The sequence below is a fragment of the Nocardioides endophyticus genome (assembly GCF_039543845.1).
GTDB lineage: Bacteria > Actinomycetota > Actinomycetes > Propionibacteriales > Nocardioidaceae > Nocardioides > Nocardioides endophyticus.
On sequence record NZ_BAABKN010000027.1, the window covers coordinates 55616 to 112109 of the forward strand.

Below are 56494 nucleotides of genomic sequence, written 5' to 3' on the forward strand. Positions count from 1 at the left end.
GCGGTCTTGGCGTCGACGTCGATCGCGATCACGCCGTCGAGCCCGGACACATCCAGCCCTGGTGCATCCGTTGCCGCCCGCGGCCTGAAGAGGTTGGTCGTCTTCTTCGCCAGGCGCACCGGTGCACCGGTCGGGATTGCGGCGTACGACGACCGCAGCCGCTCGACCGCCAGGTCGTGTGCAGGCCAGCCACGCAAACTCACGACACGGGAACTTACTCCTGTCCGATCTCGGATGTGTTTCCGACCCGGATCTAGGTGGAGAGTGTCTCCGGAATCACACCGGCGAACTAGGAGCTGAGTGTCTCCGCGATCATGCCCTTCACGTCGCCGCGGTGCACGACGACGCCGGTGCCCCCGAAGTCGCGGACGGCGGACAGGTCGGCTTCGGCAGCGGCGTCCGACGCTGTCAGCACGACGGCGGCCTCGAGGCCCTTCGACCCGGAGGCCACCGCCATGGCGACGCAGACGCCCAGCGCCGAGACCTGGAGCGAGGGCAGGTCGACGGTGGCAGCCGCATAGGTGCGGCCGTCGGCGTCGCGTACGGCGGCGCCCTCGGCCGCGCCGGTGCGAGCGCGGGTGGCCCGGGCCAGGGTCACCAGCTTCTTGTCCTCAGCCGAAAGCTCACTCATCGTCGTCCTCGTTCGACTCGTCCTCGGTGGCGACGCGTGCGATGAGCACGGTGCCGATGCGGTTGCGGCGGCCGGTCGCGGCCTCGGCCTCGAAGCGCAGCTCGTGGGCCTCGACGACCGACCCCGGGATCGGGACCCGGCCCAGGTGCTTGGCCATCAGGCCGCCGACGCTGTCGACGTCCTCCTCCTCGACGTCGAAGCCGAAGAGCTCGTCGAGGTCGTCGATGGGATAGCGCGAGGACACCCGGACGACGCCGTCGTCGAGGGTCTCGACGTCGACCTCCTCGGCGTCGTACTCGTCGGTGATCTCGCCGACGATCTCCTCGAGGATGTCCTCGATCGTGACCAGGCCGGCGGTGCCGCCGTACTCGTCGACGACGACCGCGATGTGCTGGCGGTTGGCCTGCATCTCGGAGAGCAGCGCGTCGACCGGCTTGGAGTCCGGGACGAAGTGGGCGGGGCGCATCACCTCGTCGATGCGCTGGGTGAACTCCACGTCGGGCGCCTCGAAGTCGCGGCGCACGATGTCCTTGAGGTAGGCGATGCCGACGACGTCGTCGAGGTTCTCGCCGATCACCGGCAGCCGGGAGAAGCCGCTGCGCAGGAAGAGCGAGAGCGTCTGGCGCAGGTTCTTGTAGCGCTCGATGTAGACGACGTCGGTGCGCGGCACCATCACCTCGCGCGCGATCGTGTCGCCGAGCTCGAGGACGTCGTGGATCATCTTGCGCTCGCCGGACTCGATCAGCGACGACGCCTCGGCCATGTCCACCAGCTCGCGAAGCTCGGTCTCCGTGGAGAACGGTCCCTCGCGGAAGCCCTTGCCGGGGGTCAGTGCGTTGCCGACCAGGATCAGCAGCTTGGGCAGCGGGCCGAGGACGGCGGTCACGAAGTAGAGCGGCGCGGCCGACGCGAGCGCGACCCGCTCGGCGTGCTGGCGACCGACGGTGCGCGGGGCGACCCCGATCGCGACGAAGGAGATCACCAGCATCACCGCGATGGTGGTCAGTACGGCGGGCCACCACGCCCCGTCGTACGCCTGGTCGATCGTGAACGCGACGAGCACGATAGCGGAGATCTCGCAGAGCAGACGCAGGAGCAGCGCAGTGTTGAGGTAGCGCGGCGGGTCCTCGAGCAGCGTCACCAGGCGTCGGGCACCGGCGCGCTTGTCGTCGAGCAGCTCCTCGGCGCGGGCCTTGGAGAAGGATCCGAGTGCGGCGTCCGCGGCGGAGAACAGTCCGGCGAGCACGACCAGCGCGGCCGCACCGATCAGCAGCCAGACGTCGGTGCTACTCACCGGCGTTCGGGGTCCGCCAGGCGGCGAGGAGCTCGTCCTGGAGACCGAACATCTCCTTGTGCTCCTCCGGCTCCGCGTGGTCGTAGCCCAGCAGATGCAGGATGCCGTGGACCGTCAGCAGCTCGATCTCTGCCTCGGTGCCGTGGCCGGCGGTCTCCCCCTGCTTGGCGGCGATGTCGGGGCACAGCACCAGGTCGCCGAGCACGCCCTCCTCGGGCTCCTCGTTGACCAGGCCGGGCCGCAGCTCGTCCATCGGGAAGGCCAGCACGTCGGTCGGCCCCTGCTTGTCCATCCACTGCTCGTTGAGCTGCGCGATGGTCGGCTCGTCGACCGCCTTGATGCAGAGCTCGGCCATCGGGTGGACGCGCATCCGGTCCATCACGAAGCGGCTGAGCGCGGCGAGCCGCGTGACGTCGAGCTCGCGGCCCGACTCGTTGAGGACCTCGATGGTCAACTGCGTGCTCCTGGCCGGTTGGCCTGCAACAGCTCGATCCGGGCGTCGTGGTCGTCGTACGCCGCGACGATCCTGCCGACGAGCTTGTGGCGTACGACGTCCTGCGCGGTGAGCCGGTTGAACGAGATGTCGTCGACCGTCTCGAGGATCTCCTCGACGGCGCGCAGGCCCGACTTCTGCCCGTTCGGCAGGTCGGTCTGCGTGACGTCACCGGTGACCACGATCTTGGAGCCGAACCCGAGTCGGGTCAGGAACATCTTCATCTGCTCGGGCGTGGTGTTCTGAGCCTCGTCGAGGATGATGAAGGCGTCGTTGAGCGAGCGACCACGCAGGAACGCCAGCGGCGCGACCTCGATCGTCCCGGCCGCCATCAGCTTGGGGATCAGCTCGGGGTCGAGCATGTCGTGGAGGGCGTCGTACAGCGGCCGGAGGTAGGGGTCGATCTTCTCCGTCAGCGTGCCGGGCAGGAACCCCAGCCGCTCGCCGGCCTCGACCGCCGGGCGGCTCAGGATGATCCGGGTGATCTGCTTGGACTGCAGTGCCTGGACCGCCTTCGCGACGGCGAGGTAGGTCTTGCCGGTGCCGGCGGGCCCGATGCCGAAGGTGATGGTGTGCTTGTCGATCGAGTCGACGTAGCGCTTCTGGTTGAGCGTCTTCGGACGGATCGAGCGGCCGCGGTTGCTCAGGATGTTGAGGCTGAGCACGTCGGCCGGACGCTCGGTGGTCTCGGCGCGGAGCATGCTGTGCACGCGCTCGACCGTCTCGTTGGTCAGGCCCTGGCCGGTGCGGATGATCGTGACCAGCTCTTCGAGCAGGCGCTCGGCGAGGGCCACCTCGCCGGGGTCACCCACCATCGAGACCCGGTTGCCGCGGACGTGGATCTCCGCGTCGAACGCGCCCTCGATGATCCCGAGGAACTCGTCGCCAGGGCCGAGCAGGCTGACCATGTTGATGCTGTTGGGTACGACGACCGTGTGCTTGGTCGTGGGTGTGTCAGTCATGAGGCCCCTACGGGCGCCCTTCGTGTCGGTGGTTGAGGCGCTTCCATGCTACGGGAGCGGCATCGCCCGGCCCAGCGAGTTGCGGCGTACGGTTGCTCCATGGTGGCCGAGAAGGATCTCGACGAGGTCTGGGACGACGAGCCCGACCCGTCCGAGGACGCGCCGCCGTACTGGTTCCCCGGTCTGCACCTGCCCGAGGACGCTCGCCAGATGGGGTTGACGCATCACGTGCCCGAGGGCGCGATCCTGGACTTCGCGGGACGCCTGGACTCCACCAAGGCCGGCCACCGGATCACCGCCTGGGTGCTGCTGGTGGTCTTCGGGATGCCCGTGGTGCTGGCCGTGCTGCGGCTGATCTACGCGTTCTGATCTGCGTGTTCTGACTGGGCGTCGGCGACCCCGCCGGAACCCAGCCGTCGTGACGGGCAGCGGCGACGGCCGCGAGCTGCGACGTGACCCCGAGCTTCGACAGGATCGACTTGATCTGGGTCCGCACCGTCACCTCCGACAGGCACCACGACCGTGCGATCTCGGGGGCGGTCGCGCCGCTCATGAGCTCGATGAGGACCTCGCGCTCGCGCGCCGTCAGCGTGGACAGCCTCTGCCGCCCGACCGCGTGCGAGTCCTTTGCGTTCTGCGCCACGGCCATCAGGCGCCGTGCGTGGGCGATGTCCATGACCGGCTGCCGCGCGAGGGCATGTCGCAGGGCCACGACGATCGGTGCGAGACCGCCGGACTTGCACAACGCGCCGACCGCGCCCCGTCGTAGGCACTCGCCGAGGAAGACCTCGTCGTCTCCTCGGTTGGTCAGCACGATGACCTGGAGCTTCTGCGCGACGAGGGCCTCGACGAGGGCGGCGCAGTCGACGTAGGGCCCCAGGTCGCAGTCCATGAACACGACGCTCGGTCGCGCCTTGAGCACCTCCGCGGCTATCGAACGGGTCGATGACCCGACACTCACGACGACAGCCCGCGCGTCGACGGCACCGCCGAGCGCGAGTCCGAAGGTCTCGGCAACCAAGACCATCTGCTCGACGACGACGACGCGCGCCATCGGGCCGGTCACGACGACACCTCGTTCTGCCACAGCGTGCTGCTCATCATGCAAACCCCCCGGTTATGGTCGGGACGCTATCCCCAACCGCCCTCCGAGGGGAGTCTTTTCGCCAGGTATCTCTAGTCGAAGGCGACTTGGAGCATGCCGAGACACATCTCGTCCGTGGTGCCTTCGGCCCAGACGACGTACGTGTCAGGGATGTCCTCGAACGCCGGCAGCACGTCGCGCAGCCACTGCACGTGCTTGCAGGTGACCTTGACCTTGTCGTACTGGTCGAGGTGGATCGGGTCGATCGGCTTGGTCCCCTGGTTGTCGAAGTCCCAGATCGGGATGTCGAGGATCGTCTTCGCGTCCGGAGTGCCCGGGTTGGCTTCGATCCTCAGCTGCCGGCCGAGCAGGTGCATGTGACCGGCGGCGCCCAGGATCGTCATCGGCTTGTTGATGTTGCGGGTGCAGCTGGTGGTGTTGGACGCCTTCGCCTCGGTGCCGCAGAGCAGGTGCAACAGGCTGTTGGTGTTGCCAGCGCTGCCGAAGCGCTGCATCACGTCCTTGACGGCCGCGTCGCGGTCGCACAGGGGCGAGTCGTCGTGGTCGGGCCGGCACGGCATCTCCACCGGGGCCGGCATCAGGAAGGTGTGCAGCGCGTCGAGGTCGCGGTTGCCCGCCATCCAGCGCAGCTGGGTGCTGGAGACATCCGGCGCCGCGTCCTTGAGCAGGTTGTAGTGCACCTGCATCACGATCCGCGAGCCTGCCGCCAGGCGTACGCCGTACCCGTCGCGGACCTTGGTCTCGTCGCCACCAGGTGCCCACGCGGCGAGCCAGTTGGCATCGTCGACGTTGGAGAACTCCCCCGCCAGGCCGGTGCCGCCGAAACAGGTCCAGCCCTCGTCGGCGGACTGCGCGTCCTTCTGCTCCGCCTCCTGCACTTGCGCGGGGTCGACCCGGAAGAGGATCACGTGGTGTACGACGTCGGGGTTGCCGGGCAGCACGTTGCTGCCCGTCAGCCAGACGTCCTTGTCCAGCTGGGGATCGAGCAGGAAGCAGCGGTAGTCGTCGGTGCCCTTGCCGGTCGGCGCGGACGGCGTGTAGTCGGTCTGCATCTGGAGGTTCATCCGGTGCTCGCCGGCGCGCAGCGGCAGCTGCTTGCCGGGCTTGATCCGGGCGAGCTGGCTGGCTTGCACCTCCGGCGGGTCGGGTGGGTCGAGCAGCTGGCCGGGCGAGCCGGCCCGGCGGTTGTCGTCCTCCTGGACGCAGCCGGCGAGCGAGACCACGACGACGAGGGCCGCGGCGATGGCGGCGAGACGCCTCGCGGTGCCGTTCAGTCTGCCGGTCATCCGGGCGGCCAGCCGAACGGGCGTCCGGCGAGCAGGTGCAGGTGGGTGTGGAACACGGACTGCCCGGCTCCCGCGCCGGTGTTGAACACCAGGCGGTAGTCGTCGTACCCCTCGGCAGTCGCGACGGCGGCGGCCGTGGTCACCAGCTCGGCCGAGGCGACCGGGTCGCCGGCCGCGAGCTCGGCGGCGTTGGCGTAGTGGTCCTTCGGCACGATCAGCACGTGCGTCGGCGCCTGCGCGTTGAGGTCGCGGAACGCGACCGTGCGCTCGGTGGTGTGCACGATCTCGGCCGGGATCTCTCCCGCGACGATCTTGCAGAACAGGCAGTCCACATTTCCTCCCGCTGCGCAGTAAACCACCGGACGTCCTCACGCGTCCCACTAGCGTGACAACCGTGACCGACCGCCCCGCGTGGACCGCGGACGAGGCGCTGGAGCAGCTGTACGCCGCGCACTGGCGCGGGTTGGTCCGGCTGTCGGTGCTGCTCGTCCGCGACCAGGGCGTCGCCGAGGAGGTCACCCAGGACGCGTTCGTCGCCGTGCACGCCCGGTGGTCGCGACTGCGGGACCCGGACAAGGCGCTCGCCTACCTGCGCCAGACCGTGGTCAACCGATCTCGGTCGGCCCTGCGGCACCGGGCGGTCGTGCAGCGGCACGCCGAGCGTCGTACGACACCGCTGGTCGAGGCCGGCGCCGACCAGGCCGCCCTCGTGGGTGACCGCCGGGCCGCCGTCCTCGATGCCATGCGCGAGCTCCCCCAGCGTCAGCGCGAGGTGCTGGCCCTGCGCTACTACCTCGACCTGTCCGAGGCCGAGATCGCCGACACCCTCGGCATCAGCCGCGGCGCCGTGAAGAGCCATGCTTCGCGCGGCGCCGCCACCCTGCGAACCCTCCTCGAGGAGGAGCTGTGAACGATCTCCGCGACCTGCTCCACGACGCCGTCGCCGACGTGGAGCCCGCCGATCGCCTCCGCGAGCTCCGCGCCCGTACAGCGGACCCGGCGCGCGCTGCCGCCCGGCCGTGGTTCTGGGCCGCCGGCGCGACCGTGCTCGCGACCGCTGCTGCGGTGGCCGTCGTCGCGATCCTGAGCAACGGGTCCGATGCTCCGCGTCATCACCACCACGACATGGCGCTGGACCCGCCTGCGTCGACCCAGCTGGTGGCGGCGTACTTCATCGGCGACTCCGCAGATGGTCCTCGACTCTTCCGGGAGTTCGACGAGGTGCCCGTCGGCGACCCCCTCCAGGCGGCGCTGGACCGTATCGAGCGACCGGCGAGCGACCCGGACTACTCGACCACGTGGACTGCGGGCTCGTTCGGCGGCGTCACGCAGAGGGACGACGGCATCCACGTCGAGGTCGACGACCCCGCCGCCGTCCTCCCCAACGACCTCGCGTTGCAGCAGGTCGTCTACACCCTCCAGGCCGCGGCCAGCGAGCAGCTGCCGGTGTGGTTCTGGCGCGAAAAACAGCGCGGCAACGCCCCGGTCACGGCGGCACCGCAGGTGGACGTGCTCAACCCGGTGAGCATCAGCGACCCCGCCGAGGGCAACGCGTACTCGGGGTCGATGATCGCCCGGGGCCGAGCAGAGCCCAGCGGAGTGCTGTGGCACCTCTCCGACAGCGCCGGCCGGATCGTGCGACAGGGGGTCGCGGCGTCCTCGACTTCGGGAACCGGGCTGCGTCCGTGGAAGGTCACGGTGGACCTCGACGGGCTCGAGCCAGGCGACTTCACCTTCGCCGTCCTCACGACCGACACCATCACACCCGGGCAGACAACGTTCCTCTCGTCGACCGACACGCGCACGATCAGCGTCCGTTAGTCACCACCGACCCCGAAAATGGCTCCCATGTCTTCCCGCACCCGCCTTGCCGCCCTCGCCTCCCTCTCCGCGCTCGCCCTCGCCGGGCTGAGCGGCTGCGGCTCCGAGGGGCAGGACCCGGCGTCGAGCGACACGACCCCGACCCAGGCCGCCGACCCGAGCGACGACGCGGGCGAGCCGTCGGAGCCGGCCTCCGACGACACCGACGCCAACACGACGACCGTGCCGGTCTACTTCGTCGGCGAGACCCCCCAGGGGCAGCGGCTCTTCCGCGAGTTCCGCAAGGTCGAGTCGGACAACCCCGCCGCCGAGGCGCTCGCGCTGATGACCGCCGGCGACGCGCTCGACCCTGACTACGACACGCTCTACCCGAGCGGCAGCTTCGCGAGCGTCGACATCGCCGACGACATGATCACGGTCGGGCTGCCCGACGAGTCGTGGACCACGGCTCCCGACGGGATGTCGGACGACCAGGCCCGCCTGGCCGCCCAGCAGCTCGTCTACACCGTCCAGGGCGTCACGCAGAAGCGCGTCCCCGTCTCGATCACGCTCGACGGCGCGCCCGCCGACCTCTTCGGCCTGGCCGGCCAGGTCAGCAACGACCCGGAGCTCGACGTACGCGCCCTGGTCAACATCACCGCTCCGGAGGAGGGTGCGTCCGTGAGCGGCTCGTTCACGGCCAGTGGCGTGTCGAGCTCGTTCGAGGCCACCACGCCATGGGAGATCCGCAAGGGTGGCGCCGACGGCGAGGTGGTCAAGGACGGCTTCGCGACCGCCGAGGGCTGGATGGACAAGCTCTACCCGTGGGAGACGGAGGTCGACGTCTCCGGCCTGCCCGCCGGTGACTACACGTTCGTCGCGATGACCGACGACCCGTCCGACGGCGAGGGCGGCGGCCCGACCGTCGAGACGAAGAGCATCACGATCAAGTGAGGCTGACGCGGCAGCGGCTCAACCGCACGCTGCTGCGGCGTCAGCACCTGCTCGAGCGCGGCGACGCGACGCCCGAGGAGATGGCCCGGCACCTGGTGGGGCTGCAGGCGCAGGAGACCCTGCCGCCGTACCTCTCGCTGCAGGCGCGAGTCACGTCGTTCGACCCGTACGCCGTGACCCGCGCGCTCGAGGAGCCCACGTTGGTGCGGCTGCTGACGATGCGCGGGACCATCCACCTGCTCACGCCCGACGACGCGGTCACGCTGCGGCCGTGGACGCAGCCGGTGCTCGACAAGGTGCTGCGCAACCACGCCCCCGCCGACCCGGAGCGGGTACGGCGAGCCGTGGCCGACGTGCTCATCGACGGGCCGGTCGGCCAGAAGGAGCTCTCCGCCGCGGTCGGCGACGCGCTGCCGGACCTGCCCACCGGCGACCGGGCCGTGGTCGCTCGTGGGCTGGTGCCGCTGGTCCAGCTGCCGCCTCGGGGCACGTGGAAGGGCAGCGGAGGCCCGGTCTACGAGGACGTCGCCCGGTGGGTCGGCCGCCCGCTGGCGGAGCCCGATGTCGAGGCCGTCGTACGCCGCTATCTGGCGGCGTACGGTCCGGCCTCGGCCGCTGACGTCACGGCCTGGTCTGGCGTCACCCGGCTGGGTCCGGTGCTCGCCGCGATGGCCGATCTCGAGCGGCACGAGGACGAGGCCGGCAAGGTGCTGTACGACGTGACCGACGCCGAGATCGAGGACGAGGACTCCCCCGCACCGCCGCGGTTGCTCGGCACCTATGACAACGTCTGGCTCTCCCACGCCGCGCGCGACCGGGTGACGGACCCGACGAAACGGACCCGTTGGATGGGCGCCAACGGCGGCGTCGCGATGACGCTCTTCGTCGACGGCTGGCTGGAGGGTCTCTGGCGGGTTGCTGACGACCGGGTGGAGGTCATCGAGCTCTTCCGCGACCTGACCAGGCGGGAGCGCGCTGACCTCGACGACGAGGTCGCCCGCCTCGAGGAGCTGCTGAGTCGCTAGGCCCAGCGACCCGTACGCGACAGGATCGCCGCGACGGCGGCGACACCGGCGGTCGACGTACGCAGCACCTCGACGCCCAGGCGGACCGAGACCGCACCGGCCGCGACGAACGCCGCGACCTCGTCGTCGGTCAGCCCGCCCTCGGGGCCGACGACCACGACGATGCGCCCGGAGGCGGGCACGGCGACCTCCGCGAACGGCGCGGTCGCCGCCTCGTGCAGCACCACGGTGAGGTCGGCGGCGGAGACCAGGGCGGCGACGTCGGCCGTCGAGGCCAGCTCGGACACCCCGGGGAACCACGAGCGGCGCGCCTGCTTGGCCGCCTCACGGGCCGTCGCGCGCCACTTCGCCAGCGACTTGGTGGCCCGCTCGCCCTTCCACACAGCGACACTGCGCGCCGCTGCCCAGGGCACGATGCGCGCGACCCCGATCTCGGTGAGCACCTCGACCGCGAGCTCGCCGCGCTCGCCCTTCGGGATCGCCTGGACGACGACGATCTCGGGGCTTGCCGGCTCGACGGCCGAGACCGACTCGACGGTGAGGGTGAACACCCGCTTGCCGGTGGACCCGACCGATCCCTGCACGGAGACACCGGCGCCGTCGGTGAGCACGACCTGCTCGCCCACCCGCAGCCGGCGTACGGCGACCGCGTGGTGCGCCTCGTCTCCCTCGACGGTCACCACGTCACCGACCACGACACCACCGAGCGCCGGCACGAGATGGACCGGGAGGGACATCAGCGATGTCTCAGTGCTGGTTGAACGCGTCTCGGAGCCGACCGAACACCGAGCGGCTGCTCGCGTGCACCTGGCCGGACGGCTTCTCCTCCTCGCGGATCGCCGCCAGCTCCCGCAGCAGCTCCTCCTGGCGAGGGTCGAGCCGGGTCGGGGTCTCGACGATGACCGTGACGATCAGGTCGCCGCGACCGCCGCGCAGGCCGGGCACGCCGCGACCGCGGAGCACCTGCTCGGAGCCGGACTGAGTGCCGGGGCGCACGTCGAGCTCGAGGCTGGTCTCGATGTCGGTCGTCGGCTCGTCGTCGCCGACGACGTCGGCCTCGAGGGTCGGCAACGTGAGCACGGTGCCGAGCGCGGCCGCCGTCATCGGCAGCGTGACGGTGCAGTGCAGGTCGTTGCCGTTGCGGGTGAAGACCTCGTGCTGCGCGACGTGGATCTCGACGTACAGGTCGCCGGCCGGCCCACCGCCGGGGCCGACCTCGCCCTCGCCCGAGAGCTGGACGCGGGTGCCGGTGTCGACGCCCGCCGGGATCTTGACCGTGAGGGTACGACGCGCGCGGACCCGGCCGTCGCCCGAGCACTCGCGGCAGGGGTCGGGGATGATCGTGCCGAAGCCGCGGCAGGCAGCGCACGGGCGCAGCGTCCGGATCTCGCCGAGGAAGGACCGCTGCGCGTGGGCGACCTCGCCCGCACCGTGGCAGGTCTCGCAGGGCTGCGCGTGGGAGCCCGGCGCGGCGCCCTCGCCGTCACAGGTGGTGCAGCGGACGGCGGTGTCGACCATCAGGTCACGGGTGACCCCGAAGGCCGCCTCGGCGAGCTCGATCTCGATCCGGATCAGCGCGTCCTGGCCGCGACGCGACCGCGACCGCGACCGCGGTCCGCGCCCCGGCTGACCGGCACCGCCCTGGCCGCCGAAGAACGCGTCCATGATGTCGGTGAACGAGAAGCCCGGCCCCTGGCCGAAGCCCCCGCCGGCGCCGCCGAACGGGTCGCCGCCGCGGTCGTACGCCGCACGCTTCTGCGGGTCCGACAGGATCTCGTAGGCGCGCGAGATCTCCTTGAACCGATCCTGCGCCTCGGGGTCCGGGTTGACGTCGGGGTGGTACTGCCGGGCAAGACGCCGGTAGGCCTTCTTGACGGCGTCGGCGTCCGCGTCGCGGTCGACACCGAGAAGCTCGTACGGGTCCACGTGGTTCCTTCGTTGCTCGTGCTGGTGTGTCTGAACTGGCGTTTACGTGCCGGCCGTCAGGCCTCGTCGAGGATCCGCGAGACATAGCGGGCGACGGCCCGGACCGCCGCCATGCTGCCGGGGTAGTCCATGCGGGTCGGCCCGACGATGCCGAGGCGCGCGAACGCCTCCTCGCCGGGCCCGTACCCCGCGGCGACCACGCTGGTCGAGGAGAGCTGCTGGTAGGGACCCTCGTGGCCGATCCGGACGGTGATCGGCTCACCGGTGGTGGCCTCGCCGAGCAGCCTGAGCAGCACGACGTGCTCCTCGAGCGCCTCGAGAAGCGGACGTACGGCGGAGTCGAAGCTGTCGCCGTACCGGGCCAGGTTGGCGGCGCCCCCGACCACGATGCGCTCGTCGGAGCGGTGGTCGGACATCGCGTCGAGCAGCGCCTCGACGACCGCCTGGGTCGCCGGCGCGACCGGGGTCTCGGAGGCAACCAGCGCGGCGAGGGCCGCGTTGGCCTCGGCGATGATCTCGCCGTTCGCGGCCCGGTTGACGACGGCCCGCAGGTCCGCGATCGACTCGTCGTCGACGTCCGCCGCGAGCTCGACCAGGCGCTGCTCGACCCGGCCGGTGCTCAGGATCAGGACCACCAGCAGTCGGCTGGGCGCGAGCGCGACCAGCTCGATGTGGCGGACGGTGGACCGAGACAGCGTGGGGTACTGCACGATCGCGACCTGACGGGTCAGCTGCGAGAGCAGCCGTACGGAGCGCTGCACGACGTCATCGAGGTCGACGGCGCCGTCGAGGAGAGACGCGATCGCCCGCTTCTCGGCCGAGCTCATCGGCTTGACGGTCGTGAGCCGGTCCACGAAGAGCCGGTAGCCCTTGTCGGTGGGCACCCGCCCCGCGCTGGTGTGGGGCTGGGTGATGTAGCCCTCGTCCTCGAGAGCGGCCATGTCGTTGCGGACGGTCGCCGGCGAGACGCCGAGGCCGTGCCGCTCGACCAGGGCCTTGGAGCCGACCGGCTCCTCCGTGGCGACGTAGTCCTCGACGATGGCGCGGAGCACGTCCAGCCTGCGCTCTTCCTGCACTCGCCCCGCCTCCTCATCGTCGGTCCGCCCGCCACTCTGGCACTCGGTCGTCGGGAGTGCCAAGCCTACCCGCCGGTGGTGCGGCCACATCGTGGAAGCCCCGGTGTGCGATCTCCGAACAACGGATAGGTTAGGCTTACCTAAGTCCTTGACCTGACAGCGGATGGAGTCACCGGTGACCACGACCGACCACCACAGCCCCGATGTCGATCCCCGCCTGGTCGCGGCCGACGCCCGCAGCATCCTCGCGTGCCCGTCGACCGTCAGCTTGGTGATCGAGGGCGAGGAGCACGCCGTCGGCGAGGACGACGAGCTCGGCCTCAGCGACCACCGCGGTACGCCGACCTTCCTGTGCCCGGCGAACTCCCCCGTCGCGCGCGCCGCCGCCGACAACCGCAGCGCCCTGCTGACCGTCACCAGCGGCCTCGGCCCCCGGGGTGGTCGGGAGCGGGGCGACACCCTGACCCTCGCCGGTCGCCTCGAGCGCACCGGCGCTCAGCACTGCGACTGCTGCGACACGATCCGCCACGTGGTGTCGCTCAACCTCAACTTCGTGCTGCTCGCGCGACCCCAGGAGCCGGTCTCCCCCGGCGTCCCCGATCGCCAGCTGCGGGTCCCGCTGGAGGAGTTCCGCAGCCGCGCGCACCACCTCAACCGCGGCCACCTGCAGCGTTCGGTCGAGCACGCCAACGACTGCCACCAGGAAGAGCTCCGCCAGGCCGTCGGCACCGGCACCGGCACCCGTGCGGGCGACCTCGGCGGGGTGCGCATCGCACGGCTCACGCCGAGCGACGTGGTCATCCAGTGGGTCGACGACTCAGGGGCGCACGAAAGGGTCATCGCCTTCGCGCGCACGGCGCGCGATCTCTCCGAGCTCGGCGACATGCTGCGCCGCGGGCTGCACGCCGGCCTCTGCTGACCCCCCCTACCCTGGCCGGGTGGCCTTCACCGAGATCGCCGACCGCGTCTGGGTCGCCCGCTACGAGTGGTTCGACGTCAACGTGACCCTCGTGGGCGGTGACCGCGGCCTGCTGGTCGTCGACACGCACGCGTCCGACCTGGCCGCCCGCGCGGTCGTCGACGACGTACGGCGCCTGGGCGCAGGCGAGATCGTCGGCGTCGTCAACACCCACGAGCACTTCGACCACACCTTCGGCAACGGCACCTTCCGCGCGGCGTACGGCGACATCCCGATCCACGCGCACGAGGTTGCCGCCGAACGCACCGTGCCCGCGGGCGAACGCATCAAGGGGCTGTACGACGCCGAGCCCGACGACCCGCACCGCGACGAGGTGCAGGCGACGGAGATCGTGGCGGCGGACCGCACCTTCTCGTCGGCGGTCTCGCTCGACGTCGGCAACCGGGCGGTCGAGCTGGTGCACCCCGGGCGCGGGCACACCGGCGGCGACCTGGTGCTGCGGGTGCCGGACGTCGACGTGCTGCTCGCCGGCGACCTGGTCGAGGAGTCGATGGCGCGCAACGGCGTGCCGGGCTTCGGCGAGGACTGCTACCCGTTGGAGTGGCCGCACTCCCTCGACATCGTGCTCAGCCTGAGCACCTCCTCCACCGTGGTGGTGCCCGGCCACGGCGCGCCTGTCGACCGCGAGTTCGTCGAGGAGCAGCGCAACGCGATCGGCATCGTCGCCCAGGCGATCCGGGACCTGGCCGCCCGCGGCGTACCCGTCGACCAGGCACTGGAGGCGGTCGAGTGGCCGTACCCGCGCGAGGAGCTCGCGGTCGCCGTACGTCGGGGGTATGCGCACCTCTCCCGCAGCGAGAGGCGGTTGCCGCTCGCCTGAGCGGGTACCTGCTCCTCATGAGCGACGAGCACGCCACCCACGCGATCGAGGACGAAGACCTCCCCGAGGACCTCCAGCCCACCGACGACAACCCGCTGGCCAAGCCACTGACCGACCAGGACGACCCCAAGTCGCCCGAGGAGCTCGACGTGCTCGGAGGCAAGACGGCGGACGAGACCACGGACGAGTCCACCGAGGACGAGACGTCTGCCTCAGAAGACTGACGGCGCGCCCCCGCCGCGTTGTCGGTGGTCCCGCCTAGCGTTGCCGAGGTGAGTTCCCACGACCGCTACGGCACCGACGTCCTGGCCACCGACTGGCGCGCACCCAAGCGCGGCCGCGCCGTCGAGGCGCCGGCCGAGATCGGCGCCGTGGTCGAGGAGGTCACCACCGACTGGGTCGGTGAGATCGTCGCGGTCGACCGCGACCTGCACACGCTGACGCTCGAGGACCGGCGTGGCAAGCGGCGTACCTTCCCGCTCGGCCCCGGCTTCCTGCTCGAGGGTCGTCCCGTGATCCTGGCGGCGCCCGTACGCGCTGCCGCTCCGGCGAAGCCGACCCGTACGGCGTCCGGCTCGGTCGCCGTCCACAACGCGCCGGCGCGGGTCGCCCGCGCCAGCCGGATCTTCGTCGAGGGTCGCCACGACGCCGAGCTGGTCGAGAAGGTCTGGGGCGACGACCTGCGCATCGAGGGCGTGGTGGTCGAGTACCTCGGCGGCGTCGACGACCTCGCCGACCACCTGCGCGACTTCCGGCCCGGACCCGAGCGCAAGGTCGGCGTTCTTGTCGACCACCTGGTGCCGGGCTCCAAGGAGAGCCGGATCGCCCAAGGCATCGCGAAGTCCCCCGTCGGCAAGCACGTGCTGATCGTCGGGCACCCGTTCATCGACATCTGGGCCGCGGTGAAGCCGGAGCGAGTGGGCATCAAGAAGTGGCCCGACGTGCCGCGCAGCATCGAGTGGAAGAAGGGCGTCTGCCAGCAGCTCGGCTGGCCGCACCGCGACCAGGCCGACACCGCCCGCGCCTGGAAGCACATCCTGAGCCGGGTCTCGTCCTACCAGGACCTCGACCCGGCCCTGCTGGGCCGGGTCGAGGAGCTGATCGACTTCGTGGCTGGATGACGGGGTCAGCTGGGGCGCAGCGGTAGTCCGTTCATGTCCTTGCTGTCCGTCGCGAGGATGATGATGCCGTCGATGAGGCCCCAGAGGGATCCGATGCCGCAGGTCAGCACCGTGACGACGATCTGCCACACCGCGGTCTTGGTGTCTCCGAGGTAGAAGCGCCCGACGCCGAAGCCGCCCAGGAAGATCTGCAGCAGGCCCGCGACCAGCTTGGACTTGTCCGAGTAGGGCAGGCCGGTGACCGGGTGGATGCCGTACGGCGCCTGCGGGCTCGCGCCGTACGGGCCAGCGGGATAGCCGGACGGCGGGTAGCCGGGCTGGGCATACCCGGGCTGCTGGTAGCCGGGCTGCGGCGGCGGGGTCTGGCCGTACGGCGGCGGGGTCGGCGCGGGCTGGTCGGCCGGCGGCGGGGTCTCGCCGTACGGCGGGGGGACGTTCGGGTCCTCGGGGCCTTGGGTCATGCCGTCCACCCTAGGGCGTGGCGGCCTACGGAAGCAGGTCCCGCACCAGACCGTCGGCGAGGAGGCGACCGCGCTGCGTCGGCACCAGTCGCTCGGTCCGCAGAGTCACCAGTCCCTCCTCCATGAGGCGGGCCACCTGCGCGCGGCCGGTCGCGTCGAGGACGCTGACGGGCAGGCCGTCGCGCAGCCGCAGCTCGAGCAGCACCCGCTCCACACGTCGACTCTCGTCGTCGAGCACCTCGCGTGCGTGCGCGGGCGTCACACCTCTGGCGAGGCGTTCGGCGTACGCCGCGGGGTGCTTGACGTTCCACCACCGCACGCCACCGACGTGCGAGTGCGCGCCCGGGCCGACGCCCCACCAGTCGCCGCCGGTCCAGTAGAGGACGTTGTGGCGGCACCGGCTGGCCTCGTCCCTGGCCCAGTTGGACACCTCGTACCACTCCAGCCCGGCGGCGCCGAGCCGCTCGTCGACCAGCAGGTACTTGTCGGCCAGGTCGTCGTCGTCCGGCATCGCGACCTCGCCGCGCCGGATCTGGCGGGCCAGGGCGGTGCCGTCCTCGACGATGAGGGAGTACGCCGAGATGTGGTCGGGTCGGCAGGCGAGCGCCGCCTCGACGCTGACCTCCCAGTCCGAGAGGGACTCCCCCGGGGTGCCGTAGATGAGGTCGAGACTGACCTGCTCGAACCCGGCCTGGCGGGCCCAGTCGACGACCGCGGGGACCCGCAACGGGTCGTGAGTGCGGTCGAGGACCTTCAGCACGTGGTCCACCGCGGACTGCATGCCGAACGAGATCCGGTTGAACCCCGCTCCGCGCAGCTCCTCCAGGTCCCAGAGCGCCACGCTGTCCGGGTTGGACTCGGTGGTGACCTCGGCGCCATCGGCGAGCCCGAACTCCGCGGCGATCGACGCCACGATCGCACCGAGGTCTCCTGAGCTCAGCAGCGTCGGCGTACCCCCGCCGAAGAAGACCGTGCTCACCGGCAGGTCGACGTCACCGAGCGCGACCCGGGCCCGGCGTACCTCTGCGATCGCGGCCTCGGCGTACGTCGCCCGGCTCGCCCCCGGCGCACCACCCGCCGGCCCGAGCTCGTCGGCGGTGTAGGTGTTGAAGTCGCAGTAGCCGCATCGCACCGTGCAGAACGGCACGTGCACGTAGAACCCGAACGGCCGCCTGCCCAGCCCCGCCAGCGCGCTCGCCGGCAACGCCCCGTCCTCGGGGACCGGATCACCCACGGGCAGCACGGACGGCATGCGGCCATCCTCGCACTCGAGCGATTCGGGTCGTCCGCCTCTCCGCTAGCTATAGGTGCTTGTGAAGCGGACGACCCGTGTGCTGTGGACGACCGACGACGTTCCCGAGCCATTTCGGTCAGGGTCGAGGCATGTCCGGTACGACGCCTTCCCGATGGCTGCGGCTCGCCGAAGCGCAGGACGGGATGCTGCATCGACTACAGCTGTCCAGACTCGGTCTGGGTAACCACTACGTCGACGCACAGCTCAGTGCCCGCCGCTGGCAGGAGGTCAGCAGCGTCGTCCTCGGTACGACGACCGGGCCGCTGACCCGCCGCCAGCTGATGTGGGCTGGAGTGCTGCATGCCGGTGCCTACAGCGCGCTCGGCGGGCTGACCGCGCTGGAGCAGCATGGCCTGGAACGCTGGCACCGCGAAGAGATCACCGTCCTCGTCCAGAAGTCGCACAACCTCGAACCGATCAGCGGCATCCGCTTCGTCGAGACTCGACGCCCGATCCCGTTGCTGACCTCATCGCTGCAGCTGCCGACCTGGCGGGTCGAGCCGACGGCGCTCCTGTGGGCTGGCTACCACCCGGTGACACGGTCGGCGTACGGACTGCTCGCCGCCTGCGTGCAGCAAGGTCTCACCACGCCGTACCGGCTCGACGGGTGGATCACGCGGATGCGGCCACTGCGCCGGGCCAAGCCGTTCCGCCGATTCCTGGGCGACCTGGCGGCCGGCACACAGTCGGCGACGGAACGGGACGTGCTCACGATGTGCGACTCGTTCGCGATCCCGCGGCCGCTGCGGCAGACCCCGCGACGCGACTCAGCCGGCCGTCTCCGGTTCACGGACGCCGAGTGGCGCCTGCCCGGCGGCCAGGTAGTCGTGCTCGAGGTCGATGGCGGGTTCCACATGCGGGTGGAGCACTGGAGCGCCGACATCGAGCGGGAGCGGCAGCTCGTCGCCACCGGGGTCACGGTGATCCGATGCACCGCCCTGGAGCTGCGCGAGCACCCCGAGCGGATCGCCCGAGATCTCCGCGCGCTCGGCGTACTCGGGTCGTCCGCCTGACAAGCACCTATAGCTAGCCGAGAGGCGGACGACCCGAATCACACGCGGCCAGCCGGGAAGATCGTGGTCTTCGAGTCCTTCGTGCATGGTTCGATGAAAGCCCGTCAGCCTGTGCGTCCGCTGTGCGCCGGGCAATGTCGATCTACTGGAAGTCGCGTGAGCGGTGCCGCGCCCGCAGCGCCCGCCCGGCCTCGGGGTGCACGTCCTCGATCGGGGCGAGCCGGTCGGCGAGCAGGTTGGTGACGCCGTCCTGGCGCTCGAGGATCCCCCGGATCACCATCCCCGCCGAGTTCGCCGCCACCGAGCGGTAGCGCCGCCACACCCCGACCGTGCAGATCACGTTGAGCATCCCGGTCTCGTCCTCGAGGTTGAGGAAGGTGACGCCACCGGCGGTGCCCGGCCGCTGACGGTGGGTCACCAGACCGGCGACGTGCACCCGACGCCCGGCCTCAGCAGTCGCGGTGTCGCCGACGGCCTTGATCCCCACCGCCCGCAGGTGGTCACGGAGCAGCGCGATCGGGTGGATGTCCGGGGTGATCCCGGTCGCCCACAGGTCGGCCATCGTGGTCTCGACGAGGTCCATGTCGGGCAGCATCGGCGCCGCCGTACTGACCCGGATCCCCTCGAGATGCTCCTCTCCCTCGGTCCAGCCGGCGTTCCACAGCGCCTGCCGTCGCGACAACCCGCCACCCTCGACAAACCCAGCGCCGAACACCCCCGCCGTCGCCAGCGCCTCCAGCTGGCGGGCATCGAGCCCGGCCCGACGCGACAGGTCCACCTGGTCGGCGAACGGCCGCTCCGCCCGTGCCGCCACGATCCGCTCGGCCACCACCTTGCCGATCCCGCGCACCGAGTCCAGACCCAGGCGTACGGCGTACCCCCTGTCGCGTCGGTGCTCCGGCGTCGGGTCGGGCGTCCCCGGCACCCACTCGGTGCGTACGCCGTCGCGCAGGCAGGCATCGAGACCGGTGGGTCCACCGCCGCCCTCCAGGTCGGCGACCGCTCCCGAGAGGGACAGGTCCGGGCGCAGCACCTCGACGCCGTGCCTGCGGGCGTCGTGCACCAGCGACTGCGGTGAGTAGAACCCCATCGGCTGGTTGCGCAGCAGCGCGGCCAGGAACGCCGCCGGGTAGTGCAGCTTGCACCACGAGCTGGCGTAGACGAGCTTGGCGAAGGACAGGGAGTGGCTCTCGGCGAAGCCGAAGTTCGCAAAGGACAGGATCTTCAGGTAGATCGCGTCGGCCTCGGCGCCCACCAGCCCCTTGTCGGCCATGCCCGTGTAGAGCTTCTCCTTGATCGACTCGATCCGCTCGACCCCGCGCTTGGAGCCCATCGCCCGGCGCAGCAGGTCTGCCTCGTCGCGGGTGCAGTCGCCCAGGGCGCGCGCCATGTCCATCAGCTGCTCCTGGAAGAGGGGTACGCCGAGGGTGCGTTCGAGCACCGGCTCGAGCGACGGGTGCGCGTAGGTGACCTCCTCGCGGCCGGTCGCCCGGCGTACGTAGGGATGCACCGCGCCGCCCTGGATCGGACCCGGTCGGATCAGCGCGATCTCGATCGCCAGGTCATAGAAGGCGCGCGGCTGCAGCCGGGGCAGGGTGCCGATCTGGGCGCGGCTCTCCACCTGGAAGACGCCGATCGAGTCGGCCCGGCAGAGCATGTCGTAGACGGCCGGCTCCTCCTTGGGGATCGTCTCCAGCTCCCAGTGCTCCCCCAGGTGCTCCTCGACGATGCGCATCATGTGGTCGAGCGCGCCGAGCATCCCGAGCCCGAGCAGGTCGAACTTCACCAGCCCCATGAACTCGCAGGCGTCCTTGTCCCACTGCAGCACGGTGCGCTTCTCCATCCGCGCCCGCTCGATCGGCACCACCTCGCCGATCGGCCGCTCGGTGAGCACCATCCCACCGGAGTGGATGCCGAGGTGCCGAGGCGCCCCGAGGAACTGGTTGGCGAGCTCCACCACCGGAGCGGGTACGCCGTGCTCGCCGTCCGCCGCCACCGTCGTCCAGCTGGTGATCTGCTTCGACCAGGCGTCCTGCTGCCCCGGCGAGTGGCCCAGCGCCTTGGCCGCGTCGCGGACCGCCATCTTGGGGCGATAGCCGACGACGTTGGCGACCTGCGCGGCGTTGTGGCGGCCGTACTTGTCGTAGACCCACTGGATCACCTCCTCGCGCCGGTCGGAGTCGAAGTCGACGTCGATGTCGGGCTCCTCGTCGCGGTGCTGGGAGATGAACCGCTCGAAGGGCAGCTTGTAGTAGACGGGGTCGACCGCGGTGATGCCGAGGGCGTAGCAGACCGCCGAGCTGGCTGCGGATCCCCTGCCCTGGCAGAGGATCCGCTTGCTGCGGGCGAACTCGACGATGTCGTGGACGATCACGAAGTAGCCGGCGAAGTCCTTCTCTCCGATCACCTTCAGCTCCTGCTCGACCTTCTCGCGCGCCTCCTCCTCGAGGTCGGTCCCGGCGTAGCGCTGCGCGAAGCCGCGCTCGGTCAGCTCGCGCAGCCAGGTCGTCGGCGTGTGGCCGTCGGGGGCGGACTTCGGCAGCCGTGGCGTGGCCTTCTGCAGGTCGAAGGCGATCTCGTCGGCGATCGTCACCGTGCGCTCCACGGCACCCGGGTAGCGGGCGAACCGCTGCGCCATCTCCTCCCCCGACCGCAGGCAGGCCGCACCGGCCGCCGGCAGCCAGCCGTCCATCTCGGCCAGGCTGCGCCGGGCCCGCACCGCCGCCATCGCTCCGGCCAGGCGGTGCCCGTCGGGACGGGCGTGGTGGACGTTGTTGGTCGCGACGGTCGGCAGCCCGCGCTCGGCGGCGATCGCGGCGAGCAGATCGTTGTCGTGGCTGTCGGTCGGGAACCCGCGGTCGGTCAGCTCGACCACGACGTGCTCGCGCCCGAAGAGCCCGGTCAACCGGTCCAGCTCTGCCACGGCGTACGACGGACCGATGGCAAGCGCCTGCCGGACCGCGCCCTTGCGACAGCCGGTGAGCACCAGCCAGTGCCCCTCGGAGCGCTCGGCGAGCTCGCGCTCGTCGTACACCGGCCGACCCTTCTCGTCGCCTCGCAGCTGAGCGTCGGTGATCGCACTGGCCAGCCGGTGGTAGCCCTCGACACCGCGGGCCAGCACGAGCAGGTGGCTGCCCGCGGGGTCGGCGACGCCGGCCTGCGGGCCGGGCAGTCCGAGAGAGAGCTCTGCCCCGTAGATGGTCTGGATGCCTCCATGGAGCTGGGCTGTCTCGGCAAAGAGCGGCGCGCCGTAGAACCCGTCGTGGTCCGTGATCGCCAGCGCGTGCAGGCCGAGCCGGAGCGCCTCCAGCACCAGGTGGTCGGGTCCGCTGGCACCGTCGAGGAAGCTGAAGTTGGAGTGGCAGTGCAGCTCGGCGTACGGCGTGACCGGGCCGGTCGGCCGCTCCACCTCGACCCGCTCGCGCTTGCGCTTGCGCTGGGAGATCGGCGCCTCGGGGTCCTGGGGCGTGGCGACCCGGCCGGAGAGCCGCTTCTCCAGCTCGCCCCAGGAGATCGAGGGATTGCTCCAGCCCATCAGTCGTACGCAGCTTCGGTCCACCAGGACCCAGGCGCTTCCCAGGTCATCAGCCAGGCCCGGCCGTCGACGCCGACCATCTGGAAGCGGGCGACCCGGCGGGTGCCCTTCTCCCACCAGAGCTCCTCGACCACCCACGGTCCGGCCCAGGACGCGACGGGGTGCCACCCGCCGCGGGGCTCGGGCCGGAAGCGGGTCGGCTCGCCGAGCACCGCGCCTCGCTCACCGACAGCGACCGGGCGGCCTCCCGGACCGACGACCTCAGCGGGCCACGGACTGCCGAAGACCCGGGCCGGTGCGGGCGGCGGGATGCTGCCCGGCCAGGGGTGGCCGGCCGGTCGCAGCCCGGTCGGGCGTTCGCCCCAGGGCACCAGTGCCTGCCGATCGGCGGGGCCGCGACCGCCCTGGAGCACCGGCACCACCACCGCCTCGTGGCCGAGCATGCCCTGCACCCGGGCGATGCCGCGCTGCACGCGTTCGTCGGTGCCGCCCCAGAGCCCGTCGGCGTGCACCGCGTCGGGGACGACGGTCACCGGCGTGAAGAGCACCCGGCTCACCGGCGACCTGATCTCACCGGCCCGGCTAGCCATATTTCTCATTGCTCCCTGCAGCTGCCAGTGCAGCCGGTCGACCAGGTCGGCCGCGGTGAACCAGCGCGGGTGCAGCCAGTCCCTCGCGGACGCGGGACCAGCCATATCTCCTGCGTACGACGAGCCCTCGCAGAACGCCTCGATCCGCACCTCGGTGCAGACCAGCTGCTGGGCGGCCAGGCCGGCGACCACCCGGTCGGCGGTCTGCCGGACGCTGAAGCTGATCGTCTCGGCGTTGTCGAGCGGCGGCTCGAAGTCGACGTGCCGGGCCAGCTCGGGGGGCGGGGTGCGGGTGGTGAGGGGTACGGCTCCGGCGCCGCCCACCACCCGGTGCACCCACGCGACCTTGCTGCCGAACCGGTCGCGTACGGCGGCGGCCGGCAGGTCGGCGAGCTCACCGAGGCTCCGGATGCCCAGGCGCTTGAGCAGGCTGATGGCATCGAGGTCCTCGATCACGTCGACCGGCAGCTCGCGCAGGAACGCAATCGACCGCCCCGGTGCCACGACGTGGCAGTCCTGCTCGGTGGCGTGCCGGGCCGCCTGCTCGGCGGTGAACAGCTCGTCGGCGACGCCCACCCGGCTGTCCCAGACCCCGAGCCCGACCAGGCGCTCGGCGAGCAGCGCGGCGGCGGCCGGCTCGCCGCCGCTGACCCGCTTGGGTGCCCGCAGCGCGGCCATCCCGGGGCGCAGCGGGGCGACCCCCGGGTGCTGCTCCTCGACCGCGGCCAGCACCGTCTCGAACCTCCGGGCGTCCCGCTCGGGCGTCGCCGCGTAGACCTTGAGCTCGGGACAGCGCGCCTGTGCGTCGCGACGGCGCATCCCGCGTCGTACGCCGAGGGCGCGGGCGGCCGCGTTGCCGGCCTGCACGAGGTTGGCGTGGAAGACCGCCGCCGGGAGGTGGGTGGGCTGGCCCTCGTCGGCCAGCGCCGCCACCACCGGCCAGTCCGGGCACCAGATGACCATCACGCGCATCAGGCGACCCCGGACTCGATGACGGGGACGGCGGGGGGCGACTCGATCGAGCGGTAGGACTGGTCCTCGGCCGGGAACCACAGTGCCCCGCGGCGCGGCGGCGCCGTACCTCTTCTGGCCTCGACGACCAGCCGTCGGGCGCGGAGATGGCCGTGGCCGTGGCCGACCCCGGCCCAGGTGGGCTCGGCCGCGGTCAGCCGCACCTCACAGCGCGGCCACTCACCCCAGACGACCAGGGCAGCGCCGCGCTTGCGGAGCCTCGCTGCGAGCTTCTCGGCGGCCGACGGAGTGACCCGGCCGCTGGGCCGGACCAGGACGATGGTCGCGACGTCGACCAGGGCGGCGGCGACCTCCAGCCACTGCTCCCCCGGGTCGGGCACCAGCACCGTGCGGTCGAGGTCGATCCCCAGCGCGACGGCCGCCTCGGCCCCGAAGTCGGCCACCCCGACCACCGCGCACCAGCCACCTGCCCGCGACGGACCGGCCAGCAGCGCCAGCGCCAGCGTCGCGCTGTCGGTGGAGTAGCTGGCCCCCGCCCGCAGCTGCACCAGCCCGGCGAGGGCCGGGTGGGTGGCCAGCGGCATCGACGGCGTACCGTCCTGCATCCGCGCCATCCGGGTGCGCAGCTGCTCCACCGTCTGGACGGCGGCTCCGGGGGTATCGACACGAACGACCACACCCCATGATCGAACACTTGTTCGAACAAATCAATCGGGCTGCCAGCCACAACCCGCCGACACGCCGTTGCTGCAACGGCGTGTCGGCGGGTTTCCCCGGGCAGCCGGGGAAACCCGCCGCCCGCTAGCCGTAGAACGAGTCGATCAGCGACTTGTTGTTGTCCTCGACGACGTTGCGCTTGACCTTCATGGACGGCGTGAGCTCACCGGACTCGATCGTCAGGTCGTGGTCGAGGATCTCCCACTTCTTGATGGTCTCCCAGCGGTTGAGCCGGCCGTTGAGCTCCTCGATGTAGTCGCCCATCATCTTGTGCACGGCGTCCGACTTCACGATGTCGGTGTACGACGAGCCGCTCATGCCGTTCTCCTCCGCCCAGCCCGCCATGGCGTCCGGGTCGAGGGTGACCAGCGCGACCACGAAGTTGCGCTCGCTGCCGAACACCAGGAACTGGCTGACGTAGGGGCAGATCGCCTTGAACTTCGACTCGATCGCCGGCGGCGCGACGTACTTGCCACCGGAGGTCTTGAAGAGGTCCTTGATCCGGCCGGTGATGGTGAGGAAGCCGTCGGCGTCGAGGCTGCCCTTGTCTCCGGTGCGCAACCACCCGTCGGACGTGAGCGTCGCGGCCGTCTCCTCGGGGAGGTTGTGGTAGCCGGCCATGATGTGCGGGCCACGCAGCATCACCTCGTCGTTCTCCCCGATCTTGACCTCGGCGCCGGGCAGCGCGGGGCCGACGGTGCCGATCTTGTAGTCGTCGGGGTGGTTGACCGTGGCGCCCGCGGCGTTCTCGGTCATGCCGTAGCCCTCGAGGATGAGGATGCCCGCGGCGTGGAACCACTCCGCGATCTCGGCGTTGAGCGCGGCCGAGCCGGAGATGAAGAACCGCACTCGCCCACCGAAGCGCTCGCGCACCTTGCTGAAGACCAGCTTGTCGAAGAGGCCGTGCTGCAGGTTCAGCAGCGCCGGCACCGACTTGCCCTCGCGCTTGAGCCGGTCGACCTTGGTGCCGACCTCGAACGCCTTGAGGAAGATCTTCTCCTTGAGCCCGCCCTCGGCGGCCTGCATGGTGACGATCCGACCGTGCGCCTTCTCGAAGATGCGCGGGGCGGCACCCATGAAGGTCGGCTTCACGACGCCGAGGTTCTCCACGATCTTGTCGAAGCGACCGTCGATGGCGGTCGCGAAGCCGCAGGCGAGCTGCGCGGAGAGCAGCACCTTGCCGAACGAGTGGGCCATCGGCAGCCACAGGAACTGCAGGTCGCTCTCGTCGAGGATGTTCTGCACCTGGATCGCGGTGCCCTCGTAGACCCACGCGCGGTGCAGCAGCCGCACGCCCTTGGGCCGGCCGGTGGTGCCGGAGGTGTAGATCAGCGTCGCGAGCGCATCGGGCGAGATCGCCTTCGCGGTCTCCTCGACGATGCCGGGATGCTCCGCGAGGTAGGCGTCGCCGAGCTTGGCGAGGTCGTCGAGGCCGATGACCCAGTCGCCGTCGGTCTTGCCGTCGAAGGTCACCACCTTGCCGACGTACGGCAGCTCGGCCTTGTTGGCGACCAGCTTGGCGATCTGCTCGTCGTCCTCGGCGAACACGACGCGGCACTCCGCGTCGGAGAGGATGTACGTCGTGTCCTCGGCGTTCGTCGTCGGGTAGACGGTGGTGGTCGCACCGGCGGCGCACATGATCGCGAGGTCGGCGAGGATCCACTCGTAGCGGGTCGCCGACGCGATGCCGACGCGCTGCTCGGGCTCGATCCCGAGCGAGAGCAGGCCGGCGGCGAGGCGCTCGACGATGTCACCCGCCTGGCGCCAGGTGACCGACTCCCAGGTCTCACCGCGGGGGAAGCGGTAGGCCTCGTGGTCGGCGGACGCGGCGACGCGGTCGAGGAACTGCACCGCGACGTTCTGAGTCAGGTTGTCGACGAAGCTGGCGTCGATCGATGGACTGGGACTGGCCTGGGCGGTCATTCTCACTCCTGCTGGGCGGCCGAGAGGTACTGGGTTGACGAGTAACCTAGATCACTAACCCAACTCACGGGTAGCAAGGGTGAAGTTCCTGGCCGGGACTGTGCAGGACCGAGATCTCACTGTGGTGCCTGCGGCCCGACACCTGGTCACCCTCGAGCCCGAGAGGACCGACCTGCACCCCAGGTCACCAGACTTGCCGGTGAACGTTTCGGACCTCCCCTTCCGGGAACTCTGCCCGTGGGCGGCAACGCCTCTCGGGCACACACACATCCAGCTTTTCCGGGGGGACTAGCCGTGCGTGCAGGACTGATCGACGTACTTCCATGGCTGAAGAGCATCCGACCGGCGCTGACCGTGGTCGACCCGCTCGCGGTCGCCATCGCCGCTCTGCTGCTGGCTTCTGACGCGGCCAGCCCGCTCGCCGTGGCGGGCGCGGCCCTCGCTGCGGCGGTCGTCTGCCGCGGGTCCGACCTGCACCGATCGCGCCTGGTGCTGTCCGTCGTCGAGGAGCTGCCCCGACTCGCCCTGGCGGCCGGCGTCGCCGCGCTCACCCTGGGCGCCCTGACCTCGGGCGTCGCGATCACGATGGTCGCCGCCTTCGGCGGCACCACCCTGGTCCTGATGGTGCTGCTCCGCGCGAGCGTCTATGCGGTCGTCCACCACCAGCGACGCAGCGGCCGCAGCGCCCACCCGGTGATCATCGTCGGCGCGGGTGCTGTCGGGCAGCGGCTGACCAACACATTCCTGCACCGTACCGAGCTCGGGCTGCGGCCCGTCGGCATCATCGACACCTCTGCCGACCTCAGCTCCCGCGACCTCCCGGTGCCGCTGCTCGGCGAGGCCGACAGACTCGAGCAGGCGATGGAGGCCCTCGGCGTCGGCGACGTCATCTTCGCCTTCCCGGAGCCGCCCGACGACACGATGATCGACGTCGTACGCCGGTGCGTGCAGGCCGACCACCAGGTCTTCGTGGTGCCGCGCTTCTTCGAGATGATGGGCCTCGACCACCACCGGCGCACCGAGGTCGTCGGCGACGTCGCCGTGATGCGCCTGCGTCGCTGGGGGCTACGGCCGCACGCGATGCTCGCCAAGCGAGCCCTCGACGTCGTCCTGTCCGGCATCGCCCTGGTGCTGCTGTCACCGGTGCTGCTGGCCTGCGCCCTCGCCGTACGCCTCGAGACCGGGCCTGGCGTGATCTTCAAGCAGACCCGGATCGGCCTCGCCGGCAGGCCGTTCACGCTCTTCAAGTTCCGCTCGCTCAAGCCGCTGGACACGACGGAGAGCGCCACCCAGTGGTCGATCGACCACGACGCCCGGCTCGGGCCGGTGGGCCGGCTCCTGCGGCGGACCAGCCTCGACGAGCTGCCCCAGCTGGTCAACGTGCTCCGCGGTGACATGAGCCTGGTCGGCCCGCGACCGGAGCGGCCCTTCTTCGTGCGGGAGTTCTCCAAGGCGACGGTGCGGTACGACGAGCGGCACCGCGTGCAGACCGGCCTGACCGGCTGGGCGCAGGTGCACGACCTGCGCGGCGACACCTCGATCGACGCCCGGGTGCGCTTCGACAACTACTACATCGAGAACTGGTCGCTCTGGACCGACCTCAAGATCATGTGCCGCACCGTCCTCGCGATCGTGCGCCACCAGCCCGACCCACGGGCGCCGATGCTGCGCCGCCCGGAGGAGCCCGCCACTCCCCCGCCCGCGTCGCCGGCAGACGCCGCGGCTCCCGTGATGCCGCATGTGCTGCACGTGTCGATGCCGACCACCGAAGGCGTCGCCAACGTGCTGATGGGCTACGTCCGCGACCAGGTCGCGCGTGGCTGGACCGTGACCGTCGCCTGCCCCTCGACCGGTTGGCTGGCCGAGGCCGTCCGCGCTTCCGGCGCGCAGGTCGTGCGGTGGGAGGCCACCCGCAGCCCAGGACCGAGCGTCGTGCGTGAGATCCGCCGGCTGCGACGCGTCGTCAACGACACCCGCCCCGACGTCGTACACCTGCACAGCGCGAAGGCCGGCCTGGTCGGGCGGCTGCTGCTGCGCGGCGTCGTACCGACCATCTACCAGCCGCACGCCTGGTCGTTCCAGGCTGTGTCGGGGCCGATGAGGCGGGCGACGACCGCGTGGGAACGCTTCGCCCAGCGCTGGACCACCGAGCTGGTCTGCGTCAGCCGCAGCGAGCGCGCTGTCGCCGAGTCCGTCGGCATCTCCACCGCCACGACGATCTCGCCCAACGGTGTCGACCTCGAACGTTTCACCCCGGCCGCCCGGACAGAACGCCGCCACGCCCGCCGCCGGCTCGGCCTCGCTGACGTCCCCACCGTGGTCTGCGTCGGTCGGCTTGCCGAGCAGAAGGGCCAGCAAGACCTGCTCGACGCCTGGCCCGGGGTGCGCGACCGCGTCCCCGACGCCCACCTCGTGCTCGTCGGCGACGGCCCGGACCGCTCTGTCCTGGAGGCGCGTACGGCGGGTCGCGGCGACGTCGACCTGGTCGGCGTCCGCTCCGACGTCGACACCTGGCTTGCCGCTGCCGACGTGATCGCCGCCCCGTCCCACTGGGAGGGCATGGCCGTCGCCCCGCTCGAGGCGATGGCCTCGGGCCGCAGCGTCGTCGCCACCGCCGTCGAGGGCATGGCCGAGTCGATGCCCCGCGGCGGCGGCCTGATCGTCGAGATCGGTGATGTCGACTCCCTCGCCGCCGGCATCGCCGACCGCCTGCTCGACCCCGCCCTCGCCGACCGCGAGGGCGCCATCGCCCAGGAGCACGTCGCCGCCCACCACGACGTGAACTCCTCCGCTCGCGACGTCGCCCGGCTCACCCTGCGTCAGTACCACCGGGGCCGCGGCACCGCCGACGTCCTCATGGCCCTCGAGCCGATGGCTCTCACCACTCCGCGGCGTCGCCGGCGGGGGCCAACCGCCGCGCCCGTACCTGCTGGGCGGGAGCACTGACCTCCCCGATGGGCGGTCGTTCACGCTCCCCTCTGTCGTCAAGAGGCTGGGTTGAGGGACTGTCTCTCATCGGTCTTCCGGCGGAGGGGGTTGGTTGTAGCGTCGTTGGCGCGGGTCCGGGAAGTGGCTGATCCGAAGAGCCGATGAGCGGGTGCGAGTCGGCCGCGCTGGATTCTTGAGACGCCCCGCAGTGCCCTCCCGGACCCGTGCCACTGTCAGGCGCGGTCGTGCAGAGTGACCTGGTAGCCATCGGGGTCGGCGAAGGTGAATGTCCGACCGAAAGGGCCGTCGATCGGCGCAGAGACGATGGTGTGACCGCCGGCGACGAGAGCATCGTGAATGGCCTGGACGTCTGTGGCGTGGAGCCAGATGGCGGCACCGATGCCGGGCTGGACGACGGATGCGAGATCGGTGCCGGGAACGACGTCGCGAAGCGCGAACGTGATCGGCTTCGTCTCGAAGACGACCGCGTGCGGAGGTCCGGTCGGCGAGCGGACGAGGCCGAGGTACTGCTCGTAGAACGCCTGCGACGCGTCGAGGTCGCGCGCTTGGAGCGAGATGAAGTCGGGGCCAGTGACTGGCATGGTGACACTCCTTCGTTTGTGTCAGTTTTCTGACACAAACGAACCTATGTCAGACTACTGACATGAGTCAAGATGGTGTCGGCGTCGACCTGGAGACGTCATTGGGCTACCTGTTGAAAGAGGCGTCGAGCGCCCTCCGCGCAGCCATGGAAGAGGTGTTGCGGCCGCTCGGAATGAGCGTGACGCACTACTCCTGCCTCGAGCTGCTGGCTCAACGACCGGGCTTGTCGAATTCCGAGCTCGCGCGAGGCGCGTTCGTGACACGGCAGTCGATGAACGTGCTGCTCCAGGCCCTGGAGCGAGAGGGCTTCGTGACCAGGCCTGCGGAGGCGCCCGTCGGAAAGGTCCTTCCGACGCGGCTCACGCCTCGCGGCAGACGGAGTCTCGAGAAGGCGAGCGCAGCGGTCCGGTCCGTCGAGGTCAGAATGCTGGCCGGCATGACCGAGCCTGAGCAGGCAAGCGCGTTCCGGATCTTGCAGAGCATGATCCGTTCCTTGCGCGATGGCGACGACCGTGCGTAGCTCGTGCCCCGGCGCACGTCTCGTCTCGAGCGAATCGGAGTGCGGCCGCGGGCGAGGCTGGGTCTCAGCGGCCAAGAGGCTTCTCTGGCATCTGCGAACCGGCCCATGTGCTGTCCTCAAGCTCTCCCTCATCCACAGGGAATCCGAGGCACCGGATCCTGGTTGGGAGACTCGGGCACTCAGCCCCGTCCAGCCCGAGGAGGCAGCACACCGTGAGTCAGCTCTTCACCCCCATCACTCTCCGTGACGTCACCGTCCGCAACCGGGTGTGGGTGGCGCCGATGTGCCAGTACTCCGCCGTCGACGGCGTGCCGAACGACTGGCACCTGGTCCACCTCGGCTCCTTTGCTCGTGGCGGCGCCGGGCTGGTCTTCACCGAGGCGACGGCTGTCGTGCCCGAGGGCCGGATCACCCCCGAGGACACAGGTCTCTGGAACGACGAGCAGCAGACGGCCTGGACGCGGATCGTGGAGTTCGTGCACGGCCAGGGAGCGACGGCGGGCATCCAGCTCGCGCACGCCGGCCGCAAGGCCTCGACGTACTCGGGCTTCACCGTCGAGCGCGGGCCTGTCGCCGATGGCGATGGCGGATGGCGTCCGGTCGCGCCCTCAGCAGACCCGTTCCCGCGCCTGCGGGAGGACCCCGAGCCTCTCGACGGCGCGGGCATCACCCGCATCGTGACCGCGTTCGGTGACGCCGCGGAGCGCGCCGTCGCGGCCGGCTTCGACGTGCTCGAGATCCACGCCGCACACGGCTACCTGCTCCACGAGTTCCTGTCGCCGCTCTCGAACCACCGCGACGACGAGTACGGCGGGTCCTTCGACAACCGCGTGCGGCTGGTGCTCGAGGTGGTGCGGGAGATCCGTGCCCGCGTCGCCGTCGGCGTACCGCTGGTCGTGCGGGTGTCCGCCACCGACTGGGTCGAGGGCGGCTGGAGCGACGACGAGACGGTGCGCCTCGCCGGCCTGCTCCGCGAGGCAGGGGTCGACCTCATCGACACCTCGACCGGCGGTAACGTGCTGGCCGACATCCCCGTCGGACCTGGGTTCCAGGTGCCCTTCGCGCGGCGCATCCGCACCGAGGCCGGAGTGCCCACGGGCGCGGTCGGCCTCATCACCGAGCCCAAGCACGCCGAGGAGGTCCTCGCCGAGGGCTCGTCGGACGTCGTGCTGCTCGGTCGTGAGCTGCTGCGCGACCCGCACTGGCCTCTGCGTGCGGCGTACGAGCTGGGCGAGACCGACTCCAGCCTCTGGCCGGTGCAATACCGCCGCGCCGAGCGCTAGGACGGCGCACGCGAAAGCCCCCGGCCGCCTGGGGCTTTCGAGGGTGAGGCGGTGCCGAGGCCGACGCCGACGACGCTCAGGTCGCGCTGGCCCTTGGCGTTCAGGATGCCGATCTCATGGCCGCCCTCCCCCTCGCCGTTCGCACCAGCGTGGCTGTCGTCGGTGCAGCGGCCCCGCCACGTCGTGCACCGCTACCGTCAAGCCTCGCCGGAGGTGCCAGTAACGAGCGGGTGGTGGTCCAGCTGCCGGACGCCGGAAGGTGCGTACTCGATGACTCGGCAGCACCTGCGGGCGGGCGACTCGGAGTACGCCTTCGTGCTCAGCGCCGTCCAGGGCGCGCCCGCGGATCGCACCTCACGCTGACGTTCGCGAGCCAGTAGGCCGCGGACACAGAAGTGGCGCCGAGAGCTCGAGGCCCTCGGCGCCACTTCTGCATGCATCTGCACTGACAGTTCTACCCCCTCGATCAAGTTCCAGTCCTGATTCTCGGGTCAAGACCTGCACGTTTTACCACCGACAACCCCGTCATCCGTCGTCAAGAACACGAAGCCCCTCCAGCACGTCCTCGGCGAGGTCTTGTGCCTCTCGCAGGAGTCCCAGCGGTGAGCGCGGCGCGACCATGAAGGACCCGCTTTTCGAGGCGCACCTGGATCGCACAATGGGCTACGCGACGTACGGCGGCGCCGACGTCGCGGAGTGCCGGACCACGGCCGCCCGCGCGCAGGAATGCGGCGTCGGCAGCCGCCACGAGCTCACCGCGCTGGCGAGGAGTGCCGAGATGTCCGCGGGCCCGCGCTACTGACCCTCCTCCTGAGGCCCTTCACCCGTATGTGCCTCACCGTCGTCTCTCGCAGAGGCGTGCGCACCCGGGCCGGCGTGGTCCGGATGCGGTTGGACGTCAGGGATCTCGGGGTCGAAGTTGAGGTCCTCGACGACGGAGTCGTAGGTCTCGGTGTCCTGCTCCGCCCCGCCTTCATTGCCGGTGCTCATGGTCAACGATAACGCCGAAGGCGATGAGTCCTCGGACCTCAGCGGGTCTCTCCTGGCATGGCAACCGTGATCATGCACGCAGTCGTGTCCGTGGACGGCTTCATCGCGGACCAGCACGACGACCCCGGTCCGCTCTTCGACTGGTACTTCAACGGTGACGTGCCCCTGGTCGCCAAGGAGGGCGAGGAGCGGCACGCGCGGTTCCGCGTCAGCGAGCGCTCGCACGAGTACGTCGGCCCGTTCTGGGCCAGCATCGGCGCGACGATCCAGGGACGACACCTGTTCGACCTGACCAACGGATGGGAGGCCGAGCCGCCGGCCGGCGAGCACCTCGTCGTCGTCTCCCACCGGCCGAAGCCGGAGGGGTGGCACCCCGAGGCCGATGTCCCGTTCTTCGACGACGTGACCGCCGCGGTGCGGGAGGCGAAGGAGCGGGCCGGGGACAGAGTGGTCGCGGTCTGCGCCGGGCACGTCGGAGGGCAGGCGCTCGCGCTCGGCCTCGTGGACGAGGTGGCGATGGACGTCGTGCCGGTCGCCTTCGGCGCGGGCAAGAGGTACTTCGGCCCACTCGACTCGCAGCACCTCCTCGAGGACCCCGACGTGGTCATCCAGGGCGAGCGGGTCCTCCACCTGCGCTACCGGGTCCGCCGCTGACCCGAGCGCTGACGTCGGGGGCATGGACAGGTGTCCGGACTGCGGACATCGGCGAGACCCTGATCAGCAACTGCGGTTGCCGGCACCCGTGGCACATCGCCGGCACCTGAGGTCAGGCGCGCGCCGGCGCCCGCTCGGCGCGCTTGCCGACGAGCACCACGCCCAGTAGTCGTACGCCGACGGCGCGGATGCGGGACGCGTGATGGCGGAGCTCGTGCTGGGTGACGCCGTTCTGGGGGACGGCCAGGACGAGCGAGCCCCCGGCGGCCATGATGCGAGCGTCCTCGCAGGCACTGAGGGACGGGGCGAGGACGACGACGATGTCGAAGCGTCTTCCCGCCTCGATCATCGCCGCGGCGAACCGCGTCTCCAACAGGGTCTCGGCGGACGCGCCGCCCCACTCCCCAGCCGGCAGCACGGTGAGGTTGTCGACGGGGCCCGCGCTGAGGGCGTCGCCCAGGTCGGAGCCGGTGAGGACGTCGTACAGACCGAGCGTGTCCGGCGCGGCGATCGGCGCGCTCTCCTGGTCGCCGACGCGGCCGTCGACGAGCAGCACCCTGCGGTGCACGTTGGCGAGCGAGACCGCGAGGTTGGCGCCGAGCCACACGCTGACATCGCTGTCGGTGACGCCCGCGACCACGACCAGGCTGACCGGGTCGGCACTGGCCTCGGCCTCGAGGCTGATCCGCAGGTCGCGGAAGACGTCGGCGGCAGAGGTCCCCGGATAGAGGGCGGGCAGGGTGGTCGGGTCCTTCGGGGCCGCGAGGGCGGCGAGCACCGGTGCGCCGACGAGGTGCTCGACCTCGGTGGCGTCGCGCAAGCCGGCCGTACGGCGCTCGCGGAGCAGCGCCCCGCAGACGGAGAGGATCAGCGCCAGGGCCACGGCAACCCCCGCGGCGAGCAGGATGCTGGGACTGGAGAACGTCGTCGGTGGCTGCGCGGGGTTGCTCGTCGTGAAGACCAGGCCGCCGTTGCTGACGTCGTAGAGCGGCAGCACCTCGGCCACCGTGTTGGCGACCTCGGCGGCGACCAGGGGGTCGGCGTCGGAGACGGAGATCTGGACGAGGATCGTGCCCTGCACCCAGGAGCCGGTGATCTCGTCACGCAGCACCTCGACGCTGCGCGACTCGCTCAGTCGTGAGGAGACCTCGCCGAGCACGTCCAGGGAGTTGGCCAGCTCCCCGGTACTGCTCCGCAGAGCGTCGAGGTCCTCGAGCGGAGCCGTGGACCCCGGCGCTGCAGCCACCGACACGGTGGCACTGGTCTCGTAGGTCTTGGGCGCCAACCACAGGCCCACGCCCGCCGCGCCCAACGTCACGACGATGATCGCGACCACCAACATCTTGTGCCGCGACACTGCTTGTACGACGTGCTTCGCTTCCATGCTCCCCCGCTTGCTGTGCAGTCCGTCCGCGCGAGGTTGTCGCGCGAATCCTTGGCCTCCCGAGCCCGACTCGTCCGCGGGCGTCGACGATCAGTCGACCGGCCAGCGGACATAGGTCAAACGTGCCTCTCATGCATTGGTCACGATGGTCTAGCCCCCTTTCTCACGCCCTCGTAGACGGACTCGTAGTCGGATTGCATGCGCGCGGACGAGAACCGTTGCTCCACCAGCGCGCGGCCGGCCGACACCAGGGCATCGCGACGTGCCGGGTCGTCCAGCACCCGTCGTACGCCGGCGGCGAGAGCGTCCGGGCGCCGCGGCGCCACCAGCTCGACGGCGTCATCACCGAGCTGCGGGAGGCCACCGACCGCGCTCGCCACGACCGGCACGCCCGCAGCGAGTGCTTCGAGGACAGCCATCGGCAACCCTTCGCGGTCACTGGGCAGCACGACCAGGTCGGCCACACTGAGCAGCCGCCCGACGTCACGGCGTTCGCCGAGGAACCGCACCCGGTCCCCGAGCGGCGTCGCCCGTCGCTCCAGCGCGGCCCGGTCGGGGCCGTCGCCGGCCAGCAGCAGGGTCGCATCGGGCACCTCGCCCCAGGCCTCGAGCAGTAGGTCGATCCGCTTCGGGGTCGCCAGCCGTGCCACGCACAGCGCGACCCGGGACTCCCCGGCGAGTCCGAGCTCAGCTCGCACCTCCGCGCGTACGGCGGGGTCGGCGACCGGCGACGGGACGGCGTTCTCGATGACCCGCAGCCGGGCGGGGTCGAGACCGCCGGCCGTCAACCGGGCGGCGACGTCGTCCGAGACCGCGACGACGAGGTCGCTCACCGCGAGCAGCCGCGCGGCGCGGGTGTAGTCGCCGTCGGCCAGACCGTGCACGGTCGTGACCAGCGGCGGCCTCCACCGTCGGCCGGCACGGATGCCGAGGTGTGCGGCCAGGCTGGCGCGGACGTTGTGGGCGTGCACGACGTCGACCGGCCGGGCCGCTGTCGCCCGCCGGAGCCGGGCCACGGCGCGGGCGAACTGGGTCGGCCCGCTTGCACGCAGGGGTATGGCGAGGGTGGCGACGCCGATGCGGGCAAGTGCGTCGGCCCGCCAGCCACCGTTGCTGGCGACGCAGGCCTCGTGGCCGGTGGCGACCAGGTGGCCGGCGAGGTCGGCCACGACGCTCTCGGCGCCACCGGTGCCCATCTCCGCGATCACCGTCAGCGCGCGCATCAGGCACCGCCCCGGCTGGCGGCATAGCTGGCGAGCAGACCGTCGAGGCAGTGGTCGAGCGTGTAGCCGTCGAGGATCCGCTCGCGAGCCGCGGTCCCGAACAGCTCCCTGAGATACGGGTCAGCCGACAGCCGGCCCAACGCGCCGGTCATCGTCGCGACGTCACCGGCCGGGCAGAGCAGCCCGTCGACGCCGTCGCGGACCACTTCCGGCACCCCACCGACGGCCGTTGCGACGACCGGCAACCCGGTGGCCATCGCCTCGAGCAGTGACAGCGGGCAGTTCTCGGCGTCGGAGGTGAGCACGTAGAGGTCGGCCAGCGCCAGCAGCGCGGCCGGGTCGTCGACCCAGCCCGTCACCTCGACTCGCCCGGCCAGGTCCGACGCGGCGAGCCGACGCTCGACCTCGCCGCGCAACGGACCATCGCCGACGATGAGCAGCCGCAGACGCGGGACGTCCGCAACGGCGTCGAGCAGTAGGTCCACCCGCTTCACCGGGGCCAGCACGCCGACCCAGATGGCCACGGGGTCACCACTCGGCGCGCGGGATCCGTCGAAGCGGGCCGGGTCGACACCGTTGGGCACCACGTCGACGATCCCCGCCGGCAGGCGCACGTGCTCGACGGCGTACGTCGCGACCGCGATGCTCGGGACGACGACGCGGCCGCCGCCCCAACGGGTGATCGCACGTTCACCGGTCAGGTAGTACCAGCCGTCCCGCCGGCGCCGCACGTCCGCGCGGGCGTTGCCGGCGACCAGGTCGGAGAGGCCGTCCGCGACGCCGTGCAGCGTGTAGACGACGCCGGTGCGCCCCTCGCGAGCGCGCAGCGCCGGGGCCAGCGCGCGCCCGATCCAGCCGGCCCGCCGGTCCTGGAGATGTACGACGTCGGGGCGCAGCGCCCGCAGCTGACGCGCACTGGCGATGCCACCGCGGAGATCGCGCTTCGAGACGACGGGTACGTCGTGCCAGGTGACTCCCGCGGCCGCAGCGTCGTCGGCGCGGGCCGTGCGCGGGCCGACGATGTGGCTGTCGTGCCCCCGCGCGGCCAGGCCGACAGCGACGTCGACGGCGTGCTCGGCCGGCCCGCCCACGGTCTGGGTGGTGACCTGGACGATCCGCATCAGGAGACGTCCGTCCGAGGCCGGGAGGCGACGCCCACCGCGAGCGCGGACAGGAGCCACAGCGGCAGGTAGTACTGCTCCGTCACGAAGGTCGCCGCCGCAGCCGTCCCCACCAGCCCGACGCACACGGCCGCCGCCACGGGGTCGCGGCGGCGCACCGACCATGCCTGCCCGAAGGCGACCGCGAGCATCGCCATGAAGGCGGCGAGACCGAGCACGCCGAGCTCGCTCGACAGCTCGAGCCAGGTGTTGTGCGCGACGTCGAGCGGATGGTTGACGTCGTCGGGCAGCGAGGTGAGGAAGGCTCCGTGGTGCAGCGCGAAGGCGCCAGGCCCCATGCCCAGCACCGGGTGCTCGACGGTCATCGCGGCGGCCGCGGTCCAGAGGTCCAACCGCTCCGAGACGTTCTGCTGCGCGACGAAGTCCTTCTGCTGCAGGCTCACCGCCACCAGGGCGGGGAACGTCAGCGCCACCAGGCCCGTCACCACGGCCACGACCCCGGTGAGGGCTGCCGCACTCCGCAGCCGGACCATCCCGGTGGCCACCGCGACCACCACGATCGCCGCCAGACCCACCAGCGCGCCCCGCGACAGCGTGCCGAAGACGGCGACGAGCACCACCACCGTCGCGGCGTCCCATGGCCAGCGCCGGCCCGTCGTCCGTCGGACGGCGACACCGAGCGCGACAGCGGGCAGCAGGAAGAAGGCGAAGTCGTTGGGGTCCCCGATCGGACCGCCGACCCTGCGGTCCGCGCCGACCGCGAAGGTCACCAGTCCGCAGAACGCTGCGACCGCACAAGCCGCGACGTAGACCTGGGCGACCCGCTCGGGCCGCAGGCCGCCGCGCATCACGTCGGCGAGCACGAACAGCACGCCGAGGAAGCCCGCGTAGCGCAACAGCACGTCGAGCCCTGCCTGGCCGTTGTTGTGCAGAGCGGTCGCCAGGAGCAGCACGACCGCGAACCCGAGGGCGGCCACGAGCACCTGGCTGCGCGGTCCGTCGTACAGACGTCCGCGGCAGCGTCGCACCACCCAGGCCAGCACCAGGAGGACCGCGAGTCCCTTGACGGCGCTGGGTTCGGCGCGAGCCGTGTAGTCCTCGAAGACCGAGACCACCACGAGCACCAGCGCGATCCAGTTCAGCCTGAGGACAACGGCCGCGCAGACCGCTAGCGCGAGCAGGCCGAGCAGCGCCGGCAACGGCGCGAAGCCGGCGAGGACGCCGAGGGTCGCGGCGACGAGGAGGGGTGCGACGACGGTCCATCGCCCGGTCTGCCGATGCGGCGGCGAGAGCACGGTGGTCGTCACCATGTCGGCCCCCTGCGTCGGCGCCACGTGTCCAGTGGCCGCAGCATCGTGTAGGCGCCGTCGAGCAGGAGGCGCAGGTCCTCGGTGTCGGTGGGGACGAAGGCGCGACGCAGCGAGAGGTGCGGCGTGCGCGTGGTGTTGAGTCCCCGGTCGACGGTGATCGCGACCCGGTAGCCGGCCTCGGCAGCGACGGTGCGCACGGCGGGCGTCCAGCCGCCGGTCGGATAGGCGAGCGAGCGCACCGCCCGCCCGAGCAGGTCCTCGAGCGTCACCCGCGAGTCCACGAGCTCGTGCTTGACCGCGTCGCGGTCGAGGCAGGGCAGCCACGGGTGCGACACCGTGTGGGAGCCGATGTCGAACCCGTCGTCCGCCACCGCCCGGAGCTCGTCAGAACGCACCAGCCGGTGCCGGTCGTGGCGCGGCTCGTGCTCGTCCCAGGCGAACCGGAGGTCGCCGGTCAGGTAGCCGGAGACCACGAACATGGTCGCCGGCAGGCCGCGGTCGCGCAGGATGGGCCAGGCGGTCTCGACGACGCTGGCATAGCCGTCGTCGAACGTCAGCGCCACCGCGCGGTCCGGCAAGGTCCCCGCCCCCAGCGCGGCCACGGCGTCGTCCAGCGGCAGCACCGTCGCGCCCCAGTCGTCCAGCGCGTCCAGGTGGCGCCGGAAGTCGTCGACGCCCGTCGACAGTCCGTCGGTCTGCGGCCCGTCGACCCGGTGCCAGCCGATGATCGTGAGCCCCGGGGTCGCTGACAGCCGGCGTACGCCGGTCGCGATCGGCCGGGCAGCGGTGCCCAGCAGCCGTACTCCGCCCCTCACGACCCTCCGCCCCTCACGACCCTGTCTCTCATGACGTCCGCCTCAGCAGCGCGCCGGCTTCGCGGAGGTGCTCGCGGTCGAGCACCCAGACCGTCGCGGCGTACGCCACCACTCCCGCCGCTCCAACGACGAGCAGTCCCGTGAGTGACGGGTCGGTGAGGTCGAGCATCCGGCGCAGCACCAGCACGACCACCGCCATCACGGCCACCCCGGCCAGAGCCGGGCGAAGCGAGCGCACCAGGCGGCGCAACGAGAAGCCGGTGACGTAGAGGCGAGCGAGCGCGAGTGCGACCAGGGCGATGCAGGTGGCGACGGCGACCTGCCCGATCGCGACTGCCGTCACGCCGTGCCGCGCGACGAGCAGCAGGACGCCGAGCAGGAGCACGAGATGGCACAGCCGCAGTCCCATCGAGGCCGCGGGCCGACCCGCGGCGTTCAGCGAGGTCTGCACGAGCTGGCCGACGCTGAGCAGCGCGGCGTACAAGGCGAGCCAGGCGACGACGGGGACTCCCGGCTCCCACTTGTCGCCGAGCAGCACGAGGTCGTCGGCGAAGAGCGCGATGCCCAGGCAGATCGGCGCTACCAGGGTCAGGGATGCGGTCATCACCGTGACCGCCGCGCGGCCGAGGTCGGCGCCGCGCTGGCGGCAGAGGTACGGGAAGGCGGCGCCGGACATGACCACGACGACCATCAGGTAGGGCATGAACGCGAGCCGGAACGCTAACGAATACTGGCCAAGAGCCTCACCGCCGAGCACGCGGGAGACGATCAGGTAGTCGATGTTGAGCTGCACCAGCTCGAGCAGATTGGCGCCGGCGTACGGGCCGCCGTACGACAGTAGGCCGCGCGCATCCTCGAGGTTCCAGCCGGGAAGCACCGGCGGGTGCACGACCCACGCGAGCACCATGGTCAGGCTGGCCTGGACGATCTGGCCGACCACGAGGGCCATGACGCCATGCCCCTGTGTCACCAGCACGATCGCCACGACGGCGCCGGCGACGGATGAGACCGTGTCGGGGATGATCCGCCGGACGAACTCGAGCCGGCGGCGCAGCAGCTCGTTGGTGACCGCGGCGACGGCCAGGAACGGCAGCGTCACGGTGAGCCCGCGGATCACGGCCGTGCCGCCGTCGGCGGCGTGGAACGCCGACGCCAGCCAGGGCGCGACGACCCACAGCATGGCTGAGATGCCCGCACCCATCGCGACGCCGACGGTCACCGCCGTCCGGGCTGCCCGTCGGACGTCGCCGCGCCAGTAGACGAGTGCGCTGGCGGTGCCGAGGCTCGTCACCACGGCGGAGATGTTGGCGACCAGCGTTCCGAGCGCGATGACGCCGAGAGCCTCGGGGGCGAGCATCGCCGCGAGTGCCAGGAGCACGACGGTCTGCGACGTCTTGACGACGATCCCGTTGGTGGCGAGCCAGAGCGCACCACGTGCGGTGCGGGCTGCTTCGACGCTCGGTGGTGGCGCGGCGGCCTCCACCGTCGATGTCGGACGGTCGTCGAGCGCCTGCCCGACGGCCGCGAGGTGCCGGTCGAGCCGGTCCTGGCCGAGGTCGTGCAAGGAACGGTTGCGCAGGTAGAGCACGACCGCCGCGATCGCCAGCGCCCGGCGCTCGGGGCGCGCCCAGGCGGCCCAGGCGCGGCCACCGACCGCAACCTGCTCGAGTGGCAGCGGGTCGTCCACCAGCCGGAGGAGCGACTCACTCACGAGGTCGTCGGAGTCCGCGGTCTCCTCCAGGGCGTGGACGAGCAGGGCATCGAGGCCGAGGGGTGCGTCGGGACTGGCGTTGTCCCAGTCGATGACCGTGGTGACGTCGCCGTCGAGGAGCACGTTGCCGGGCCAGAGGTCACCGTGGCACCACCCGGTGGGGAGCTCGCTGTCGAGGACAGACATCGCGGCCGACCAGCGCTCTCGCGCTTCGAGAGGTACGACGTGGGCGCGGTCGCACCAGCGCGCCGACCAACCGGCGTCCGTCCGACCGGTCACCCGGCCGGCGAGGACCGCGCCGAGCTCACCGGCCACCGCCCACTGCCGTGTCGCACTCGGCCACGGCCAGGTCAGGCGCCGACGCCGTGGCGTCCACTCGGTCGCGACCCAGGGTCGTCCGGCAGTGCGTCCCTCGGCGACGACGACGGGCAGGAAGGGCCGCGCGTCGGGCACGTCTCGGAGCACCCGCGACGCAACGTCGACCTCGCGGTCCGGATCGGTCAGCGACAGGCGAATCGCCAGATCTCCCTCGGTGGTCCGCACGCGCAGCACCGAGTGTCCGGCGGTCATCACCCCGACCAGCTCGCCGTCGAGACCGGTCGCCCGAGACAGGTCGTGCAGTACGTCGTCGGCCAGCGTGAGCCGGTCGCCGCTCACGGACAGCCGGGGCACCGCCGCGCCCCGGCCGACCGACAACCCCAGCCATCGGCGCACCCACGGCACCGGCCCGGCCGGCATGTGGACCGGCCACGACCGGCGCCAGACGAGCTCGGGGCTCTCGGCGCTGGGATAGAGCAGGAGCGAACCGTCGTCGCCGATCACGGCGACGACGCCGTACGCCGTGGCCAGCGCCGACATCGCGGCTGCGTCGTACCTCCGGCCGTCGACGACGACGAGGTCCGCCGTACCCGGTGCCACGGGTGGGTGGACGCCATCCCACCGGACCACCCGCGACGGTTCCGGCCAGCCGCTGGCGCGGCTGCCGTCGGTCAGCACGAGCGCGCCCGGGAACGCCGCCTGCAGATGCGGGGTCAGCTCGTCCGAGAGCGCCAGCACCACAGGCCCGTCGACCTCGGCGGGCAGCAGTACGGCGAAGGCGGCCAGACGGTCGCCGACGGTCCAGTGCGGGGCAGCGACGAGCTCGGGTCCGGCGGCGGCGTTCATGGGCGGGATCAGCCCGCCTCGGCCGGACCGGCGCAGTTCAGCGCGGTGCCATCCGGATCATCGGCGACGGGATGGATGACGACGCGGTCGACCGTCGTACCGGCCGGGACCGGGTGCAGCAGCTGCATCCGGATCTCGTGGGTGCCCTGCGAGAAGCAGTACCAGCGGCCCGCGACAACAGCGAGGAACGTGCCGTCGGGTCCGTCCAGGAACGCCTGCACGCTGGCCTGCGCGACCATCGGCTCGTCGGTGTGGACCTTCGCGACGACGACCGCACCTCGGCCGTTGCCGTCAAGCTGGACCGGCCGCACCTCCAGGGTGCTCGGCTGCGACTCGTCGGCCGACGCCCAGGCGACATCGCGGTAGGCGACGTCCACGCGGCTGATCTCCTCCGCAGCGTCGCCCACATCGACGTACAGCCCGAACTCCTGGCCGGGCGGCAGGTCGACGACCGAGCAGCACACGCCGTCCTGCGCCTCGAGGGACGACACGATCAGCACGTCGTTGCGGTCGCGCGCCGTGATCACGCCCGCCGCGCTGCGGAGGGTGCGGTCGGTGGTGTTGCGGACGACCACCGAGAGCATGCCGTCGACGACGCCCCACTCCTGGGTCACCAGGATCGGGCGTGCCGGTGCCGCATCGGCGACGGGCTCGTCGCCTCCGCTGCCGGTCAGCTTCGTCGAGGCCCGGTCGCAGCCGGACCCGAGCAGCCCGACGACGGTCAGCAGCAGCGCGGCGATCACGCCGGCGCGCATGGTCCGCACCGGATCAGGCCTGGGAGCTGCGGAACAGCCACCCGAGCGGACGCGCCTCCGGCTCGTCCTGCCTGGCCGCCGGCGCGCCCTCGGAGATCATCTCCTGATGACCGGGCTCGAGCTCGGGGGCACCGGGCAGCTCGCGGACGTCCGGCTCCTCGGCAGTCGCCGACGTCTCCTGGGACGGTCCGTTGCGCAGCTCGTCGAGGGAGCGCAACACCCCTACGACGGTCGCCACCGCGTCCTCGAGGCTCGGGGCGAGGTCACGCAGTCCGTCCTCGGCGTTGTCGAGCAGTCCAGCCGAGCGGGCGCGGAAGTCCTCGATCTCGGCGCGGCCGGCCGTCTGCACCTCCTCGCGGATGCGAGCGCGCTCCTCCTCGGTGTGCCGCTGCAGGTCCTCGGCCTCGAAGTAGGCCCGGGCCAGGATCCCGTCGGCACGCTCCTGTGCCTCGGTCGTCAGCTTGTCCGCGGCCTCGCGGGCCTCGGCGAGGAGCTGCTCCGCGACGCTCTCGGCCTCGGCGACGATGACGTCGGCGTCGGCCGCCGCTGCCCCCCGCAGCTGGCTGGCCTCGGCGAGCAGGTCATCGGCGACGCGCTGGGCTCCGAGCCTTTCTCGCATCGCCTGCGCACGTTCGGAAGCACTCGCTGGTGGCGCGCTGTCTGAGTCCTTGGGCATGCCTGACGTTCCCCCTGTGATGATCACGGATCCGTCCGACCTGCCTGCGTGGCCCCGAGAAGAGGACGAACGCGCTTCTAACGGACAACAGGTGCCCGCTACCGAACGGGTTCAAACGCCGTGGTGGACCGACCCGGTCTAGGGTCTGCGTGTGCCCGGGTCCTTGAGCGTCGCCATCCGGCCCCGGCTGGAGCACCATCGGGAGACCTGGGACGCGCTCGGCGCGCTGGCACCGCTCCCGTCACCCTTCCAACGATCGTGGTGGATCGAGGGCGTGGCGCCACACGACACGACGTACGCCCTGGTGCTGGACGGAGATCGGCTGCTGGGCGGTCTCGCGCTGGGCGTACGACGGGTCACCGGCGTACGCCGCTATGCAGCGCCCGGACCTGCGGTCCTCTGCCCCGACCACCTCGACCTGCTGGCGGCGCCCGGAGCCGAGGACGTCGTAGCCGGAGTCATCGGCGAGTGGCTCGCCCGGCCCGGCCAGCGGGTCCTCGACCTCCGTGGCGTGGCCGACAGCTCCCTGCTCGCGCGCGCACTCGGAGCGACGCCCGCGCGCCTGGACGTCGCTCCGTACGAAGCTCTGCCGGTCACCCCCGAGACCTACCTGGCGCGGCGCTCGTCCAACTTCCGTCGGAGCGTACGACGGGCCGCGAAAAGCCTTGCCAGCAAGGGGATTGAGCACCGACAGGTGTCCCCCGCCGACCTGCCTGATGCGTTCGCGGCCTTCCGTGAGCTGCACGAGGGGCGCGAGGGCCGGGGACCCCTCGTAGCCCAGATGCCAGCTCTCATCAGGGCTCTGGCCGCCGGCGTCGCTGTCGGCGAGGCCCGGATCGACGTCCTCGCTGCCGGGTCCGATGTCGTCGCCGTGTCGCTCGCCTTCGTCGTCGCGGGCCGGCTCAGCCTCTACCAGGTCGCCCGGTCGCTCGACGGTGCGCACGACGGCGCCGGCAACGTGCTGCTGGTCGCAGTCATCGAGGACGCCGTCACGGACGGCTGCCACGAGGTGGACCTGCTCCGCGGTGGGGAGGGCTACAAGTCGTCGTTCGCCGACCGGACCAGGGTTGTCGGACGCCTGCGTACGGCGCACGGTGGCGCAGCCCGCGCCCAGGTCGCTGCCGAGGACGCGGCAAGACGAGTCAGTGCGAGGCTGAGGTCCCGGGCCCCCTGATCCGGCGCTTCACGGCGCCGTACGCCCGCATGAACGCGACCTTCGAGCGATCGCGCACGGGCGCGTCGCCGTACACCTTCGGGGCGATGCCCAGCCGGCTGACCTTCTCGTTGAACGCCTGGACCATCGACTCGTCCGCGTTGTCCCGGTTGAAGAACGTGACCGTCAACGACAGCGACGTCGAGTCGCCGTTGGCGAGCCAGTGCGGCGTGTACGGCGGGATGTAGGCGCCCTGACCTGGACTGAGCTCGACCTCGAGGGTCTGCTCGGGCAGCGTGTCGAGCCGGCCGAAGGAGCCGTTCCAGTAGCGGTGGACCTCGCGCTCGCGGTCCTCCTTGCTCGAGAACCCGCCGAAGCCCAGCCGACGGTGGCCCTCCAACTGCAGCAGGAAGCTGTGCTCGATGTCGAAGTGCGCCGACGTCACCGACCCGGGCGAGCTCGCGAACACGAAGCCCATCCGGCGCTTCATGGTCCGGGGGTCGAGGCCCGCGTTCGCGGCCATTCCCTCCAGCACCTGGTCCACCAGGTCCCGGTAGTGCTCGGACTGCTCGATGTTGAGCAACGTGAACCACGAGTCGTTGGCAGCCAGTGCCCGGATCTGGTCGGAGACCGCGACGACCTCGAGGACGTTGGCGGCGCCGGCGTCGGCTGACACGAGAGGCTTCGCGGCCTTCTCTGCCGAGATCGACTCGGCGCCGAGCTCGTCACCGAGACGGGCGATCGCGTCGAGCGAGAAGCGCGGGTCGCCGGCCAGGCCGTGCGAGAACGGCGTCGGCTTCCGCTGCGCGAGTGCGAACTGGAACGACCGGTCGACCGCCGGCCACGGCGTGCTGTTCATGGGTCCCCCGACATCGATGGCGCGTGCCGAGCCACGCCGTACTCACCTGACAGTTCCGTCGAGAGGTTTCGTTGAAACCTTCGCGCTCGAGATGCGCTAGTCCTGGACCGCCTTGGCGATCGCGATGCACTGCGTCAGGTAGTCGGGATCGGGCTCCTCCTGGAGACTCCACAGCGCGTTGACCATCATCCGCACCACGACCCAGTCGCGGGCGCGGTGCTCGTCCAGCTCCGCCACGTCGACCAGGGTGTGGAACCGGAGCCGGATCCCGTCTCGGAGACTTCGGGGGGCATCGACGAGCTCGTCCCAGCGGTTCCACAGCATCGGTGCGACCTCGTAGTGCGGGTCGCCGTTGAGCGGCTTCGGGTCGATCGCGAGCCACGGCTCGCGGTCCCCGGCGAGCACGTTGGCGTAGTGCAGGTCGGCGTGGATCATCCGGCCGGTGCTGGCCTCGTCACGGCTCAGGTCGCGACTCAACGCAGCCGCCTGCTCGACCAGTCGACGCGGCAGTGGCGCGTCTCGCGGGAGGTCGATGAGCTCGGCGGCCCACTGCCCGGCGTACGACGTCAACGTGCGGAGCTGCGGCACTGCCGGGACGTGCAGACGTGCGTAGAGCGCCCCGACGACCTCACACGCCTCGACGTCCCACATGTCGCCGAGATCCTCGCGGTGCAGCCGTTCGAGCAGCAGCGCGCGGCGGCGCGGGTCGGCCCGCAGCAGCTGCACGGCGCCCCGGCCGTGCCAGTGCTGGAGCGCGAGGTGCTCGTGCTCGGCCTCCTCGTGCGGCCAGCCGACCTTGAGCGCTGCCGGCCGGCCCGAGGAGGTGCGGACGGGGAGCACCAGGGCGGCGTACCCGTGGGTGGGCTCGCCGTCGGCGGTGAGCTCCCACTCCCCCAGCAGGTCGGCGACCATCGCGGGCAGTCGGTCGAGGAACGCCTGCCACTCGGGTCCGCGGGCGCCGTACGCCAGGAACGTGTCCGGCAGCCGCACTACTTCTTGGTCTTCTCCGACGGCTGCGTGGTCGACAGCGCGGCGATGAAGGCCTCGGGCGGGACCTCCACGGTGCCGATGTTCTTCATCCGCTTCTTGCCCGCCTTCTGCTTCTCCAGCAGCTTGCGCTTGCGGGTGATGTCACCGCCGTAGCACTTGGCGAGCACGTCCTTGCGGATCGCGCGGATGTTCTCGCGGGCGATCACCCGGGCGCCGATGGCGGCCTGGATCGGCACCTCGAACTGCTGCCGCGGGATCAGGTCCTTGAGCTTGCCGGCCATCATCACGCCGTAGGAGTACGCCGCGTCCTTGTGCACGATCGCGGAGAACGCGTCGACCGGCTCGCCCTGGAGCAGGATGTCGACCTTGACCAAGTCGGCGGCCTGCTCGCCCGAGCGCTCGTAGTCGAGCGAGGCGTAGCCCTTGGTGCGCGACTTCAGCTGGTCGAAGAAGTCGAAGACGATCTCGCCCATCGGCAGCGTGTAGCGCATCTCGACGCGGTCCTCGGACAGGTAGTCCATGCCTTGCAGGTTGCCGCGCTTGGTCTGGCAGAGCTCCATGATCGTGCCGATGAAGTCGCTCGGCGACAGGATCGTCGCCTTGACGACCGGCTCGCGGACCTCGGCGATCTTGCCCTCGGGGTACTCGCTCGGGTTGGTCACGACGAGCTTCGAGCCGTCGTCCATCAGCACGTTGTAGACCACGTTGGGCGCGGTCGAGATCAGGTCGAGGTTGAACTCCCGCTCGAGGCGGTCACGGGTGATCTCCATGTGCAGCAGGCCGAGGAAGCCGATCCGGAAGCCGAAGCCCAGCGCGCCGGAGGTCTCCGGCTCGAAGGTGAGCGCGGCGTCGTTGAGCTGCAGCCGCTCCAGGGCGTCGCGCAGCGTGGGATAGTCGTCGCCGTCGATCGGGTAGAGCCCGGAGTAGACCATCGGGTTGGGGTGCTTGTAGCCACCCAGGGCGTCGGTGGCCCCGTTGTGCTGGCTGGTGACGGTGTCGCCGACCCGCGACTGGCGGACGTCCTTCACGCCGGTGATCAGGTAGCCGACCTCGCCCACGCCGAGGTCGCCAGCCTTGACCGGCTCGGGGCTGATCACGCCGACCTCGAGCATCTCGTGCACGGCGCCGGTCGACATCATCTTGATCCGGTCGCGGTGGCTGAGCTTGCCGTCGATGACCCGGACGTAGGTGACCACGCCGCGGTAGGTGTCGTACACCGAGTCGAAGATCAACGCACGCGGCGACGCGTCGGCGTCACCGACGGGGGCCGGGGTCTGCTTGACGATCTCGTTGAGCAGTCCCTCCACGCCGACGCCGGTCTTGGCGCTGACCCGCAGGACGTCCTCGGGCTCGCAGCCGACCAGGCCGGCGAGCTCCGCGGCGTACTTGTCCGGGTTGGCGCCCGGCAGGTCGATCTTGTTGAGCACCGGGATGATGTGGAGGTCGGCGCCCATCGCCAAGTAGAGGTTCGCCAGCGTCTGCGCCTCGATGCCCTGGGCCGCGTCGACGAGCAGTACGGCGGACTCGCACGCCTCGAGCGAGCGGGAGACCTCGTAGGTGAAGTCGACGTGTCCCGGGGTGTCGATCATGTTGAGCACATAGGTGCCCGGCTCGGCGCTCTCGGCGTTGTCGGCCGGAACGGTCCAGGGCATCCGGACGGCCTGGCTCTTGATCGTGATGCCGCGCTCGCGCTCGATGTCCATGCGGTCGAGGTACTGGGCCCGGGCGGCCCGGGCGTCGACGACGCCCGTGAGCTGGAGCATCCGGTCGGCGAGCGTCGACTTGCCGTGGTCGATGTGCGCGATGATGCAGAAGTTGCGGATGATCGCGGGGTCGGTCTGCCCCGGTGGGGGCGCAGCAGCGTTGGGCACAGACGTCTCTCGGGTCACGTACGGGGGGCGTGCCTATTCTCCCACACCAGCAGGGCGCGAGCCGCGTCCGCGCAGCCGCCGCCACCGTCCCGAGACGACCAGGAGCAGCAACGGGAAGTAGCTGGTGGCCGGGATGGCGATCGAGATGCCCAGGGCTGCGAGCAGGAGCACGACGTTCGCGCCCACCAGGCTAGGGCCTGTCTCCCTGAGGCGGATCGCCCTCCGGGACCCGGTCGATGGCGTTCCCGAGGGCGCCGAGCAGCCCCAGCCAGCCCACGAACTCCTGGACCGAGCCCGGCTCTCGGACCCGGCCGCGCAGCGCCCCGGGGTCGGGGTCGACCTCGATGCTGATCCTCAACGGTGCGTCGCCCATGGGTCGATTGTGGAGCGACCCCCACGAGGGGCGCATGGGGGGCGACCCCCATCAGTCGCGCCCTGGGGGCAGGGCTACCCGGCGCCGTCGAGCGCGACCGGGAGGTCGGCCCGCGAGGTGATCCCGAGCTTGAGATAGACCCGTCCCAGGTGGTTCTCGACGGTCTTGGCGGTGACGTAGAGCGTCTCGGCGATCTGCTTGTTGGTCCCGCCCGACGCGGCCATCCGGGCGACCCGGAGCTCGCTCGGCGTGAGGGCATCGACCCCGGCGACCGCGAACTGGCGACCCCCGACCCCGGCGACGACGAGCTCTTCCCGTATCCGGCTCACCAACGCGCCCGCGCCGCAGTGCTCGGCGGTCTCGCCGGCTGACCTCAGGACGTCGACGGCCTCGGTACGCCGGCCGGCGCGGCGCAGCGCGGCACCGAGCTCAGCCAGCGAGTACGCGTGCTCGAGACGGGCGGGCGACCCGGCATGTGCCTCGACCGCCTCGCGCAGCAGCGCCAGACCCGGCTCGCCACCGGCCAGCAGCCCTCTGGTCCGCGCCGACACGCCGAGCACCCGCGGCGTACCCCAGCCGCGGGCGAGCTCGTCGTACTCGCCTGCGAGGCGCGCGGCGTCGTCGAGGAGACCGAGGCGGGCGTGGAGCAGCGCCGAGTCCGCGCGCCACGGGACGACCGGGGTGAGCAGCTCCACGCGCTCGCTCCGCCGGCCGAACTCCGCGAGGTCCGCGCGGGCCTCCTCAAGCCGACCCTGGGCCAGCCTCAGGCGTCCGCGGGCCCAGAACGCGTAGTGCATGTGCGTCACCTCGGGCAGCCGCGGCCCGCATCCGGCCGCGACCAGCAGCGCGTCGGCGTCATCCAGCGCACCGCGCTCGACGAGTGCCAGGCAGGTGAACGCGCTGATCGCGGGGACCACGAACGACGGCACGCCGGGGACGCCCAGCGCCTGGTAGCCGTCCGCCTCCGCCTCCGCCAGGTCTCCGCGCAGGAAGTGGGTGATCGACCGGGTGCCGAGCGCACCGGCGATGCCGAAGGCGGACCCGCGGTCCTGGCTGGCCGTGAGCGCCGCACCCAGGAACGACAGGGCGAGGTCGTGGCGGTCGGTCGTGGCCAGGGCGTAGGCGAGCTGGTGCAGCGTGGTGCTCTCCGGCCCGAGGTCATGGACCAGGCGGCCGTCCGCGAGCGCCGCGATCGCCAGGTCCTCGGTCGCCCGGGCAGAAGTGCCGGCGAAGCACCGCCGGTTCGCGTGGTGGCAGAGCGCGAGCCGGTCGGCCGGCGACTGTGCGGTCGCGGGCGGCTCGGCCATCAGGTCGATGCTGGAGGCGAAGGTCTCGGGATGGGTGATCCCCTGGCCGCAGCGCTCGTGCATCAGCGGTGCCAGCAGCTCCGGTGCGCTCCCGGCGAGGTCGATCAGCGCCTCGTCCAGGATCGCGACGGCTCCGGGAATGCTCGTGTCCATCGCGCTGGTCCGGGACAGCAGCAGCCACGCGTCCCGCCGCGCCACCGGCTCTCGCACCAGCCGCAGGGCGTGGCGTAGGTGCTGCTCGACCTCACTCACGGGCGCGCCGGCGAGGAAGCCGGCGGTCCCCAGCGCGAGAGCGGTGGCCCCACGCTCCTCGGGCGGTGGTGGCTCGGCCAGCGCTCGCGCCAGGTAGCGGGCAGCGATGTCGGGCGCGCCCCGCTCGAGTGCCCGGAGGGCGGCACGGCGCAACGTCGCCGCCGACGTCTCGCTCCCGGTCGCCACCGTGGGCAGCAGGTGCGCAGCGATCCGCTCGTCCCCCGCTCCGGCCGCGCCGAGGAGCTCGGCCGCCCGGGCGTGCCAGCGCCCACGCTCGGCCGGCCCGAGCTCGCCGTACACGGCCTCGCGGACGATCGGATGGGCGAACCCGAGCGGCACCGCGCTCGTCATCAGCCCCTCGACCACCAGGCGATCCGCCGCCACGGCCGCCGTCGGGGCGTCGAGGTCGGCGAGTGCGGCGGCCTGGTCCAACGAGACCCCGTCCCCGAGGACCGCGACCGCGGTGGCGAGGCCCGTGGCACCGACCGGCATCCGGGCCAGACGCAGCAGCGTCGCCCGGGCGACCGTGGGAGCACGCACCTCCTTCAGGTGGAGCACGCCGCGGACGGTCGGTGGAACCCCGTCGGCCACGAGGGCAACGACGAGCTGGCTCAGCAGGAACGGGTTGCCGTTGACCACGTCGTGGCACGACGCGGCGAACTCCGGGGCCACGTCGTCGCCCATCCGTGCCTCGAGCAGCGCGCCCACGCCGGCAACGCTCAGCGCCGAGGGACGGAGCTCCTCGACGCCGGGCTCCTCGAGCAGCTGGTCGACCAGGAGCGACTCCTCGGCCCGCTCGTCCGGCCTGGTCGCGACGACCATCGCGACCGGCAGGTCCGCCAGGCGGCGAGCGAGGTAGACGAGGAAACGGAGCGACGGCGCGTCGAACCAGTGCACGTCGTCGAGCACGAGCAGCAGGGGCTGCCGCTCCGCCAGGTTCGCCACGGTCCAGTAGAGACCGTGCTCGACCGCGAGCCCGCGGTCGAGTTCGCCCGCGCCACCGTCGCCCGCCGCGACCGCCAGCGCGGGAGCCGCCAGGGCGGCCGCGCCGCCGAGCACCTCGGCACGCTCGGCGGGTCCGAGCGCCGCCAGCGGAGCGTCGAGCAGGAGGCGGAGCGCGCCGTACGCGAGGTCGCGCTCCAGCACCCCGCCGCGAGCGCTGAGGACCCGGACAGCGCGGTCAGCGGCGATGGCGGCTGTGGCCGTCAGCAGACGGCTCTTCCCGATCCCTGCCTGCCCCCGGACGACCACGACCGACCCACGGCTGAGGAGCGCCCGCTCGACCGCGCCGCGCAGCGTCAGCAGCTCCGCCTCGCGTTCGACGAGAGGATCTCCCGTCTCGTGCTCCTGTCCCTCGGACACGCGCCGACCGTATCCGATCCGGAGGACCTGGGAGGGCCGCCCGGACACCCCCAGATCACGGCGCCCGGCGGTTGTGGGGTCTCTCCCCTCATGTGCCGAGGCCCGGACGGTCGCAGGGTGGTGCCGTCCCGACGGCCGACCGCCGTACCCACTCGGAAGGAACCCCCGTCCCATGAAGCACCGCTCGACCTACGCGACCGTCATCGGCGCCAGCCTCCTGCTCGCCAGCATCGCCGGCGTGGCCACTGCCACCGCCCCTGAGCGTGACGCACGGGGCAAGGCACCCCACATCAAGAAGAACTCCGTCGCCAGCGTCCACATCAAGAACGGCACCATCCGAGCGAAGGACCTCAGCCCGAAGGTCCGGGCCGCGATCGCCGCGACCCCCACCCCCACTCCCGCACCGGTTCCGGAGCCGGCGCCCGCCCCGTACACACCGCCCAAGGTCCACGCCGCGGCGCCCGAGAACTCGGTCAACGTGCCCTCCAACTCGGACACGGAGGTGGTCAGCAAGGTCCTGCCCGCGGGCACGTACGCCGTCCAGGCGAACCTCACGCTCTACACGATCCAGTCCGGGATCGGCAGCTGCACGCTCCTGGTCGACAGCGACTCCTACAACCTGGCCCAGCACAACTTCGCCGCCGGCGGCGGGCGGACCTCGATCGCCCTGTCGTCGGTCGTCTCCGTCGCCTCGGCGAAGCCCGTCTCGATCGAGTGCTGGACGCCGGCCACCGGAAACGCCTCGGAGATCCGGCTGACGGCGATCCAGGTCACGCAGTAGCCCGGCTACGGCACGGGGGTGGGCTCGGCTCCCACCCTCGTGCCCGAGGATGGTGCCGTGACCGAGGCACTTCCCACGACCATCCCGCATGGCCGGACAGCGCGCCGCCTCGAGTGGCCGCACCTGCCGCCGCAGATCCGCGACCTCATCTCGCGCAGGTGCGGGTCGCCCGTGGTGGACGCGGCCTCCCAGGGCGCGGGCTTCACCCCGGGTTTCGCGTCGGTGCTGACCTGCGAGGACGGCTCCCGCCACTTCGTGAAGGCCGCGTCGGTCCGCGCGCAGCGGATATTCGCCGAGGCCTACCGTGAGGAGGCCCGCAAGCTGGCGGCTCTCCCAGACACCGCGCCCGCGCCGAAGCTGCTCTGGCACATCGCCGACGAGGACTGGGTGGTGCTCGGGATCGAGTACGTCGAGGCCCGGGCGCCGCGCCGGCCGTGGCGGGCGGCCGACCTGGAGGCGTGCGTTGCGATGACCGAACAGCTGTCCGCGGCCCTGACACCCGCGCCCGAGGGGCTCGCCGCCGACACCTTCACCGCCGAGTTCGCCGCCTGGCCGGCGTACTGGGAGAGGCTCCGGTCGGACCTCCCCGACCTGCCCGGGATCGCCGAGCACCTCGACGACGCCGCGGCCCTGGCCGCGAGGTTCGCTGACGTCGCCGACGGGGACACCCTCGTGCACACCGACATCCGCGACGACAACCTGATGCTGACCGTCGACGGCCGGGTCCTACTGTGCGACTGGAACTGGCCGGTCGTCGGCGCAGCCTGGCTGGACACCGTCTTCCTGATGATCGGCCCCCGCGGGGACGGGCTGGACGTCGAGGCGGCGCTGGCGTCCTCGCCCGTGACTCGCGACGTGCCCGCCGAGTCGATCGACATCGTGATCGCGCTGGTCACGGCGTACTTCCTGATCTCGGCCGCCCAGCCGGTGCCCCCGACCTCGCCGTACATGCGCGAGGCGCAGCGTTGGCAGGGTGAGGTCTGCTGGCGCTGGCTGGCCGAGAGGCGCGGGTGGTCGTGACGCCTTGGTTCGGCGGTTTTGGCGCATCACAGCGCCGCTGCTAGCCTTGTCCGTCGCGCCACGAGTGGGTTCACCGTGCGCGCGACCCGACGTTGAAACGACCGAACACTCCTCGAAGCGAAGGCATCTCAGTGGCGAACATCAAGTCCCAGATCAAGCGCAACAAGCAGGCCGAGAAGGCGCACGAGCGCAACAAGGCCGTCAAGACCGGCCTGAAGTCCGCCGTCCGCAAGTTCCGCGAGGCCGCCGAGGCCGGTGACAAGGACGTTGCTGTGAAGGCCGGCCAGGACGCCGCCCGCAAGCTCGACAAGGCCGCCTCCAAGGGCGTCATCCACAAGAACCAGGCCGCGAACCGCAAGTCCGCGATCGCCAAGAAGGCCGCTTCGCTCTGATTCACCCGGGTGCCCGGTCGGGCATCCCAGTCGGTCGTTTTGCTGACCCGCCCAAGTCTCTTGGGCGGGTCAGCTGCATTTCAGCGGGAGTCGCGCAGCCCGGTGATGGTGAGCACCAGCCGCTCGAGCGTGTACGACGCGTCGCTGGCTGCGCCCTTGATATCGGCGTCGGCGCGGGCGATCGCCTGGATCGCCCGGGCGATCCCACCGTCGGACCAGCCGCGGGACTGGTCGCGGATCGTGCGCAGCTTCCACGGCGGGACGCCGACCTCGCGGGCCAGGTCGGCCTCGCGCACGCCGCGTGGCGCGGACCGGTAGCGGGCCACGCCACGGGCGCCTCCCGCGAACGCGGAGGTGACCAGCACCGCCGCCGTACCGCCGTCGAGCGCCCAGCGCAGCTCCTCCAGTGCCTCGGTGCGGCGCCCCCAGAAGGCGGCGTCGGCCACGGCGAAGGACTTCGCCTCGGCCCGGCCTCCGAAGTACTGCTTCACCTTGTCGGATGTGATGGGCCCGCCGGCAAAATCGCTGGCGAGCTGGTCGGCCGCCGCAGCGAGCGAGCGCAGGTCCTGCCCCACGGCCTGGACCAGGAAGTCGGCCGCGTCCGGGTCGATCGTAGCGCCGTGGCCGCGGATCTCGGCGGACACGAAGTTGGGGTACTCCGACGCGCGCAGCTCCCCCGACTTCGACTCGGTGACGGTCGCCAGCTTGCGCAGCTTCGTGAGCGTCCCACTGCCCTTCTGACCGCCACCGTGCACGAGCACCAGCGCGACCTCGTCGGCCGGCGCCGCGGCGTACGCGAGCAGGCCCTCGACGGACTCCTCGGGGAGGTTCTCGAGACCGCGCACGACCACGCAGCGGATGCTCGAGAAGAGCGACGGCGCGGCCAGCTCCCCGAGGGTGGCGAGCGACAGGTCCGAGCCGACCGTCTCGGAGAACTCCGACTCCGAGTCGTAGTGGCGGACGCTGTCGCGCACCGCGACGACCGTGCGTTCGTTGAGGAACTCCTCCTTGCCGGTCACGAGCGTGACCCGACCGAGGACGTCTGCCGCGCGCGGCTGCGAAGGACCTGCCATGGTGCGGCAAGCCTGCCACAGCGCGCCGACGCCCGGCGACCGGGCTCAGCGGGTCTTCGTCGCCAGGTCGCCGTCCTCGGCGACCACCGCGAGGTCACCGTCCTGATCGGTGCGCAGCACCCGGGTGCCGGCCTCCTCGAGCGGCTCCAACGCCGCGTCGGCCGGGTGGCCGTAGTCGTTGTCCGCGCCCACGCTGACCAGGGCCACCCGGGCACCGAGCGACAGCAGCCACGGCTCATCCTGGTAGCGGCTGCCGTGGTGCGGCACCTTGAGGACGTCGACCTGGAGACCCGGCAGCGACCGGGCCAGGGCCGCCTGTCCCTCGGGCTCGATGTCGCCGGTCAGCAGGATCCGGGCCCCACCCACCTCGGCGAGCAGCACGACGCTGGCCTCGTTGGCCGTGCTGCCATCACCGGGACCGGTCGTCGGCGAACCCGGTGGCGGCCAGAGCGCCTGGAGCGTGACCGCACCCACCTGCCGGGTCTCGCCGTACGGCGTCAGGCTCGGCACCAGGCCCACGGAGGCCGCCACCGACTCGACCTCACGGACACCGCCCGGCGGGTCGAGCAGACCGGTCGTCTCCACCGCGCCGACCTTCCGCCCGTCGAACACCCCCGACAACCCGTCCACGTGGTCGGCGTGGAAGTGGGTCAGCACCACCAGCGGCACCTCGTCGACACCGAGCCGATCGAGGCAGCGGTCCGCGGCCGCCGGGTCGGGTCCGCTGTCGACCACGACGGCGGAGCCCGCACCGGCGTTGAGCACCAGCGCGTCGCCCTGCCCCACGTCGCACGCCACCAGCACCCAACCCGCCGGCGGCCAGCCCGGGCTCGGCGGCCGGACGACCACCACTGCCGTGAGCAGCAGGCAGCAGCCGACGCCCGTCACCGGGTGCCGGAGCAACAACGGGCCGGCCAGCGCGATCGCGACCACCAGGAGGCTGAGCACCCCGAGCGCCAGCGCACCGCTCCCCCAGTCCAGCGCCGCCGTCGGCAGCGCCGCGCCGCGGGTCGCGACCTCGACGATCCAGGCCACGCACCACCCGGCCAGGGTGCCGAGCACGCGACCCGCGGCCGGCAGCACCAGCCCGACCAGTCCGGCGCCGAGCCCGAGCACTGTGGCCGGTCCGACAACCGGCGCCACGACCAGGTTGGCCGCGACCGCGATCAGGCTCACCTGGCCGGACAGCCCGGCGACGACCGGGGTGCAGGCCAGCTGGGCCGCCGACGGGATCGCGATCGCCTCGGCCACCCACCGGGGCAGCCACCGGGCCATCGCGTCGCGCCATCCGGGCGCCAGCAGCACGATGCCAGCAGTCGCCAGGACCGACAGCGCGAAGCCGGGCTGCACGGCCAGGGGCGGCTGCACGAGCAGCAGCACCACGACCGCGACGCCGAGAGCTCGTGGGCCGCGCCGCCGCCCGTCGGCTCCCATCGCGAACAGCGCGACCGTGCCCATCACCGCGGCCCGGAGCACACTCGGCTCGGTGCGCGCGAGGAGCACGAAGCCGAGGATCCCCAGCGCGCCCACGACCAGCAGTGCCCGACCGCGCAGGCCGGCCCAGCGGGTCAGCACCAGCAGGAACCCCACCACCAGCGTCAGGTTGGTCCCCGACACGGCGAGCAGGTGGGTGAGCCCGGTCGTCCGGAAGTCGTCGGCGAGCGCCTCGTCCAGCCCGGCATCGTCGCCATCGACGAGCGCCGGCACCAGTGCCCGCTGATCGGCGGGCCGGTGGGCGACTGCGTCCCGGATCGATGCTCGGACGGCTGCGGCACCGCGCCACCACACGTCGGGCGCGGAGACGACCGCGGGCGGCCCGCGAGCGGAGAGCACACCGGCGAGGTCGTCGTCGTCCGCAGGGCCGAGCCGGCCGGAGGTCCGCACCCTGGCCCCCAGGGGTACGTCGAGCCAGTCCGCATCGCCGATCACGAGCACCGGCGTCGCGGT

General features: G+C 71.7%; 54 protein-coding genes (2 of these 54 cut by a window edge). 19 read left to right on the top strand and 35 right to left on the bottom strand.

The window, feature by feature from the left end; genetic code table 11:
- The 5 genes from ABEA33_RS20820 to ABEA33_RS20840 all read right to left on the bottom strand — a co-directional run.
- Positions 1 to 203, bottom strand: the 5' portion of a protein-coding gene (locus ABEA33_RS20820) for an FAD-binding oxidoreductase (protein ID WP_345528909.1). It extends 1168 nt beyond the left edge of the window; only the first 203 of its 1371 coding nucleotides appear in the window; the start codon lies at positions 201 to 203; the stop codon falls past the left edge of the window.
- Positions 204 to 289: 86 nt separating this feature from the next.
- Positions 290 to 631 carry a cytidine/deoxycytidylate deaminase family protein gene (locus ABEA33_RS20825; RefSeq protein WP_345528911.1) on the bottom strand — a complete coding sequence of 114 codons (342 nt, stop codon included), beginning with the start codon at positions 629 to 631 and terminating at the stop codon, positions 290 to 292.
- The gene (locus ABEA33_RS20830) at positions 624 to 1925 is read right to left on the bottom strand and encodes a hemolysin family protein (protein WP_345528913.1); all 1302 of its coding nucleotides are present in this window, start codon (positions 1923 to 1925) and stop codon (positions 624 to 626) included. The genes ABEA33_RS20825 and ABEA33_RS20830 overlap by 8 nt, the downstream gene beginning before the upstream one ends.
- Positions 1918 to 2379, bottom strand: a complete 462-nt coding sequence (gene ybeY, locus ABEA33_RS20835) for an rRNA maturation RNase YbeY (RefSeq protein ID WP_345528914.1) — start codon at positions 2377 to 2379, stop codon at positions 1918 to 1920. Before ybeY ends, ABEA33_RS20830 begins: the two co-directional genes overlap by 8 nt.
- A complete protein-coding gene (locus ABEA33_RS20840; RefSeq protein ID WP_345528915.1) occupies positions 2376 to 3380 on the bottom strand; it encodes a PhoH family protein in 1005 nt (334 codons plus the stop codon). The genes ybeY and ABEA33_RS20840 overlap by 4 nt, the downstream gene beginning before the upstream one ends.
- Before the next feature lie 99 nt (positions 3381 to 3479).
- Here ABEA33_RS20840 and ABEA33_RS20845 point away from each other — a divergent pair, with 99 nt between their 5' ends.
- Positions 3480 to 3749: a hypothetical protein gene (locus ABEA33_RS20845; RefSeq protein WP_345528916.1), complete on the top strand. Its 270-nt coding sequence runs from the start codon at positions 3480 to 3482 to the stop codon at positions 3747 to 3749.
- Here ABEA33_RS20845 and ABEA33_RS20850 read toward each other — a convergent pair.
- From ABEA33_RS20850 to ABEA33_RS20860, 3 genes are all read right to left on the bottom strand, one after another.
- A complete protein-coding gene (locus ABEA33_RS20850; RefSeq protein WP_345528917.1) occupies positions 3673 to 4467 on the bottom strand; it encodes a helix-turn-helix transcriptional regulator in 795 nt (264 codons plus the stop codon). The two genes, ABEA33_RS20845 and ABEA33_RS20850, sit on opposite strands and share 77 nt — an antisense overlap.
- Positions 4468 to 4556: 89 nt before the next feature.
- On the bottom strand, positions 4557 to 5771 hold the full coding sequence (locus ABEA33_RS20855; protein ID WP_345528919.1) for a hypothetical protein: 1215 nt from the start codon (positions 5769 to 5771) through the stop codon (positions 4557 to 4559).
- Positions 5768 to 6103, bottom strand: coding sequence for an HIT domain-containing protein (locus ABEA33_RS20860; RefSeq protein ID WP_345528920.1), 336 nt, complete (start codon positions 6101 to 6103; stop codon positions 5768 to 5770). Before ABEA33_RS20860 ends, ABEA33_RS20855 begins: the two co-directional genes overlap by 4 nt.
- A 62-nt stretch (positions 6104 to 6165) precedes the next feature.
- On the opposite strand from ABEA33_RS20860, the gene ABEA33_RS20865 reads away from it, so the two are divergent.
- Genes ABEA33_RS20865 through ABEA33_RS20880 form a run of 4 tightly spaced genes read left to right on the top strand, consistent with a single transcriptional unit; the run spans position 6166 to position 9550 of the window.
- Positions 6166 to 6681, top strand: coding sequence for a SigE family RNA polymerase sigma factor (locus tag ABEA33_RS20865; protein ID WP_345528922.1), 516 nt, complete (start codon positions 6166 to 6168; stop codon positions 6679 to 6681).
- On the top strand, positions 6678 to 7592 hold the full coding sequence (locus ABEA33_RS20870) for a Gmad2 immunoglobulin-like domain-containing protein (protein ID WP_345528923.1): 915 nt from the start codon (positions 6678 to 6680) through the stop codon (positions 7590 to 7592). The genes ABEA33_RS20865 and ABEA33_RS20870 overlap by 4 nt, the downstream gene beginning before the upstream one ends.
- Positions 7593 to 7619: 27 nt before the next feature.
- Complete coding sequence (locus ABEA33_RS20875) at positions 7620 to 8525, top strand: Gmad2 immunoglobulin-like domain-containing protein (RefSeq protein WP_345528924.1); 906 nt, start codon at positions 7620 to 7622, stop codon at positions 8523 to 8525.
- The gene (locus ABEA33_RS20880; RefSeq protein WP_345528925.1) at positions 8522 to 9550 is read left to right on the top strand and encodes a winged helix DNA-binding domain-containing protein; all 1029 of its coding nucleotides are present in this window, start codon (positions 8522 to 8524) and stop codon (positions 9548 to 9550) included. Before ABEA33_RS20875 ends, ABEA33_RS20880 begins: the two co-directional genes overlap by 4 nt.
- On the opposite strand, the gene ABEA33_RS20885 is transcribed toward ABEA33_RS20880, so the two are convergent.
- From ABEA33_RS20885 to hrcA, 3 genes are read right to left on the bottom strand one after another with little or no spacing between them, the layout of a single operon-like run.
- Positions 9547 to 10287, bottom strand: a complete 741-nt coding sequence (locus ABEA33_RS20885) for a 16S rRNA (uracil(1498)-N(3))-methyltransferase (protein WP_345528926.1) — start codon at positions 10285 to 10287, stop codon at positions 9547 to 9549. The genes ABEA33_RS20880 and ABEA33_RS20885 overlap by 4 nt on opposite strands.
- A gap of 10 nt (positions 10288 to 10297) precedes the next feature.
- Positions 10298 to 11476, bottom strand: a complete 1179-nt coding sequence (gene dnaJ, locus ABEA33_RS20890; RefSeq protein ID WP_345528928.1) for a molecular chaperone DnaJ — start codon at positions 11474 to 11476, stop codon at positions 10298 to 10300.
- A gap of 56 nt (positions 11477 to 11532) precedes the next feature.
- A complete protein-coding gene (hrcA, locus tag ABEA33_RS20895; RefSeq protein WP_345528930.1) occupies positions 11533 to 12552 on the bottom strand; it encodes a heat-inducible transcriptional repressor HrcA in 1020 nt (339 codons plus the stop codon).
- Positions 12553 to 12727: 175 nt separating this feature from the next.
- Here hrcA and ABEA33_RS20900 point away from each other — a divergent pair, with 175 nt between their 5' ends.
- From ABEA33_RS20900 to ABEA33_RS20915, 4 genes are read left to right on the top strand one after another with little or no spacing between them, the layout of a single operon-like run.
- Complete coding sequence (locus ABEA33_RS20900) at positions 12728 to 13471, top strand: hypothetical protein (protein WP_345528931.1); 744 nt, start codon at positions 12728 to 12730, stop codon at positions 13469 to 13471.
- Between the two features lie 19 nt (positions 13472 to 13490).
- Entirely contained in the window at positions 13491 to 14351 is an 861-nt protein-coding gene (locus ABEA33_RS20905; RefSeq protein ID WP_345528932.1) for an MBL fold metallo-hydrolase, read from the top strand.
- A 17-nt stretch (positions 14352 to 14368) separates the two neighbouring features.
- Positions 14369 to 14575, top strand: a complete 207-nt coding sequence (locus ABEA33_RS20910; RefSeq protein ID WP_345528933.1) for a hypothetical protein — start codon at positions 14369 to 14371, stop codon at positions 14573 to 14575.
- A gap of 48 nt (positions 14576 to 14623) precedes the next feature.
- The gene (locus ABEA33_RS20915; RefSeq protein ID WP_345528934.1) at positions 14624 to 15472 is read left to right on the top strand and encodes a DUF3097 domain-containing protein; all 849 of its coding nucleotides are present in this window, start codon (positions 14624 to 14626) and stop codon (positions 15470 to 15472) included.
- A gap of 5 nt (positions 15473 to 15477) precedes the next feature.
- Here ABEA33_RS20915 and ABEA33_RS20920 read toward each other — a convergent pair whose 3' ends face one another.
- Both ABEA33_RS20920 and hemW read right to left on the bottom strand, forming a co-directional pair.
- The gene (locus ABEA33_RS20920) at positions 15478 to 15933 is read right to left on the bottom strand and encodes a TM2 domain-containing protein (protein ID WP_345528935.1); all 456 of its coding nucleotides are present in this window, start codon (positions 15931 to 15933) and stop codon (positions 15478 to 15480) included.
- 25 nt (positions 15934 to 15958) lie between these two features.
- Positions 15959 to 17185, bottom strand: coding sequence for a radical SAM family heme chaperone HemW (hemW, locus tag ABEA33_RS20925; RefSeq protein ID WP_345528937.1), 1227 nt, complete (start codon positions 17183 to 17185; stop codon positions 15959 to 15961).
- Between the two features lie 131 nt (positions 17186 to 17316).
- On the opposite strand from hemW, the gene ABEA33_RS20930 reads away from it, so the two are divergent.
- Positions 17317 to 18240 carry a hypothetical protein gene (locus tag ABEA33_RS20930; protein ID WP_345528939.1) on the top strand — a complete coding sequence of 308 codons (924 nt, stop codon included), beginning with the start codon at positions 17317 to 17319 and terminating at the stop codon, positions 18238 to 18240.
- A gap of 142 nt (positions 18241 to 18382) precedes the next feature.
- On the opposite strand, the gene ABEA33_RS20935 is transcribed toward ABEA33_RS20930, so the two are convergent.
- The 4 genes from ABEA33_RS20935 to ABEA33_RS20950 form a co-directional block, all read right to left on the bottom strand.
- Positions 18383 to 21775, bottom strand: coding sequence for an error-prone DNA polymerase (locus ABEA33_RS20935; protein WP_345528940.1), 3393 nt, complete (start codon positions 21773 to 21775; stop codon positions 18383 to 18385).
- Entirely contained in the window at positions 21775 to 23337 is a 1563-nt protein-coding gene (locus ABEA33_RS20940; RefSeq protein ID WP_345528941.1) for a DNA polymerase Y family protein, read from the bottom strand. Before ABEA33_RS20940 ends, ABEA33_RS20935 begins: the two co-directional genes overlap by 1 nt.
- The gene (locus ABEA33_RS20945) at positions 23337 to 24014 is read right to left on the bottom strand and encodes a hypothetical protein (protein ID WP_345528943.1); all 678 of its coding nucleotides are present in this window, start codon (positions 24012 to 24014) and stop codon (positions 23337 to 23339) included. Before ABEA33_RS20945 ends, ABEA33_RS20940 begins: the two co-directional genes overlap by 1 nt.
- A gap of 124 nt (positions 24015 to 24138) precedes the next feature.
- Positions 24139 to 25977, bottom strand: a complete 1839-nt coding sequence (locus ABEA33_RS20950; protein ID WP_345528945.1) for an AMP-dependent synthetase/ligase — start codon at positions 25975 to 25977, stop codon at positions 24139 to 24141.
- Between the two features lie 294 nt (positions 25978 to 26271).
- Between ABEA33_RS20950 and ABEA33_RS20955 the strand changes: the two genes are divergently transcribed.
- Positions 26272 to 28923 (top strand): exopolysaccharide biosynthesis polyprenyl glycosylphosphotransferase, encoded by a 2652-nt coding sequence (locus ABEA33_RS20955; protein WP_345528946.1) that lies wholly within the window; start codon positions 26272 to 26274, stop codon positions 28921 to 28923.
- Between the two features lie 215 nt (positions 28924 to 29138).
- Here ABEA33_RS20955 and ABEA33_RS20960 read toward each other — a convergent pair whose 3' ends face one another.
- The gene (locus ABEA33_RS20960; RefSeq protein ID WP_345528947.1) at positions 29139 to 29507 is read right to left on the bottom strand and encodes a VOC family protein; all 369 of its coding nucleotides are present in this window, start codon (positions 29505 to 29507) and stop codon (positions 29139 to 29141) included.
- A gap of 62 nt (positions 29508 to 29569) precedes the next feature.
- Between ABEA33_RS20960 and ABEA33_RS20965 the strand changes: the two genes are divergently transcribed.
- From ABEA33_RS20965 to ABEA33_RS20975, 3 genes are all read left to right on the top strand, one after another.
- The gene (locus ABEA33_RS20965) at positions 29570 to 30028 is read left to right on the top strand and encodes a MarR family winged helix-turn-helix transcriptional regulator (RefSeq protein ID WP_345528948.1); all 459 of its coding nucleotides are present in this window, start codon (positions 29570 to 29572) and stop codon (positions 30026 to 30028) included.
- A gap of 212 nt (positions 30029 to 30240) precedes the next feature.
- The gene (locus tag ABEA33_RS20970; RefSeq protein WP_345528949.1) at positions 30241 to 31311 is read left to right on the top strand and encodes an NADH:flavin oxidoreductase/NADH oxidase; all 1071 of its coding nucleotides are present in this window, start codon (positions 30241 to 30243) and stop codon (positions 31309 to 31311) included.
- 619 nt (positions 31312 to 31930) lie between these two features.
- Positions 31931 to 32113: a hypothetical protein gene (locus tag ABEA33_RS20975; RefSeq protein WP_345528950.1), complete on the top strand. Its 183-nt coding sequence runs from the start codon at positions 31931 to 31933 to the stop codon at positions 32111 to 32113.
- Here ABEA33_RS20975 and ABEA33_RS20980 read toward each other — a convergent pair.
- Positions 32107 to 32301: a hypothetical protein gene (locus ABEA33_RS20980; RefSeq protein WP_345528951.1), complete on the bottom strand. Its 195-nt coding sequence runs from the start codon at positions 32299 to 32301 to the stop codon at positions 32107 to 32109. The two genes, ABEA33_RS20975 and ABEA33_RS20980, sit on opposite strands and share 7 nt — an antisense overlap.
- 57 nt (positions 32302 to 32358) lie before the next feature.
- Between ABEA33_RS20980 and ABEA33_RS20985 the strand changes: the two genes are divergently transcribed.
- Positions 32359 to 32955 carry a dihydrofolate reductase family protein gene (locus ABEA33_RS20985; RefSeq protein WP_345528953.1) on the top strand — a complete coding sequence of 199 codons (597 nt, stop codon included), beginning with the start codon at positions 32359 to 32361 and terminating at the stop codon, positions 32953 to 32955.
- Positions 32956 to 33067: 112 nt separating this feature from the next.
- Here the strand turns inward: ABEA33_RS20985 and ABEA33_RS20990 are convergent, their stop codons facing one another.
- The 8 genes from ABEA33_RS20990 to ABEA33_RS21025 form a co-directional block, all read right to left on the bottom strand.
- Entirely contained in the window at positions 33068 to 34339 is a 1272-nt protein-coding gene (locus ABEA33_RS20990; protein WP_345528955.1) for a Wzz/FepE/Etk N-terminal domain-containing protein, read from the bottom strand.
- A 140-nt stretch (positions 34340 to 34479) separates the two neighbouring features.
- Positions 34480 to 35562, bottom strand: a complete 1083-nt coding sequence (locus tag ABEA33_RS20995) for a glycosyltransferase family 4 protein (RefSeq protein WP_345528957.1) — start codon at positions 35560 to 35562, stop codon at positions 34480 to 34482.
- Positions 35562 to 36683 carry a glycosyltransferase family 4 protein gene (locus ABEA33_RS21000; protein ID WP_345528959.1) on the bottom strand — a complete coding sequence of 374 codons (1122 nt, stop codon included), beginning with the start codon at positions 36681 to 36683 and terminating at the stop codon, positions 35562 to 35564. The genes ABEA33_RS20995 and ABEA33_RS21000 overlap by 1 nt, the downstream gene beginning before the upstream one ends.
- The gene (locus ABEA33_RS21005) at positions 36683 to 37993 is read right to left on the bottom strand and encodes an O-antigen ligase family protein (protein ID WP_345528961.1); all 1311 of its coding nucleotides are present in this window, start codon (positions 37991 to 37993) and stop codon (positions 36683 to 36685) included. The genes ABEA33_RS21000 and ABEA33_RS21005 overlap by 1 nt, the downstream gene beginning before the upstream one ends.
- The gene (locus ABEA33_RS21010) at positions 37987 to 38808 is read right to left on the bottom strand and encodes a polysaccharide deacetylase family protein (protein ID WP_345528963.1); all 822 of its coding nucleotides are present in this window, start codon (positions 38806 to 38808) and stop codon (positions 37987 to 37989) included. The genes ABEA33_RS21005 and ABEA33_RS21010 overlap by 7 nt, the downstream gene beginning before the upstream one ends.
- A 28-nt stretch (positions 38809 to 38836) precedes the next feature.
- The gene (locus tag ABEA33_RS21015) at positions 38837 to 41683 is read right to left on the bottom strand and encodes an oligosaccharide flippase family protein (RefSeq protein ID WP_345528964.1); all 2847 of its coding nucleotides are present in this window, start codon (positions 41681 to 41683) and stop codon (positions 38837 to 38839) included.
- 8 nt (positions 41684 to 41691) lie between these two features.
- Positions 41692 to 42447 (bottom strand): hypothetical protein, encoded by a 756-nt coding sequence (locus tag ABEA33_RS21020; protein ID WP_345528965.1) that lies wholly within the window; start codon positions 42445 to 42447, stop codon positions 41692 to 41694.
- Positions 42448 to 42451: 4 nt separating this feature from the next.
- Positions 42452 to 43057, bottom strand: a complete 606-nt coding sequence (locus ABEA33_RS21025) for a hypothetical protein (RefSeq protein ID WP_345528966.1) — start codon at positions 43055 to 43057, stop codon at positions 42452 to 42454.
- A 208-nt stretch (positions 43058 to 43265) separates the two neighbouring features.
- Here ABEA33_RS21025 and ABEA33_RS21030 point away from each other — a divergent pair, with 208 nt between their 5' ends.
- Positions 43266 to 44288, top strand: a complete 1023-nt coding sequence (locus tag ABEA33_RS21030) for a GNAT family N-acetyltransferase (protein WP_345528967.1) — start codon at positions 43266 to 43268, stop codon at positions 44286 to 44288.
- Here ABEA33_RS21030 and ABEA33_RS21035 read toward each other — a convergent pair.
- The 6 genes from ABEA33_RS21035 to ABEA33_RS21060 all read right to left on the bottom strand — a co-directional run bounded on the left by ABEA33_RS21035 (position 44257) and on the right by ABEA33_RS21060 (position 51281).
- Positions 44257 to 45126, bottom strand: coding sequence for a JmjC domain-containing protein (locus ABEA33_RS21035; RefSeq protein WP_345528968.1), 870 nt, complete (start codon positions 45124 to 45126; stop codon positions 44257 to 44259). The genes ABEA33_RS21030 and ABEA33_RS21035 overlap by 32 nt on opposite strands.
- A gap of 96 nt (positions 45127 to 45222) precedes the next feature.
- On the bottom strand, positions 45223 to 46116 hold the full coding sequence (locus tag ABEA33_RS21040) for an aminoglycoside phosphotransferase family protein (RefSeq protein ID WP_345528971.1): 894 nt from the start codon (positions 46114 to 46116) through the stop codon (positions 45223 to 45225).
- Complete coding sequence (gene lepA, locus ABEA33_RS21045) at positions 46116 to 47987, bottom strand: translation elongation factor 4 (protein WP_345528973.1); 1872 nt, start codon at positions 47985 to 47987, stop codon at positions 46116 to 46118. Before lepA ends, ABEA33_RS21040 begins: the two co-directional genes overlap by 1 nt.
- Before the next feature lie 33 nt (positions 47988 to 48020).
- Positions 48021 to 48173 carry a hypothetical protein gene (locus ABEA33_RS21050; RefSeq protein ID WP_345528975.1) on the bottom strand — a complete coding sequence of 51 codons (153 nt, stop codon included), beginning with the start codon at positions 48171 to 48173 and terminating at the stop codon, positions 48021 to 48023.
- Positions 48174 to 48177: 4 nt separating this feature from the next.
- The gene (locus tag ABEA33_RS21055) at positions 48178 to 48360 is read right to left on the bottom strand and encodes a hypothetical protein (RefSeq protein ID WP_345528977.1); all 183 of its coding nucleotides are present in this window, start codon (positions 48358 to 48360) and stop codon (positions 48178 to 48180) included.
- A 74-nt stretch (positions 48361 to 48434) separates the two neighbouring features.
- Complete coding sequence (locus ABEA33_RS21060) at positions 48435 to 51281, bottom strand: helix-turn-helix transcriptional regulator (protein WP_345528978.1); 2847 nt, start codon at positions 51279 to 51281, stop codon at positions 48435 to 48437.
- Positions 51282 to 51453: 172 nt separating this feature from the next.
- Between ABEA33_RS21060 and ABEA33_RS21065 the strand changes: the two genes are divergently transcribed.
- From ABEA33_RS21065 to rpsT, 3 genes are all read left to right on the top strand, one after another.
- A complete protein-coding gene (locus tag ABEA33_RS21065; protein ID WP_345528979.1) occupies positions 51454 to 52062 on the top strand; it encodes a hypothetical protein in 609 nt (202 codons plus the stop codon).
- A gap of 57 nt (positions 52063 to 52119) precedes the next feature.
- Complete coding sequence (locus tag ABEA33_RS21070) at positions 52120 to 53082, top strand: phosphotransferase family protein (protein WP_345528980.1); 963 nt, start codon at positions 52120 to 52122, stop codon at positions 53080 to 53082.
- A 131-nt stretch (positions 53083 to 53213) separates the two neighbouring features.
- Entirely contained in the window at positions 53214 to 53474 is a 261-nt protein-coding gene (gene rpsT, locus ABEA33_RS21075) for a 30S ribosomal protein S20 (RefSeq protein WP_345519307.1), read from the top strand.
- An 80-nt stretch (positions 53475 to 53554) separates the two neighbouring features.
- Here the strand turns inward: rpsT and holA are convergent, their stop codons facing one another.
- A complete protein-coding gene (gene holA / locus ABEA33_RS21080) occupies positions 53555 to 54547 on the bottom strand; it encodes a DNA polymerase III subunit delta (protein WP_345528981.1) in 993 nt (330 codons plus the stop codon).
- Positions 54548 to 54592: 45 nt separating this feature from the next.
- On the bottom strand, positions 54593 to 56494 hold the 3' portion of the coding sequence (locus tag ABEA33_RS21085) for a ComEC/Rec2 family competence protein (RefSeq protein ID WP_345528982.1). Its footprint extends 414 nt past the window's final position; 1902 of the gene's 2316 nt are visible here — the last part of the coding sequence; its start codon lies off the right edge, out of view — the gene reads right to left on this strand; its stop codon occupies positions 54593 to 54595.

Bases quoted from the DNA above. Each gene is read 5' to 3' on its own strand.
- ABEA33_RS20845 (WP_345528916.1), top strand. From the start codon at position 3,480: ATGGTGGCCGAGAAGGATCTCGACGAGGTCTGGGACGACGAGCCCGAC.
- ABEA33_RS20840 (WP_345528915.1), bottom strand. From the start codon at position 3,380: ATGACTGACACACCCACGACCAAGCACACGGTCGTCGTACCCAACAGC.
- ABEA33_RS21065 (WP_345528979.1), top strand. From the start codon at position 51,454: ATGAAGCACCGCTCGACCTACGCGACCGTCATCGGCGCCAGCCTCCTG.
- ABEA33_RS20975 (WP_345528950.1), top strand. From the start codon at position 31,931: ATGAAGGACCCGCTTTTCGAGGCGCACCTGGATCGCACAATGGGCTAC.
- ABEA33_RS20885 (WP_345528926.1), bottom strand. From the start codon at position 10,287: ATGTCCCTCCCGGTCCATCTCGTGCCGGCGCTCGGTGGTGTCGTGGTC.
- holA (WP_345528981.1), bottom strand. From the start codon at position 54,547: ATGGCAGGTCCTTCGCAGCCGCGCGCGGCAGACGTCCTCGGTCGGGTC.
- ABEA33_RS20935 (WP_345528940.1), bottom strand. From the start codon at position 21,775: ATGGGCTGGAGCAATCCCTCGATCTCCTGGGGCGAGCTGGAGAAGCGG.
- ABEA33_RS20990 (WP_345528955.1), bottom strand. From the start codon at position 34,339: ATGGAAGCGAAGCACGTCGTACAAGCAGTGTCGCGGCACAAGATGTTG.
- ABEA33_RS20985 (WP_345528953.1), top strand. From the start codon at position 32,359: ATGGCAACCGTGATCATGCACGCAGTCGTGTCCGTGGACGGCTTCATC.
- ABEA33_RS21035 (WP_345528968.1), bottom strand. From the start codon at position 45,126: ATGAACAGCACGCCGTGGCCGGCGGTCGACCGGTCGTTCCAGTTCGCA.
- ABEA33_RS20825 (WP_345528911.1), bottom strand. From the start codon at position 631: ATGAGTGAGCTTTCGGCTGAGGACAAGAAGCTGGTGACCCTGGCCCGG.
- ABEA33_RS20875 (WP_345528924.1), top strand. From the start codon at position 7,620: ATGTCTTCCCGCACCCGCCTTGCCGCCCTCGCCTCCCTCTCCGCGCTC.
- ABEA33_RS21005 (WP_345528961.1), bottom strand. From the start codon at position 37,993: ATGGTGACGACCACCGTGCTCTCGCCGCCGCATCGGCAGACCGGGCGA.
- ABEA33_RS20995 (WP_345528957.1), bottom strand. From the start codon at position 35,562: ATGCGCGCGCTGACGGTGATCGCGGAGATGGGCACCGGTGGCGCCGAG.
- ABEA33_RS21000 (WP_345528959.1), bottom strand. From the start codon at position 36,683: ATGCGGATCGTCCAGGTCACCACCCAGACCGTGGGCGGGCCGGCCGAG.
- ABEA33_RS20950 (WP_345528945.1), bottom strand. From the start codon at position 25,977: ATGACCGCCCAGGCCAGTCCCAGTCCATCGATCGACGCCAGCTTCGTC.
- ABEA33_RS20930 (WP_345528939.1), top strand. From the start codon at position 17,317: ATGTCCGGTACGACGCCTTCCCGATGGCTGCGGCTCGCCGAAGCGCAG.
- ABEA33_RS20960 (WP_345528947.1), bottom strand. From the start codon at position 29,507: ATGCCAGTCACTGGCCCCGACTTCATCTCGCTCCAAGCGCGCGACCTC.
- ABEA33_RS21015 (WP_345528964.1), bottom strand. From the start codon at position 41,683: ATGAACGCCGCCGCCGGACCCGAGCTCGTCGCTGCCCCGCACTGGACC.
- ABEA33_RS20980 (WP_345528951.1), bottom strand. From the start codon at position 32,301: ATGAGCACCGGCAATGAAGGCGGGGCGGAGCAGGACACCGAGACCTAC.
- hemW (WP_345528937.1), bottom strand. From the start codon at position 17,185: ATGCCGTCCGTGCTGCCCGTGGGTGATCCGGTCCCCGAGGACGGGGCG.
- ABEA33_RS20920 (WP_345528935.1), bottom strand. From the start codon at position 15,933: ATGACCCAAGGCCCCGAGGACCCGAACGTCCCCCCGCCGTACGGCGAG.
- ABEA33_RS20940 (WP_345528941.1), bottom strand. From the start codon at position 23,337: ATGCGCGTGATGGTCATCTGGTGCCCGGACTGGCCGGTGGTGGCGGCG.
- ABEA33_RS21055 (WP_345528977.1), bottom strand. From the start codon at position 48,360: ATGGGCGACGCACCGTTGAGGATCAGCATCGAGGTCGACCCCGACCCC.
- ABEA33_RS21025 (WP_345528966.1), bottom strand. From the start codon at position 43,057: ATGCGAGAAAGGCTCGGAGCCCAGCGCGTCGCCGATGACCTGCTCGCC.
- ABEA33_RS20965 (WP_345528948.1), top strand. From the start codon at position 29,570: ATGAGTCAAGATGGTGTCGGCGTCGACCTGGAGACGTCATTGGGCTAC.
- ABEA33_RS20910 (WP_345528933.1), top strand. From the start codon at position 14,369: ATGAGCGACGAGCACGCCACCCACGCGATCGAGGACGAAGACCTCCCC.
- ABEA33_RS20855 (WP_345528919.1), bottom strand. From the start codon at position 5,771: ATGACCGGCAGACTGAACGGCACCGCGAGGCGTCTCGCCGCCATCGCC.